The sequence below is a fragment of the Nitratireductor sp. GZWM139 genome, assembly GCF_030068685.1.
Classification (GTDB): Bacteria; Pseudomonadota; Alphaproteobacteria; order Rhizobiales; family Rhizobiaceae; genus Nitratireductor; species Nitratireductor aquimarinus.
The window spans coordinates 223,236-280,906 of the sequence record NZ_JAMQML010000005.1; the positions used below are offsets into that span (position 1 = coordinate 223,236).

The 57,671-nt window shown below is 63.1% G+C and carries 48 protein-coding genes (2 of these 48 cut by a window edge); 11 read left to right on the plus strand and 37 right to left on the minus strand.

What is annotated here, in order from left to right; translation table 11 throughout:
* The 8 genes from NDI72_RS08350 to NDI72_RS08385 form a co-directional block, all read right to left on the minus strand.
* Window positions 1–74, minus strand: the beginning of a protein-coding gene (locus NDI72_RS08350) for an isoaspartyl peptidase/L-asparaginase (RefSeq protein ID WP_283800198.1). The gene continues 844 nt to the left of window position 1, outside the view; the window shows 74 of its 918 coding nt (coding positions 1–74); its start codon is at window positions 72–74; its stop codon lies off the left edge, out of view.
* 3 nt (window positions 75–77) lie between these two features.
* Window positions 78–812 (minus strand): amino acid ABC transporter ATP-binding protein, encoded by a 735-nt coding sequence (locus NDI72_RS08355; protein ID WP_206544587.1) that lies wholly within the window; start codon window positions 810–812, stop codon window positions 78–80.
* Between the two features lies 1 nt (window position 813).
* A complete protein-coding gene (locus NDI72_RS08360) occupies window positions 814–1,485 on the minus strand; it encodes an ABC transporter permease subunit (RefSeq protein WP_065815703.1) in 672 nt (223 codons plus the stop codon).
* Window positions 1,482–2,192, minus strand: a complete 711-nt coding sequence (locus NDI72_RS08365; RefSeq protein ID WP_113154142.1) for an amino acid ABC transporter permease — start codon at window positions 2,190–2,192, stop codon at window positions 1,482–1,484. The genes NDI72_RS08360 and NDI72_RS08365 overlap by 4 nt, the downstream gene beginning before the upstream one ends.
* Window positions 2,193–2,578: 386 nt before the next feature.
* Window positions 2,579–3,385 carry an amino acid ABC transporter ATP-binding protein gene (locus NDI72_RS08370; RefSeq protein WP_113154141.1) on the minus strand — a complete coding sequence of 269 codons (807 nt, stop codon included), beginning with the start codon at window positions 3,383–3,385 and terminating at the stop codon, window positions 2,579–2,581.
* Window positions 3,382–4,329 (minus strand): amino acid ABC transporter permease, encoded by a 948-nt coding sequence (locus NDI72_RS08375; protein ID WP_113154140.1) that lies wholly within the window; start codon window positions 4,327–4,329, stop codon window positions 3,382–3,384. The genes NDI72_RS08370 and NDI72_RS08375 overlap by 4 nt, the downstream gene beginning before the upstream one ends.
* 38 nt (window positions 4,330–4,367) lie before the next feature.
* Window positions 4,368–5,225 (minus strand): ABC transporter substrate-binding protein, encoded by an 858-nt coding sequence (locus tag NDI72_RS08380; RefSeq protein WP_283800202.1) that lies wholly within the window; start codon window positions 5,223–5,225, stop codon window positions 4,368–4,370.
* Window positions 5,226–5,336: 111 nt separating this feature from the next.
* Window positions 5,337–6,353: an isopenicillin N synthase family dioxygenase gene (locus tag NDI72_RS08385; protein WP_206544584.1), complete on the minus strand. Its 1,017-nt coding sequence runs from the start codon at window positions 6,351–6,353 to the stop codon at window positions 5,337–5,339.
* A gap of 97 nt (window positions 6,354–6,450) precedes the next feature.
* Here NDI72_RS08385 and NDI72_RS08390 point away from each other — a divergent pair, with 97 nt between their 5' ends.
* The 6 genes from NDI72_RS08390 (at window position 6,451) to NDI72_RS08415 (ending at window position 11,852) form a co-directional block, all read left to right on the plus strand.
* Window positions 6,451–7,395 carry a nucleoside hydrolase gene (locus tag NDI72_RS08390; RefSeq protein ID WP_113156163.1) on the plus strand — a complete coding sequence of 315 codons (945 nt, stop codon included), beginning with the start codon at window positions 6,451–6,453 and terminating at the stop codon, window positions 7,393–7,395.
* Window positions 7,396–7,571: 176 nt separating this feature from the next.
* Window positions 7,572–8,222 (plus strand): TetR/AcrR family transcriptional regulator, encoded by a 651-nt coding sequence (locus NDI72_RS08395; protein ID WP_283800203.1) that lies wholly within the window; start codon window positions 7,572–7,574, stop codon window positions 8,220–8,222.
* Between the two features lie 164 nt (window positions 8,223–8,386).
* On the plus strand, window positions 8,387–8,584 hold the full coding sequence (locus NDI72_RS08400) for a hypothetical protein (RefSeq protein WP_113154138.1): 198 nt from the start codon (window positions 8,387–8,389) through the stop codon (window positions 8,582–8,584).
* Window positions 8,585–8,758: 174 nt separating this feature from the next.
* A complete protein-coding gene (locus tag NDI72_RS08405; protein WP_113154137.1) occupies window positions 8,759–9,721 on the plus strand; it encodes a helix-turn-helix domain-containing protein in 963 nt (320 codons plus the stop codon).
* Between the two features lie 148 nt (window positions 9,722–9,869).
* On the plus strand, window positions 9,870–11,387 hold the full coding sequence (gene adh, locus NDI72_RS08410) for an aldehyde dehydrogenase (RefSeq protein ID WP_113154136.1): 1,518 nt from the start codon (window positions 9,870–9,872) through the stop codon (window positions 11,385–11,387).
* Between the two features lie 105 nt (window positions 11,388–11,492).
* Entirely contained in the window at window positions 11,493–11,852 is a 360-nt protein-coding gene (locus tag NDI72_RS08415) for a DUF779 domain-containing protein (protein WP_283800205.1), read from the plus strand.
* Window positions 11,853–11,855: 3 nt separating this feature from the next.
* Here NDI72_RS08415 and metH read toward each other — a convergent pair whose 3' ends face one another.
* From metH to NDI72_RS08455, 8 genes are all read right to left on the minus strand, one after another.
* Window positions 11,856–15,638 (minus strand): methionine synthase, encoded by a 3,783-nt coding sequence (gene metH, locus NDI72_RS08420; protein WP_283800206.1) that lies wholly within the window; start codon window positions 15,636–15,638, stop codon window positions 11,856–11,858.
* A 147-nt stretch (window positions 15,639–15,785) separates the two neighbouring features.
* Complete coding sequence (locus NDI72_RS08425; protein WP_283800207.1) at window positions 15,786–18,827, minus strand: aminotransferase class III-fold pyridoxal phosphate-dependent enzyme; 3,042 nt, start codon at window positions 18,825–18,827, stop codon at window positions 15,786–15,788.
* A gap of 166 nt (window positions 18,828–18,993) precedes the next feature.
* Window positions 18,994–19,641 (minus strand): cysteine hydrolase family protein, encoded by a 648-nt coding sequence (locus NDI72_RS08430; RefSeq protein ID WP_206546927.1) that lies wholly within the window; start codon window positions 19,639–19,641, stop codon window positions 18,994–18,996.
* Window positions 19,632–20,426: an N-formylglutamate amidohydrolase gene (locus NDI72_RS08435; RefSeq protein ID WP_113154132.1), complete on the minus strand. Its 795-nt coding sequence runs from the start codon at window positions 20,424–20,426 to the stop codon at window positions 19,632–19,634. Before NDI72_RS08435 ends, NDI72_RS08430 begins: the two co-directional genes overlap by 10 nt.
* Window positions 20,423–21,316, minus strand: coding sequence for a branched-chain amino acid ABC transporter permease (locus tag NDI72_RS08440; RefSeq protein ID WP_113154131.1), 894 nt, complete (start codon window positions 21,314–21,316; stop codon window positions 20,423–20,425). The genes NDI72_RS08435 and NDI72_RS08440 overlap by 4 nt, the downstream gene beginning before the upstream one ends.
* Window positions 21,316–22,032, minus strand: a complete 717-nt coding sequence (locus NDI72_RS08445) for an ABC transporter ATP-binding protein (RefSeq protein ID WP_224924708.1) — start codon at window positions 22,030–22,032, stop codon at window positions 21,316–21,318. The genes NDI72_RS08440 and NDI72_RS08445 overlap by 1 nt, the downstream gene beginning before the upstream one ends.
* A gap of 10 nt (window positions 22,033–22,042) precedes the next feature.
* The gene (locus NDI72_RS08450) at window positions 22,043–23,197 is read right to left on the minus strand and encodes an ABC transporter substrate-binding protein (RefSeq protein ID WP_283800208.1); all 1,155 of its coding nucleotides are present in this window, start codon (window positions 23,195–23,197) and stop codon (window positions 22,043–22,045) included.
* 35 nt (window positions 23,198–23,232) lie between these two features.
* Entirely contained in the window at window positions 23,233–25,014 is a 1,782-nt protein-coding gene (locus tag NDI72_RS08455; RefSeq protein WP_113154128.1) for a branched-chain amino acid ABC transporter ATP-binding protein/permease, read from the minus strand.
* Between the two features lie 117 nt (window positions 25,015–25,131).
* Between NDI72_RS08455 and NDI72_RS08460 the strand changes: the two genes are divergently transcribed.
* From NDI72_RS08460 to NDI72_RS08470, 3 genes are read left to right on the plus strand one after another with little or no spacing between them, the layout of a single operon-like run.
* The gene (locus NDI72_RS08460; RefSeq protein ID WP_113154127.1) at window positions 25,132–25,986 is read left to right on the plus strand and encodes a MurR/RpiR family transcriptional regulator; all 855 of its coding nucleotides are present in this window, start codon (window positions 25,132–25,134) and stop codon (window positions 25,984–25,986) included.
* Window positions 25,976–27,289: a glutamine synthetase family protein gene (locus tag NDI72_RS08465; RefSeq protein ID WP_283800209.1), complete on the plus strand. Its 1,314-nt coding sequence runs from the start codon at window positions 25,976–25,978 to the stop codon at window positions 27,287–27,289. Before NDI72_RS08460 ends, NDI72_RS08465 begins: the two co-directional genes overlap by 11 nt.
* Before the next feature lie 52 nt (window positions 27,290–27,341).
* Window positions 27,342–28,658, plus strand: coding sequence for an aspartate aminotransferase family protein (locus NDI72_RS08470; protein WP_283800210.1), 1,317 nt, complete (start codon window positions 27,342–27,344; stop codon window positions 28,656–28,658).
* An 18-nt stretch (window positions 28,659–28,676) separates the two neighbouring features.
* Here NDI72_RS08470 and NDI72_RS08475 read toward each other — a convergent pair whose 3' ends face one another.
* The 11 genes from NDI72_RS08475 to NDI72_RS08525 form a co-directional block, all read right to left on the minus strand.
* The gene (locus NDI72_RS08475; protein ID WP_283800211.1) at window positions 28,677–30,098 is read right to left on the minus strand and encodes a hypothetical protein; all 1,422 of its coding nucleotides are present in this window, start codon (window positions 30,096–30,098) and stop codon (window positions 28,677–28,679) included.
* A gap of 7 nt (window positions 30,099–30,105) precedes the next feature.
* Window positions 30,106–31,713, minus strand: coding sequence for a GMC oxidoreductase (locus NDI72_RS08480; RefSeq protein ID WP_206544574.1), 1,608 nt, complete (start codon window positions 31,711–31,713; stop codon window positions 30,106–30,108).
* A complete protein-coding gene (locus tag NDI72_RS08485; RefSeq protein WP_283800212.1) occupies window positions 31,710–32,147 on the minus strand; it encodes a hypothetical protein in 438 nt (145 codons plus the stop codon). The genes NDI72_RS08480 and NDI72_RS08485 overlap by 4 nt, the downstream gene beginning before the upstream one ends.
* 50 nt (window positions 32,148–32,197) lie before the next feature.
* The gene (locus NDI72_RS08490) at window positions 32,198–32,893 is read right to left on the minus strand and encodes a phytochelatin synthase family protein (RefSeq protein WP_113154121.1); all 696 of its coding nucleotides are present in this window, start codon (window positions 32,891–32,893) and stop codon (window positions 32,198–32,200) included.
* On the minus strand, window positions 32,875–33,177 hold the full coding sequence (locus NDI72_RS08495) for a c-type cytochrome (RefSeq protein ID WP_113154120.1): 303 nt from the start codon (window positions 33,175–33,177) through the stop codon (window positions 32,875–32,877). Before NDI72_RS08495 ends, NDI72_RS08490 begins: the two co-directional genes overlap by 19 nt.
* Window positions 33,158–34,702, minus strand: a complete 1,545-nt coding sequence (locus tag NDI72_RS08500; protein ID WP_283800213.1) for a multicopper oxidase family protein — start codon at window positions 34,700–34,702, stop codon at window positions 33,158–33,160. The genes NDI72_RS08495 and NDI72_RS08500 overlap by 20 nt, the downstream gene beginning before the upstream one ends.
* 71 nt (window positions 34,703–34,773) lie before the next feature.
* Complete coding sequence (locus NDI72_RS08505; protein WP_283800214.1) at window positions 34,774–36,285, minus strand: hypothetical protein; 1,512 nt, start codon at window positions 36,283–36,285, stop codon at window positions 34,774–34,776.
* Window positions 36,286–36,557: 272 nt separating this feature from the next.
* Window positions 36,558–37,316 carry an iron ABC transporter ATP-binding protein gene (locus NDI72_RS08510; protein WP_283800215.1) on the minus strand — a complete coding sequence of 253 codons (759 nt, stop codon included), beginning with the start codon at window positions 37,314–37,316 and terminating at the stop codon, window positions 36,558–36,560.
* Window positions 37,313–38,281 (minus strand): iron chelate uptake ABC transporter family permease subunit, encoded by a 969-nt coding sequence (locus NDI72_RS08515; protein WP_113154117.1) that lies wholly within the window; start codon window positions 38,279–38,281, stop codon window positions 37,313–37,315. Before NDI72_RS08515 ends, NDI72_RS08510 begins: the two co-directional genes overlap by 4 nt.
* Window positions 38,274–39,257, minus strand: a complete 984-nt coding sequence (locus NDI72_RS08520) for an ABC transporter permease (RefSeq protein WP_224924704.1) — start codon at window positions 39,255–39,257, stop codon at window positions 38,274–38,276. The genes NDI72_RS08515 and NDI72_RS08520 overlap by 8 nt, the downstream gene beginning before the upstream one ends.
* 25 nt (window positions 39,258–39,282) lie before the next feature.
* A complete protein-coding gene (locus tag NDI72_RS08525; RefSeq protein WP_283800216.1) occupies window positions 39,283–40,215 on the minus strand; it encodes a siderophore ABC transporter substrate-binding protein in 933 nt (310 codons plus the stop codon).
* Window positions 40,216–40,390: 175 nt separating this feature from the next.
* Here NDI72_RS08525 and NDI72_RS08530 point away from each other — a divergent pair, with 175 nt between their 5' ends.
* Window positions 40,391–40,672: a DUF2218 domain-containing protein gene (locus NDI72_RS08530; protein WP_113154114.1), complete on the plus strand. Its 282-nt coding sequence runs from the start codon at window positions 40,391–40,393 to the stop codon at window positions 40,670–40,672.
* Window positions 40,673–40,773: 101 nt separating this feature from the next.
* On the opposite strand, the gene NDI72_RS08535 is transcribed toward NDI72_RS08530, so the two are convergent.
* From NDI72_RS08535 to NDI72_RS08555, 5 genes are all read right to left on the minus strand, one after another.
* Window positions 40,774–42,912 carry a TonB-dependent receptor domain-containing protein gene (locus NDI72_RS08535; protein ID WP_283800217.1) on the minus strand — a complete coding sequence of 713 codons (2,139 nt, stop codon included), beginning with the start codon at window positions 42,910–42,912 and terminating at the stop codon, window positions 40,774–40,776.
* Between the two features lie 263 nt (window positions 42,913–43,175).
* Window positions 43,176–46,319, minus strand: a complete 3,144-nt coding sequence (locus NDI72_RS08540; protein ID WP_224873369.1) for an efflux RND transporter permease subunit — start codon at window positions 46,317–46,319, stop codon at window positions 43,176–43,178.
* Window positions 46,320–46,331: 12 nt separating this feature from the next.
* Window positions 46,332–47,408: an efflux RND transporter periplasmic adaptor subunit gene (locus NDI72_RS08545; protein WP_283800218.1), complete on the minus strand. Its 1,077-nt coding sequence runs from the start codon at window positions 47,406–47,408 to the stop codon at window positions 46,332–46,334.
* A gap of 116 nt (window positions 47,409–47,524) precedes the next feature.
* Window positions 47,525–48,139: a TetR/AcrR family transcriptional regulator gene (locus NDI72_RS08550; RefSeq protein WP_349632266.1), complete on the minus strand. Its 615-nt coding sequence runs from the start codon at window positions 48,137–48,139 to the stop codon at window positions 47,525–47,527.
* 202 nt (window positions 48,140–48,341) lie between these two features.
* A complete protein-coding gene (locus NDI72_RS08555; RefSeq protein ID WP_283800220.1) occupies window positions 48,342–49,940 on the minus strand; it encodes a GMC family oxidoreductase in 1,599 nt (532 codons plus the stop codon).
* Window positions 49,941–50,230: 290 nt separating this feature from the next.
* Here NDI72_RS08555 and NDI72_RS08560 point away from each other — a divergent pair, with 290 nt between their 5' ends.
* Entirely contained in the window at window positions 50,231–50,656 is a 426-nt protein-coding gene (locus NDI72_RS08560; RefSeq protein WP_206544563.1) for a DUF983 domain-containing protein, read from the plus strand.
* A gap of 4 nt (window positions 50,657–50,660) precedes the next feature.
* On the opposite strand, the gene NDI72_RS08565 is transcribed toward NDI72_RS08560, so the two are convergent.
* From NDI72_RS08565 to NDI72_RS08585, 5 genes are all read right to left on the minus strand, one after another.
* A complete protein-coding gene (locus NDI72_RS08565) occupies window positions 50,661–52,412 on the minus strand; it encodes a M14 family metallopeptidase (RefSeq protein WP_283800221.1) in 1,752 nt (583 codons plus the stop codon).
* The gene (locus NDI72_RS08570) at window positions 52,409–53,257 is read right to left on the minus strand and encodes an ABC transporter permease (protein WP_113154109.1); all 849 of its coding nucleotides are present in this window, start codon (window positions 53,255–53,257) and stop codon (window positions 52,409–52,411) included. The genes NDI72_RS08565 and NDI72_RS08570 overlap by 4 nt, the downstream gene beginning before the upstream one ends.
* A 14-nt stretch (window positions 53,258–53,271) precedes the next feature.
* The gene (locus tag NDI72_RS08575; RefSeq protein ID WP_113154108.1) at window positions 53,272–54,195 is read right to left on the minus strand and encodes an ABC transporter permease; all 924 of its coding nucleotides are present in this window, start codon (window positions 54,193–54,195) and stop codon (window positions 53,272–53,274) included.
* A gap of 171 nt (window positions 54,196–54,366) precedes the next feature.
* Complete coding sequence (locus NDI72_RS08580) at window positions 54,367–55,896, minus strand: ABC transporter substrate-binding protein (RefSeq protein WP_113154107.1); 1,530 nt, start codon at window positions 55,894–55,896, stop codon at window positions 54,367–54,369.
* 40 nt (window positions 55,897–55,936) lie between these two features.
* Window positions 55,937–57,671, minus strand: partial view of an ABC transporter ATP-binding protein gene (locus tag NDI72_RS08585; protein ID WP_283800223.1) — the 3' portion only. Its footprint extends 104 nt past the window's final position; the window shows 1,735 of its 1,839 coding nt (coding positions 105–1,839); the start codon falls outside the window, past its right edge — the gene reads right to left on this strand; it ends in the stop codon at window positions 55,937–55,939.

The following is a 57,671-nucleotide window of genomic DNA, read 5'->3' on the forward strand; positions in this document are numbered from 1 at the left end:
GATTTCCCGTTCTTCAGGTCGGTAATGGATTCGGAAAATCCGGCTTCGGCCTCGCAATTGGCAAGAAGTATCACGCGTCAGTCTTTCTTCATCTTGGTCAGGAACTGGCGGATGCGCGGCACGGCAAAGCCGCCATCCTCCGCAAAGAAACGTTCGGTGGGCATGTCGACGATGAGCTCGCCCTGCTCCAGAAAAACGATGCGGCTGGAAATGCGCCGCGCAAACTCGACCTCGTGGGTCACGAACAGCATCGTCGTGCCGCCGCGCGCAAGCTCGGCCAGAATGTCCAGAACCTCGCCCGTCATCTCCGGATCGAGCGCGCTCGTCACCTCGTCCAGCAGCAGGTAACGCGGGTCCATCGCAAGCGCCCGGCAGATGCCCACGCGCTGACGCTGGCCGCCCGACAGGCGCTGCGGATAGGCCGTTGCGAGATCGGCGAGCCCCACCAGCTTCAGGAGTTCGCGCGCCCGCGCCTCGGCTTCCGCGCGCGGCTTCTTCAAAACGTTGATCGGCGCCAGCGTGATGTTCTCCAGCGCCGTCATGTGCGGGTAGAGATTGAACAGCTGGAACACCGTCGCCGAGCGCCGCCGCGCCGCCGCGAGCCCCGCCTTGGTGGACACATCATTGCCATCGACGGTGATCCGCCCGCCAGAGAGGGCCTCCAGCCCGTTGATGCAGCGGATCAGCGTCGACTTGCCCGAACCGCTCGAGCCCAGAATGGTCACCACCTCGCCCGGCTCGATGGTCAGGTTGATGCGCTTCAGGACCGTCGTTTCGCCAAAGCGCTTTTCGACGTTTTCAATGACAATCATGTCAGATTCCTTCCCAGACGACCGACCTGCGCAGCCGCTTTTCAATGCGCGCGCCCACACTCGCCAGAAGCTTTGCCAGCGCGTAGTAGAGGAGCCCCACCACGGTCCACACGATGAACGGCTCGAGCGTGCGCAGATTGAGAATGTTGCCGATCTTGGTCAGATCGAACACGCCGATGACCGAGATCAGCGATGTGACCTGAAGCTGGTTCACCAGAAGGCCGACCAGCGGTCCGATGGAGAACGCGGCAGCCTGCGGCAGAAGCACGAAGCGCAGGATCTGCCAGCGCGAATGCCCATAGACCTTTGCCGCCGCCACCTGCTCCGCCTCCACCGCATCGATGCCCGAGCGGAAGATCACGAATGCAAACGCCGCCGTGTTCAGGCTGATGGTGAGCGATGCCGCCACGAATGGCGTCATGTTGATGTGAAAGAAGGCCGGCAGACCGAAGAACACCAGAAAGAGCTGAACCAGAACCGGCGAGTTCTTGAGCGCTTCACTGATCGTGACGATCACCTGCCGCAGCACCGGCACGCGGTAATAGTCGACCAGGGTGAAAAGCGCCGCGATCAGAAGGCCGACAAGCGTGGTGAGCGTGAAGAGCCCCACCGTGACGCCCAGCCCCTGCGCAAGCAGCACCAGATCGTATGGCGTGAAGTCTGCATATCTCATGCCGCGCCTCCCGTATCCATCGCCCGGTTGAGCCGCCTGTGAACCGTGTTGATCAGAAGCGACAGCGCATAGGTGAGCGAGGCGTAGAGAACGAGCAGCACGAGATAGACCTCGAAGGGCTTGAAGGTGGTCGAAGCCACGATCTTGGCGGTGCCCGTCAGTTCATTGATCGTGATCGTCGACAGGATCGAGGAGGTCAGAACCATGTTGATCAGCACCGAGCCCATCGGGCGCACGGAGGTGCGCAGCGCAATCGGCAGAACGATTTTGGTAAAGATGGTCCAGCGGCTGAGGCCACTCACCTTCGCCGCCTCGATCACCCCCTGATCCACCGCCAGAATGCCCGAGCGGATGACATCGGAAACAAACGCGCCGCCGATGATCGACAGGGCGATCACCCCGGTCTCGAACGCGCCGATATAGATGCCGATTTCCGGCAGGCCGTAGAAGAAGAAAAAAAGCTGAACGATGAACGGCGTGTTGCGGAACACGTCGCTATAGGCGAACGCAACCCCGCGCACGATCCGGTTTCCGGACGTGCGAAGCGACGCCATCAATGCCCCGATGAGAACCGCCCCGATGATTGCCAGCGTACAGGCGAACACGGTGAGCAGAAACCCGTCGAGCATGAAGGGCAGGTGCGGCCGAAGCGTAACCCAGAGCTGATTCAACGTCCCCCCTCTCCTCAAAAGTGAAAGCGCTTTCATTTAATGAGACAGTCGCCGCCCGTGTCAAGGCCGCAGGCGCGGATTCATCCCGCGCGTCCATGGAAAGCATGTTGATTGTGGAAGAGGCATGACGCCCGTGAGATCTGCTCAACGGCGCGAGCAGAGCAATTCCAGGAAAAGTGGGAACCGGTTTTCCGTCCGGAATTGCGCAAGAGCAATGAATGAGGGCGTTTTTGCAATTCCAGGAAAAGTGGGAACCGGTTTTCCGTCCGGAATTGCGCAAGAGCAATGAATGAGGGCGTTTTTGCAATTCCAGGAAAAGGGGGAGCACTCTAACCCCGAGAAATCAAAAAGCTGACCCCGCCTCCCGGCAGAGCGGGAGGCGGGGTCGAAAGCGCTGGAAATTAATTTCCCGGCAAACCGGATCAGAGCACCTTGGAGAGGAACTCTTTCGTGCGCGGCGACTGCGGATTGGCAATCATTTCGCGTGGGTTGCCCTCTTCAACGATGACGCCGCCATCCATGAAGATCAGCTGGTCACCGATCTCGCGGGCAAAGCCGATTTCATGGGTCACCACCACCATGGTCATGCCGGTTTCGGCAAGATCGCGCATGACCTGCAGAACCTCGCCCACAAGCTCGGGATCGAGCGCGGAAGTGGGTTCGTCAAAAAGCAGAACCTTGGGCTTCATCGCCATGGCGCGGGCAATGGCCACGCGCTGCTGCTGACCGCCGGAGAGTTCGCGCGGATAGCTGTCGACTTTCTCGGACAGGCCGACACGGGCGAGCAGCTCCAGCGCCTCGCTCTTGGCCTGCTCCACCGGCACGCGGCGCACATGCACCGGCGCTTCGATCAGGTTCTCCATCACCGTCATGTGCGAGAACAGGTTGAATGACTGAAACAGCATGCCGATCTCGGCGCGCCGCTGGCAAAGCTCGTTGTCCTTCACCTCATAGAGCCTGTCCTTGCGCAGATCGTAGCCAACGAATGCGCCGTCGACGAGCAGAATGCCGCCGGTCAGCTTTTCCAGATGGTTGATGCAGCGAAGGAACGTGCTCTTGCCGGAGCCGGAAGGCCCGATGATGCAGGCGACCGAGCCCTTCGGAACGTCGATGTCCACGCCCTTCAGAACGTCCAGCGTTCCAAAGGATTTGCGCACGCCGCGCGCGAACACCATGGAATCTTCCGGCACGCCGAAGCGGGCGCGGTTTTCAGATGGAGTGTTGCTCATGTCGCCGCTCCCTTTGCGCGGGTTCCGAAGGCATTGCGCAGGAGGCGCGTGGTCAGGGACTGGCTGCGGGTTTCACTGCGGCCGAAATGGCGCTCCAGGAAATGCTGCCCCACCGACATGATCGAGACCACGGCGAGATACCAGACGGCCACCACGATGAGCAGCGGAATGGTCTCGAAGGTGCGCGCATAGATCGACTGCGCCGAATAGAACAGGTCGTCCACGGCGATGAAGGTCACCAGCGAGGTCAGCTTCAGAAGATTGATTGCCTCATTGCCTGTCGGCGGCACGACGAAGCGCATGGCCTGCGGCAGCACGATGCGCTTCAGGATGTTGCGGTAGGGCATGCCCAGTGCGCTTGCCGCTTCCGACTGGCCGGTCGGCACCGACTTGATGCCGGCGCGGATGATCTCTGCCATGTAGCCCGCCTCGCAAAGCGAGAGCGCCACAACGGCGGAGAAGAAAGGCGTCATGAAATCATTGGTGCGGATCGAGAAGATTTCGCCGACGAAAGGAAGCGTCAGCGAGAATTCGCGCACCAGCAGCGCCAGGTTGAACCAGAAGATCAGCTGGATCAGCGCCGGCACGCCGCGGAAGAACCACACATAGGCGCCCGCAAAGCTGCGCAGCACCGGGCTCGGCGACACACGCATCACCGCGACGATGGTGCCAATGACGATCGCCAGGAACATGATGACGACCGTCAGCACCAGCGTGGTCATGAGACCGCTCATGATCGACGGATGGAAGAGGTAGCCGGCGGCTGTCTCCCATCCGAAGGCCGGGTTGACGGCAAAGGCGCGCAGGATGAAGTACGATAGCACCAGGGTGAACGCCGTCCCGATCCAGATGCCGTAATTGCGGCGCGGCACGACGACGAGACGGTCGACCTCCTCCACCACGGATGGCTGGGGCCGAGCCTTGCTCGTATCAACCTTGCTCATCGTTTCTCCAAACTCGCTACAGTGGGACTACAGGCCGATTACTCGGCCCGCAGCGCGTCCATGGTGTCGACGAAATAGGGTTCCTTGATCGCGTATGCGCCCATTCCATACTTGTCGAGGATCGACTGATAGGTGCCGTTCTCGAACAGTTCGGCGAGTGCCGCGACCATCATGTCGGCGGTTGCCTGATCGCCCTTCGCAATGGCGAGGCCAAGCGGCGCGACGTCATAAAGCGTCGGCAGAACGATGAGCTTGCCATTGCTCGTGACCTCGAAATAGCTCGATGCGGTCGCGTCATCAACGCGGGCGTCGATGCGGTCGGCGAGCACGGCCTGTATGATGTCCGTCGACGTGTTGAACACCGACTTGTCGATCGCTTCCTTGCCATTCTCGGTGCATTCGGCGCTCAGCTTGTCGACCAGGAAGTCGGAACCGCTGCCCGCCGACACGCCCACGCGCTTGCCGCAAAGCGGCATGTCGCCGGCGAAGTCGTCCTTCTTCTCCGGCGATGTCGAAGCCGCGATACCGGCCTTGATGAACATCACGAAGTCGACCTGCTCCAGGCGCTCGGGCTTGGCCGAAAAGGTTTCCCAGGCGATCTTGAAGCGACCGGCCGCCAGGCCGGGGATCATCGAGGGGAACGGGGTGCGCTGCACATCAAGCTCGGCATCCACCAGCTTGGCGACTTCGCCGGCCAGTTCGATGATGATGCCGGTCGGCTTGCCGTCTGCATCAAGATACTCGAAAGGCGCGAAATCGATCGTGTTGGCGACCGACAGCTTGCCGCTTTCCGTGACTTCCGGCGCAACCGGAATGTCGGAAGCCGATGCCGAAGCGCTCAGCCCCATCAGTGCGGCAAGGCCGAGGCCCGCCATCTGCGAAACATGTTTGTTCATACCCGTTCTCCTCTGGACTTATCCATATATGCCTCAGCCCCCGAGGCATAATCCCTTTGAAAACGGCCCTGGCGTCCTTCGGGACGATCAAGGCCGTTTCAAGCGCGAAGATCAGTTCGCCGCAGCTTCTTCAGCGGCTTTCTTCTTGCGGTAATGATAGTTCTTGTCGATGCGCTCCATCAGGTAATCCCCATAGAGCACCGGCTCGTATTTCGGTGCAGCGCCCTCGGGCACGCAGGCCGGCAGCGCCTCGATCTGCGCTTCCATCGACGGATCGAAGAAGAAGGGCTGCGAGTAGCGCTCACGGCCCGACCGGTTGATCACCCGGTGCGGCGTGGAGACGAACACGTCGTTCGACCAGCGGGCGAGGATGTCGCCCACATTCATGACGAAGGAGTTCGGGATCGGCGGAGCCGGCACCCAGTCGCCACCCTTGTTCTTGACTTCGAGACCGCCGACATCGTCCTGCGCGAGCAGGGTGATGAAACCGTAATCGGTGTGCGGTGCGGAGCCGAACAGCCCCTCTTCCGCCGGCTGCGTGGGATAGTGCAGAAGGCGCAGGAAGGTGGTCGGATCGTCGAAGTGGCTGTTCAGCTCGTCCGGCGACAGGCCGAGCGAGATGGAGATCGCACCAACCATCTTGCGGGCCAGCGTGTTCATCTGGTCCACATAGCGCTCGATGGTCTCGCGAAACTCCGGCAGCATCACGGCGTCCGGCCACTGGTTCGGCCCCTGAAGCGGCTTGTCGGCAGCCACGCGCGGATCGTCAGCGTCGACCTCATGCATGAAGAAGAGCGACTCGCTCTGGTTCGGCTTGCTCACGGTCGCGACCGACGAGGTGACGATGGTGGAGCCGGCGAACGGCAGGTAACCGCGGAAGTTCTTGTCGATCCGCAGTTTCAGCTTTTCTTCTTCGGGCAGAGCGAAGAACTGCCGGCTCGCTTCTCGTACGGCCTCGATGTCCTCCTGCGCGATCTGGTGACCGACGATGTAGAGGAAGCCGATGTTTTCCAGATAGCCGCGCAGCGTCGACGCGACTGCGCGCACGGCGTCCTCGTCGCCGCCATAAAGACCCGAGACGTCGAGAACCGGAATCTCCGAAAAATCGCCGCGTTCACTCGTTGACATGACCACCATCCCAGCTTGAAGATACTATACAGTACTGTATTTATGCATATCGGATTGTGCTCGGCAATAGCCGAATCAGACGGAAATGGGAACCGACATGGCGCCACGTAAGATCATCATCGATACCGACCCGGGGCAGGACGACGCCTTCGCGATCCTGTTCGCCCTGGGTTCCCCGGAAGAACTCGAAGTGGTTGGCATCACGACCGTTGGCGGCAATGTGCCCCTTTCGCTCACCACCAAGAACGCGCTCAAAGTTGTGGAACTTGCAGGCCGCCCCGACGTGCCGGTCTTCGCAGGCTGCCCCGGACCGATGGTGAAGCCTCTGATGACGGCGGAATATGTCCACGGCGAAACCGGGCTGGACGGCGCCGAACTCCCCGAGCCGACGACGCCCGTGCAGGACGAGCACGCCGTCAACTGGATGGTTCGCACGATCATGGACGCGCCCGAAGGCGAGATCACCGTCTGCACGCTCGGGCCGATGACGAACCTCGCCATGGCCATGACCATGGAGCCGCGCATCATCCCCCGCATCCGCGAAGTGGTGCTGATGGGCGGCGGCTTCTTCGAGGGCGGCAACGCCACGCCGGCAGCCGAGTTCAACATCTTCGTCGACCCGCATGCGGCCCACAAGGTGTTCCACTCGGGCGCGCCGGTCACCATGGCCCCCATCGACTGCACCTACACCGCACAGATGACGCCGGAATGGCTCGAAACGCTGGGCGCCACCGGCAGCCGCGCCGCACTCGAGGCCGCCAACATGGCCGGTTTCTTCTGCCAGTATGGCGATCACAAATTCCCGACCAAGGCGCGGCCGATCCACGATGCCTGCGTCACCGGCTATCTGCTCGTTCCGCAGGCCTATGAGCAGCGCGAGTGCTATGTCACGGTCGACATCTCCTCGTCCGAGACCATTGGCATGACGGTGGTCGACTGGTGGCACGTCACCGGCAAGCCGAAAAACGTCAATGTGCTGCGTCGGATCGATCCGGCTCCGTTCTTCGACCTCATGCTGGAGCGCATCAGCGCCCTGCCCTGACGCAATTGCGGCAATGCACGATGGCGCTGCGCACCCAACGGGGTGCGCAGACCACTTTAGAGTTTACGGATGACCGGCCCCGCAACTTCTGTTAGCGAAAGCCGTTCGACAGGAAAGAGACCAGCAGGTTCCCAGAACAACAGCGCGTGAATGCGCACCAGAAGTGGAGGCAGCCCGTGGCGCAGAAGAAGGCATCGAAATCCGCAAAGGACAAGAAGACGTCATCGCGCCAGACGCTGTCCCGTGAAGCCTGGGCAAAGGCGGCGCGCAAGGTTCTGGAAAAGCGGGGCATCGCCGAGGTCAAGATCGACCGCCTCGCCCGCCACTTCAAGGTCACGCGCGGCAGCTTCTATTTCCACTTTTCCAGCCTAAAGGATCTCCACGAAGAGCTTTTGAACGAATGGCGTCGCGCCAATTGCGCGCCCTTCGAGGCTAAGCGCGACGTCACCGATGTCGACGGGCTGCAGTTCTTCACGGAGATCGTTCACATCTGGGTGGATGAAGACCCTTTCAGCCCGCTTCTGGATCTCGCCGTGCGAGACTGGTCGCGCACCTCGAAAGCGCTCGGTCAGGAAGTCGCCCGCATGGACGACCTGCGCATCACGCTCCTGCAACGCGCCTTTCGCGCCATGGGATACGGGCCGGAGGAGAGCCTTGTGCGCGCCCGGCTGACCTATTTCCACCAGATCGGGCAATACGCGCTCTCCTTCAAGGAAGATCCCGACCAGCGCAAACGCCATGCGCCCATCTACGGAAAAGCGCTGCTCGCGCCGCTGGTCCAGGAGCCCAACCTGCCAAAAGACTGGCAGGACGGGGAAGGTCGTTAAACGGCAACCAGTTATCGCGCTTAAAGGCTTCACGACCGGTAAGAAGCGCGAAATCGGCGCATTTCCGCAACTATTTCGAGCCGGCTAAGAATAAACCGTTGACGAAAGAAAATTTCTAAATAGGTTGCCGCTACGTAATTTCGGGTGGGGGCCCTATGGGACGAGTGATCGAGATCATCGCAATCGCGGTGATCTGTTGGGGTGTGTTGTTTTCATTTTTCTGGGTGGTGAACACCGCGTTTTTTTGCCCGCGCTATTCCAATGCGCAGGCTGCAATTCATATTGCGGAAGCTGTCGGCCTCTGCGTCATCATCATCTTTCTTTTGGACTTATTCATCGCCCGGGTCAGCCAGAGGAAGTAGCGGTTCGAGTATTCAGCATCGCCCGCCCCGCATCTCATCCAATGGTCTATTGACAGATCCGCTCCAGCAAAGAGACTGACTGAAAGACACTGTCAGACGGCCCGGGAGGCCGGGAGCCAGGACAGCGTGGAGGCGCTGGCTGGCAGTGGCAGGCAAACCATGGGGAGGAAAGCCATGGATGGACGCAGTCTGTCGTATCATGCGGACAGGGTTCTGGCAGCGGTCGATTCCAACCGCTCGGCCAAGTCCGCGCTCGTGGCGTCGTGGCAGCGCTCCTGCCGGCTCCATCGGCTCGACCCGGCCGAACGCCGCAACCCGGAACGCATTTCCGATGCGGAACTGGCGGCCGCCCGCGCACGGCTCGAACCGCTTCTCCGCTCCGCGCAAACCCCGCTCGACCAGCTTTTCCTCGCCGTCGGCAGCTCCGGCTGCTGTGTGGTTCTGGCCGACCGGCAGGGCATTCTGATGGAACGGCGCGGCACGCCGGGCGATGACGAGACCTTCCGCCAGTGGGGGCTTTGGACCGGCACGGTCTGGAGCGAGCAAAGCGAAGGCACCAATGGCATCGGCACCTGCCTCGTGGAGCGCCGCACGCTGACAATCCACCGCGACCAGCACTTCCACTCCCGCAACACGCTTCTCTCCTGCACCACCGCGCCGGTCTACGATCATGAGGGCCATCTGGCGGGCGCGCTCGACGTTTCTTCCTGCCGCGCCGACTTGACCGACGGCTTTGTCAGTCTCATCGCCACCGCGGCCAGCGATGCCGCCCGCCGCATCGAGGCGGAGGCGTTTCGCCTCGCCTATCCTCAGGCGCGCATCATGCTCCTGCCAGCGGCGGACCCGTCGGCCCTCATCGCGGTCGACAGCGACGATCTGGTGATCGGCGCAACCCGCACGGCCCGCGCGCTTCTCGACCTCCCGCCCGGCCCGCTTGCCAATCCGCTGCCCGCATGCGACGTGCTGGGCGGCCCGCAGACCGCGTCGCCCGGCCTTGCCGGGGCCGAACGCAGCGCCCTTCAGCGCGCGCTTGTCAGCGCCGGCGGCAATGTTTCCGAGGCCGCGCGCCAGCTCGGCATTTCCCGCGCCACCATGCATCGCAAGATGGCCAGGCTCGGCGTCGGCCGCACCCATTAGCGCCTTCCGGGATGTTTTGATGCGTCACCTGTCGCAGATCTGAGACAGGTGACGCACGCCCCCGCTCTTCCCCCTCTGCCGCACCGGAAAACCCGCGCCTACCCTTCCCTTCATGCCGCATGACGCGGTTTGAATTCGGGAGGATTTCATGAACAAGGTTGAATTCGCACGCAGCGCGAAAGCGCCCTTCGCAAAGCGTTATGACAATTTCATCGGCGGCGCATGGGTCGCGCCGAAATCCGGGCGCTATTTCGAAAACACCTCGCCGGTCACCGGCCAGCCGCTGGGCGAAATCGCCCGCTCCGACGCAGCCGACGTGGAGCTGGCGCTCGACGCCGCCCACAAGGCCAAGGACGCCTGGGGCCGCACCAGCCCGGCAGAACGCGCCCTCATGCTCAACCGCATCGCCGACCGGATGGAAGAAAACCTCGAGCTTCTGGCGCGCGCGGAAACCTGGGACAATGGCAAGCCGATCCGCGAAACGACCGCAGCCGACGTACCGCTCGCCATCGATCATTTCCGCTACTTTGCCGGCGTCCTTCGCAGCCAGGAAGGCTCCATCTCGCAGATCGACGACGATACCGTCGCCTATCATTTCCATGAGCCGCTGGGCGTGGTCGGCCAGATCATCCCGTGGAACTTCCCGCTTCTCATGGCCTGCTGGAAGCTCGCGCCTGCGCTCGCTGCCGGCAATTGCGTGGTGCTGAAGCCCGCCGAGCAGACCCCGGCCTCGATCATGCTGTGGGCCGATCTCATCGGCGACATTCTGCCGGAAGGCGTTCTGAACATCGTCAACGGTTTCGGCCTTGAAGCCGGCAAACCGCTCGCATCCTCCAACCGCATCGCCAAGATCGCCTTCACCGGCGAAACCACGACCGGCCGGCTCATCATGCAGTATGCCAGCCAGAACCTGATCCCGGTCACGCTGGAGCTTGGCGGCAAGTCGCCCAACATCTTCTTCAAGGATGTCACCGCCGAGGATGACGACTTCTTCGACAAGGCCATCGAGGGCTTCGTCATGTTCGCGCTCAACCAGGGCGAGGTCTGCACCTGCCCGAGCCGCGCCCTCATCCATGAGGAGATCTATGACGCGTTCATGGAGCGCGCCCTGAAGCGCGTGGAGCAGATCGTGCAGGGCGACCCGCTCGACCCGGCCACCATGATCGGCGCGCAGGCATCCTCCGAGCAGCTTGAGAAGATCCTGAGCTACATCGACATCGGCAGGCAGGAAGGTGCGGAAGTGCTGACCGGCGGCGAGCAGGCGCACCTGCCCGGCGATCTGGCCGGCGGCTACTACGTCAAGCCGACAGTCTTCAAGGGCCACAACAAGATGCGCGTCTTCCAGGAAGAGATTTTTGGCCCCGTCGTTTCGGTCACGACCTTCAAGGACGATGCCGAGGCCATGGAAATCGCCAATGACACGCTCTACGGGCTGGGCGCAGGCATCTGGAGCCGCGACGCAAACCGTCTCTACCGCTTTGGCCGGGGCATCCAGGCGGGCCGCGTGTGGACCAATTGCTACCACGCCTATCCGGCCCATGCGGCCTTCGGCGGCTACAAACAGTCCGGCATCGGTCGTGAAACGCACAAGATGATGCTCGACCACTACCAGCAGACCAAGAACATGCTGGTCAGCTACAGCCCCAAAAAGCTGGGCTTCTTCTGAGAAAAGGAAAGCCGGCTTTCGCTGGCGTCAGACTGGCCTTTCCCCGTTCGCGGGGAAAGGCATCCGCTTCGATGGAGCTTCCCCATGTGCAACAGCGCCAGACCCATGTCCAACAAAGCCAGACATGACAAGGTTTCTGCAACGCCCGAAGCGCGTGCGCTTCTGGACGAGATCATCGCCGATCACGGCCCCGTCCTCTGTCACCAGTCGGGCGGCTGCTGCGATGGATCTTCACCCATGTGCTACCCGCGCGGCGATTTCATCGTCGGCGATCAGGACGTGCTTCTGGGCCATATCGGCGACACGCCGGTGTTCATCAGCGCATCGCAGTTCGAGGCGTGGAAACACACCGACCTGATCATCGACGTGGTGCCGGGGCGCGGCGGCATGTTTTCGCTCGATAACGGGCGCGAAAAACGCTTTCTCACCCGCTCGCGCGTCTGCGCCGCACCCGTCCGCGAATAGGCCCTATTCGGCGGCTTCCGTGTAGGAGGCCGGCAGATAGTTGAGAACCGGCCCGAGCCAGCGCTCCACATCCGCCACGGCCATGCCCTTGCGCGCGGCATAGTCTTCCACCTGGTCGCGCTCGACCTTGGCAACGCCGAAATAATAGCTTTCGGGATGCGACAGGTAGAGGCCCGAGACCGACGAGCCCGGCCACATGGCCATGCTTTCGGTCAGTTGCACACCCGAGTTCTTCTCCGCATCCAGAAGCCTGAACAGCGTCACCTTCTCGGTGTGGTCGGGTTGCGCCGGGTAGCCCGGAGCCGGGCGGATGCCGAGATACGGCTCGGCAATCAGCTCTTCGGGCGTGTAGCTTTCATCGCCCGCATAACCCCAGAACTCCTTGCGCACCTTCTCATGCATGCGCTCGGCAAAGGCTTCCGCAAACCGGTCGGCCAGCGCCTTAACAAGGATCGAGTTGTAGTCGTCATTTGCCCGCTCGAAGCGCTCGGCAATTGCCACTTCCTCGATGCCCGCCGTCACGACGAACCCGCCGATCCAGTCCGGCTTGCCGCTGTCTGCCGGCGCAACAAAGTCCGAAAGCGCGACATTCGGCTTGTCGCCGCGCTTGGTAAGCTGCTGACGCAGGGTGAAGAAGGTCTCAAGCTCTTCTTCGCGGGTTTCATCCGTGAAGAGCCGCACATCATCGCCAACCGCATTGGCCGGCCAGAAGCCCACCACTGCGCGCGGTGCGAACCACTTCTCGTCGATGATCTTCTTCAGCATGGCCTGCGCATCGGCAAAGAGCTGCCGCGCCGCCTCGCCCTGCTTCTCGTCCTCGAGAATTTTGGGGTAGCGCCCCTTCAGTTCCCAGGTCTGGAAGAACGGCGTCCAGTCGATGTAGCGCGCCAGCTCCTCGAGATCCCAGCTTTCGAACACTTTCGTGCCGGTGAAGGCGGGCTGCGGCGGCGTGTAGTCCGCCCAGTCGATCCGGTGCGGATTGGCGCGCGCCCTTGCGATCGGCAGACGCTGCTTCTCGCGCTCGGAGCGCTCATGCGCCTCGGTCACCTTGCGATATTCCTCGCGCACGCCATCGATATAGCCGCCACGCGCTTCCGGCGAAAGCAGGTTCGAGACCACGCCCACCGCACGGCTCGCATCGTTCACGTGAACCGCCTGCCCGCGATCGTAGCTCGGATGGATCTTCACCGCCGTGTGCACACGGCTGGTCGTCGCGCCACCGATCAGAAGCGGGATGTCGAACCCTTCGCGCTCCATTTCGGCTGCCACATGCACCATCTCGTCAAGCGACGGGGTGATGAGGCCGGAAAGCCCGATAATGTCGACCTTCTCTTCGCGCGCGGTCTCGAGGATCTTTGCCGCCGGCACCATCACGCCGAGATCGATGATCTCGTAATTGTTGCAGGCGAGAACCACGCCGACGATGTTCTTGCCGATGTCGTGCACATCGCCCTTCACCGTGGCCATCAGTATCTTGCCGGCGCTCTGGCGTTCGCCGCCGCCATTGGCCTTCTTCTCCTCCTCCATATAGGGGAGCAGAACGGCCACGGCCTGCTTCATCACACGGGCAGATTTCACCACCTGCGGCAGGAACATCTTGCCTGCGCCGAACAGATCGCCGACCACGTTCATGCCGGCCATCAGCGGCCCTTCGATCACGTGCAGCGGGCGCTCGGCGTTCAGCCGCGCTTCCTCGGTGTCCGCGTCGATATATTCCGTTATGCCGTTGACCAGCGCATGCTCCAGCCGCTTCTCGACCGGCAGCTCACGCCAGGAAAGGTCCTTTTCCTTGGCCTCGCGCCCGCCAGTGCCGCGAAAACGCTCGGCAATCTCCAGCATGCGCTCCGTCGCCGTGCCGCCGGCCTTCGGCGTGCGGTTCAGAACCACGTCTTCGCAGGCCTCGCGCAGTTCGGCATCGATGGCGTCATAAACGGCCAGCTGACCGGCATTGACGATGCCCATGTCCATGCCCGCCTGAATGGCGTGATAGAGGAACACCGCGTGCATTGCCTCCCGCACGGGCTCATTGCCACGGAACGAGAAGGAAAGGTTCGACACGCCGCCCGAGATATGGACATGCGGCAGGGTGCGAATGATCTCGCGCGTCGCCTCGATGAAGTCGACACCGTAATTGTCGTGTTCCTCGATACCGGTCGCGATCGCGAACACATTCGGATCGAAGATGATGTCTTCGGGAGCGACACCGGCCTTCTCGGTCAGAAGCCTGTAGGCGCGGGTGCAGATTTCCACCTTGCGCGCTTCCGTGTCGGCCTGACCGGTTTCGTCAAAGGCCATCACGACCATGGCCGCGCCATACATGCGGCACAGATTGGCCTGATGCAGGAACGCCTCCTCGCCTTCCTTGAGCGAGATGGAATTCACCACGGCCTTGCCCTGCACGCATTTCAGGCCAGCCTCGATCACCTCCCATTTGGAGGAGTCGATCATCACCGGCACACGCGCAATGTCGGGCTCCGCCGCCACCAGATTGAGGAACTCGATCATCGCCTTTTTGGAGTCGATCAGGCCCTCATCCATGTTGATGTCGATGATCTGTGCGCCGCCTTCCACCTGGTTGCGCGCGACATCCAGAGCGGTCGCGTAATCACCGGCGGTGATGAGCTTGCGGAACTTCGCCGAACCCGTGACATTGGTGCGCTCGCCCACATTGACGAAGGGAATGTCGTCGGTCAGCGTGAAGGGCTCAAGGCCCGAAAGGCGCATCTGCGGCGCACGTTCGGGTATGCTGCGCGGCGCGTGCCTGGCCACCGCGTCGCGGATTGCGGCAATGTGCTCCGGCGTCGAGCCACAGCAGCCGCCGACCACGTTGATCAGCCCCTCGCGCGCAAACTCCTCGACCTGCGCAGCCATGGTCTCCGGGCTTTCGTCATACTGGCCGAAGGCGTTCGGAAGACCGGCGTTCGGATAGGCGCAGATCAGCGTGTCGGCCACGCCCGAAAGCTCCGCCAGATGCGGGCGCATGGCCGCAGCGCCCAGCGCGCAGTTCAGACCGATGGTGAGCGGCTTGGCGTGCCGCACCGAATGCCAGAAGGCCGTCGGCGTCTGGCCGGAAAGCGTGCGTCCGGAAAGGTCGGTGATCGTGCCGGAGATCATCACCGGCAAGCGCACGCCGCGCTCTGCGAAGATTTCCTCGCATGCGAAGATCGCCGCCTTGGCGTTCAGCGTGTCAAAGATGGTTTCGATCAGCACGATGTCCGTGCCGCCATCGAGCAGCCCGCGCAGCTGTTCGCCATAGGCGACGCGCAGATCGTCGAAAGTCACGGCGCGGTAGCCGGGATTGTTGACGTCCGGCGAGATGGAGGCGGTGCGGTTGGTCGGCCCGAGCGCACCGGCCACGAAGCGGCGCACGCCGTCCTTCTGCTCGGCGCGGATCGCCGCGCGGCGGGCAAGCCGCGCACCGTCGCGGTTCAGCTCATAGACCATGTCTTCCATGCCGTAATCGGCCTGGGCGATGGTCGTGGAAGAGAAGGTGTTCGTCTCGAGAATGTCCGCGCCCGCCATCGCATAGCGGAAGTGCTCTTCCTCGATGGCCTTGGGCTGCGTCAGGTTGAGCAGATCATTGTTGCCCTGCTGGTGGCAGGCGCAGCCGGTGAAGCGGTCGCCGCGGAAATGATCCTCGTTGAAACCCAGGCCCTGGATCTGCGTGCCCATCGCGCCGTCGAGGATGAGAATGCGCTCGCGCGCGGCCTTGTTCAGCGCGGCGAAGATTTCCGATCCGTCCGGCTTTTCGCCGACCGGCCCAAACAGTTCATCGATAGACGGCATGTGCGACGCTTTTCATCCTTGATACGACAATGGACCTGCATCACATAAAGATATCTTTATGTCAACATGCAGGCCCGTTGATCATATCGCGGTCCAGCGTCGCATCCATGCCTTTTCGCAGGCCCTGTCAGGCCCGGTCAGACCCGGTCAGACCTTGGCCACCGCCTCGAAACTTTCTTCCAGAACGCCGAGCAGATGGTCCGCATTGGCCCTGGAGAAGATCATCGAGGGGCGCATCTTCAGCACATTGTCATGCGGCCCTTCGGTGCCCATCAGAACGCCCCGCGCCCGCGCCTCGTTGCAGATGGCGCGCGCCGTCGCCGTGGCCGGAACCTTGGTCTCGCGGTCTTCCACCAGCTCGATACCGAGGAACAGGCCCATGCCGCGCACATCGCCGATCACGGGGTAACGCGTCTGGAGTTCAACAAAGCCGGCTTTCAGATACTCGCCGATTGCCGCCGCGTTCTCCCGCAGGCCATCGCGCTCGATCGTGTCGATCACCGCAAGCCCCACCGCGCAGGAAACCGGGTTGCCGCCGAACGTGTTGAAATACTCCATGCCGTTCTGGAAGGATTCCGCGATCTCCCGGCGCACCACCAGCGCGCCCATGGGGTGACCATTGCCAATGGGCTTGCCCACCGTTGCGATGTCCGGCACCACGCCCTGCGTCTCGAATGCCCACCAGTGGCTGCCGATGCGGCCAAAGCCCACCTGCACCTCGTCGGCGATGCAGATGCCGCCTGCCGCGCGCACCATGCGGTACACCTCGTCCAGATAGCCTTCCGGCATGAACACCTGCCCGGCAACGCTCGGGATGGATTCGGCGATGAAGAAGCCCGGAGCCTCGCCCTTGGCCGCCATGGCGTCGATCTGCTCGCCCACGCTGGCGGCGAAGCGCTTCGCCAGCTCTTCCTGCGGCCAGTCGGCCGGCGCGCGATAGGCGTCCGGCAGGTCGGCCACGTGCACATGCGGCCTGGGGCCATGCCCGCCCTTGCGGCGGAACTTGTAGGGGCTGAGATCGATCAGCTCCTGCGTCGTGCCGTGATAGGACCAGTCAAGAACGATGGCGTTCTCCCGGCCCGTATGCGCCCGCATCATGCGCAGCGCCAGACTGTTTGCCTCCGAGCCCGAATTCACGAAGGCCGCAATGCCCAGCTCCTTCGGCATGGTTGCCGTCAGCCGCTCCGCATAGGCGACGATGTTGTCGTGCAGATAGCGCGTATTGGTGTTGAGCGTTGCCGCCTGTGTGGCGAGCGCCTCCACCACCGCCGGGTGGCAATGGCCCAGATGGCAGACATTGTTGAAGCAATCGAGATAGGCGCGGCCACGGTCATCGATCAGCCACACGCCCTCGCCCTTCACGAACTTGATCGGCTCCTCATAGGAAATCGACAGGTTCGGCAGGAGCAGCGACTGGCGCTTCTCCACGATCTCGGCCTTGGAAAGCCGCCCCGCATCAACCGCCACAAGCCCGGCAAAGTCGCTGGCGTCGGGGAACAGTTCCCCCCACGTTTCCAGATAGCGCGTCTCGCCGACGCCCAGAATGTCGTCGGCGCTCATCGTCGTGTCGCAGGAAATCTGCAGGTGCAGATGGGGCATCCAGCCGCCATTTTCCTTCGGCCCGCCCATATGGGCCAGAAACGCGCCGGCCTCGACCCGGTCGCCCACCTTCAGACGGTCCGCAACCTCATGGGCAAGATGCCCCCACAGCGACAGGAAGGCCGGACCGTCTTCCGGCTTATGCTCCAGCACCATCACCGCGCCATAGCCAAGCCGCGCGGCCTCCACGCCCACTTCCTTCACCGTGCCGGCAAGCGGCGCATAAAGCGCGGCTCCCGCCGGCAGGAAAAGATCGAGCCCCAGATGACGCCTGCGGCGCTCGCCGGCGATCAGGCGGGATTCGAAAATCTCGCTGGTGTAGACGCCGCGCTCCTCGCCCCATGGGCCGATGCCCAGAATGCGCGTCGCATCCCCCACCGCATCTTCCCAGAGCGCCTGCGCCTCGTCCGGCCGCTCTTCAGCCGAGGCGATGGCGATTGGGTCGCTCTGGTCGCCAAGCGGCACATGGGCGGTCGGATAGCTCGCCGCCGCGCGCACCAGCACCGGTGCGAAATTGCGGCGGTTGTCCGCCAGCCAGCCCTTCACCGCACGCGCGCCGGGCATCGCCTCAAAGCCGCAGGCATTGCGCAGAATGGCCGTGGCGAAACGCGGGTCCATTGCGCCAAGCCGGCGCAGCAGGTCCCATGCGGGCTTTTCGCTCACCGCGAGATAGGGATTGTCGGCCACTTCCGACTGGCGGCTGGCCGAGATCGTCACCGAGGTGACGAGCCGCATGGCGACAAGATCGAACAAAAGGTCGACCTCTTCTTCACGCAGCGGATACTGCGCGTGGAAACCGGCCGCCAGCGCGCCGATGGCCCCCAGCGGGTCGTCGCAGTCGAGCGCGCCGTATGCGCCGGCAATGGCCACTTCGCAGATCAGCGCGCTGTAGAGCGCATCGCCGAAATCGATCAGGCCGCAGATCTTCGTGTGATCCGCCGGATCGACCAGCACGTTCCAGTCATTGGCGTCGTTGTGGATCACCCCGCCGCGCAGGCAGGAGAGCCGTGGCAGAACATCGGCTTCGAAACGGTCGATGAAGCGCTCTGCCAGCGCGCGGTCGTCCGCATCCCGGATCTTGTCCAGCCGCGCGCGGCTGTTGCCGGCAAGGCGCAGATCCCAGTCCAGCGGGCGCTCCGCGCCGGGATGCATGAAACCGTTGAGCGCATTGTTGAACCGGCCAAGCAGTTCGCCGAGGCTCTCCATGGCCGCCTCGCTGCGTGGCGCCTCGGCAAGCGGCATGCCCTCGATCCAGCTGACAAGCCGCAGCCGGTGCGTTCCGCCACTGGCGGAAACCGCCTCGCCAAGCGCCTCACCCTTCAAGGTCGGCAGGAGCGCCGGCACGGGCAGGTCGGGCGCGTGCCGGACCATGTGCTGCAGGAGCGCCGTCTGGAAGTCGCTCTCCAGGGCGGGTTCAGCCGCATTGATGATCTTGAAGATGAACGCGCCTTCCGGCGTCTTCACCCGGACATTCTGGTCCCGCTCGCTTTCCAGCGCCGAGAGCGCGCCTTCGATGCCATACACATCCAGCAGAAGCCGGCGCACCTCTTCCTCGGAAAAGCGCGGAACCGTGTCGAGAATTGCAGTCATTCGCCCTAATCTCCCAAGCGCAGCTCTGGATCGTCCTGCATCCACCCGGACGCACAGGAACGATCTGGACCGGGCGGCAGACCTGTCATCCACCCATGCCTGCCCGGCCCGATGCCGCTATCCGTTTCACGATGCGGCCCCGTTCGCAAGCCGCCCGGGCGAAACGTCACACAGCTTTCGACTGCAGTTCCGCGATCAGCTCCGCCGTCGTCACCTGCCGGCAATAGCCCTTGATGGTGCGCAGCGAATTGTCGTGCCGCTCCTGGCTGTAGGTCAGGCAGGCATCCGTCACCTGCGTCACCAGATAGCCCAGATCGCAGGCGTCGCGAATGGCGCTCTCCACGCACTGATCGGTGATCAGCCCGCAGATGATGAGCTGCTTCACGCCGAGATTGCGCAAAATGTAGTCGATATGGGTCGAGACGAAGACCGACGAGGAGGATTTGGGCAAAACGATCTCGTCTTCGCCCGGCGCGATCTGGTCGATCACCTTGCCGTCCCAGGAGCCCTTGGCCACGTTGAAACCGGTGATCTTGTAGTCGAGGCTGCGGTCGCGCCCGTCCAGCGTCAGGCTTTCGATGGTGGTGTACATCACCTCCACGCCGGCGCTGCGGCAGGCCGCCTGCAGCTCCTGCATGCGCGGGATCACGTCTGCGTCGAGCCGGTCGAAATACCAGCGGTATTTTTCCTCAAACGTCTTCTCGTCGAGATCGGCGAATTCCGCCCCTTTCCTGTGGGCGCTGAAATTCTGCACATCCACATAGAGGATCGCTGCCTGGCCCGGCTCGATGGGAACGTTGCGCGTCAGTTCCATTCCTGTAACTCCGTTACGAAGCGATGCACGACGGCGGTCATGAGCTTTGCCCACTGCGCCTGTCCGACGGCATCTGAGATGAGATCGTTGCGAATTTCAATCAGGCTGTGCGGCAGACCGCTCAGCTCGCCATGGCGCGGCACGAACCAGTCCGACTCGTCGTCAATCGTGTAGGGCTCGTTCATGCCCACCGTCATGTCCGGCGCGTTTTCCAGAACAAGCTGGCGCAGGCGCTCGGAAGTGCGCACGTCCTTGCGATAGAGAAAGCTGATTTCCCAGGGGCGCGGCACGCCATCCTGAAGCTGCGGGTTGAAACTGTGGATCGACAGGATCGCCCGGCAGTGCGGCGCTTCGCGCATCATCGTCACCGCCGCATTGAACGGCTCGAAAATTTCGCGCGTGCGGTGGGCGCGCGCCTCATCGCTCAAGGAGCGGTTGCCCGGCACGATCACGCCATCGCTTACCTCCGGCATCGCGTCGGGCGCTTCCGGCGGGCGGTTGCAGTCGATCACCAGCCGGCTGTAGCTCTGAAACACTGCCGGCGCGCCGAGCTGTTCGGCCATCAGCCGCGTAACGGCGGCCGCACCGATGTCCCAGCCGATATGCGCCTCGCGCGCATCGTCCGAGAGGCCGAGCCCGTTCAGGGCTGCCGGCACCGTCTTGCCCGCATGCTCGCAGACCAGCAGCACCGGGAAGCTGCTTTCCTGATTGATAATGGTGACCGGGTTCGGGTCGAGCGACGACAGAAGCCGACCGCTCTCTCCGACAGATGTGTGAAGGCTCATACTTTCTCCGCCTTGAGGGCTGGCGAGGGGATAAGGCCGTTCGGGCGGAAGATCAGCACGAGAACGACCAGGCAAAGGGCGATCGGATCACGGAACTCCTGCATGCCGGCAGGCAGGTAGGCAGCCAGGTAGATCTCGATGAAGCCCAGAAGGAAACCGCCGGCCACCGCACCGCGCAGCGAGCCGAGGCCGCCCAGAATGGCCGCGATGAAGGCCTTGAGAACGGGCGTGAAGCCCATCAGCGGGTCGACCGAAGCGCGCTGGCTCACCCACAGCACGGCGGCAACGCCGGCCAGGAAGCCCGACAGCGCGAACGCGCCGGCAATCACCGTGTTGGCGCGGATGCCCATGAGGCGCGCCACCGAGAAATCCTCGGCTGCCGCCCGCATGGCGATGCCGATGCGGTGATGCTTCATGAAGCGGTCGAGGAAGATCAGCATGACGATGGTGGTGGCGATGGCCGCAATCTTGTTGACGCCGATCACCAGCCCGCCGAAGCGCACGCTTTCAGACAGGATTTCCGGCACCAGAACGGCCTGCGAGCGGGCGGAGATGAAGTTCTGGAACAGAACCTGCAGGATCATCGAGACCGCGAAACTGGTCACCAGCATGGTCGCGCCGGAGGCGTTTCGCACGGGCCGGAAGGCAATGCGCTCCATCACCACGGCGGCCAGCACCGCCGCCGCAATCGCCAGCAGAATGGAGAAGGCGAACGGAACGCCGGCCAGCCCACAAGCCATCAGGATATAGCCGGCGATGGTCATCAGCTCGCCATGGGCGAAGTTGATCAGCCCCATGGTCGAGAAGACCATGGCAAGGCCCAGCGCCAGCAGCGCATAGGTGCCGCCCAATGCGAAGGCATTGACGGTTTGCTGTAGAAACAGATCCATTACTCGGCCCCCAGATAGGCAGCTTGCAGCGTTTCGGAATCGCGCAGTTCCGCAGCGGTGCCGGAAGCAGCGATGCGGCCGCTGGCCATCACGTATCCACGATCCGCGATTTCGAGCGCCATCGACACATTCTGTTCGACGACCATCAGCGTCACGCCCTGCTTGCGCAGAACGGTGATCAACTCGAAAATCTGCTCGACAATCTTCGGCGCGAGCCCCAGCGACGGTTCGTCAAGCAATAGAAGACGCGGATTGCTCATCAACGCGCGGCCAACGGCCAGCATCTGCTGCTGGCCGCCTGACAGCGTTCCAGCAAACTGCTCACGGCGCTCCTGCAGGATCGGGAACAGGTCGAAGACCCGCTCCCAGGCGGCTTTCACCGCCGCCTTGTCCCGCATCGAATAAGCGCCCATGAGCAGGTTCTCCTGCACGCTCAGCGTGCCGAAGACGCGCCGCCCCTCGGGCGACAGCGTCATGCCCAGCGAGGTGAAACGCTCCGGCGCGCTGCCGGTCACGTCCTGCCCCGAAAAGACAATCTTGCCCCCGCTCGCCGGCGCAAGGCCGACCAGCGCGTTGAGCGTGGAGGACTTGCCCGCGCCATTGGCGCCCAGAAGCGCGATGATTTCACCTTCATGCACATCCAGGTCGATACCGCGCACCGCCTGAACGGCGCCGTATTGCACCTGGAGTGACTGGACGGACAATAGCGCAGACACGAGCCCTACCTCACTGAACGCGGGGTTCGGGGATGAGCGAAGCACCCGGCGTCGGCTGGCCGATAAGCTCACGCTCACCGTCCTTGACGCGGATCAGGCTCACCGAGCGCAGCGGCATGCCGTTGGTGCCCTTGTAGGTGATCGTGCTGGTCGCGCCCTGCACGTTCTCCAGATTGGCAATGGCGTCACGCAGCGTGTTCGCATCGGTGGAACCGTCTGCCGCGATCACGGCCGCTTCCAGCACCTTCACCAGATCGTAGCCAACCGCGTTGAACACGGTCTGCGGGGCCTCGCCGTTCACCTCTTCGAACTTCTTGTTGAAGGCTTCCAGCTCGCTGCCCTCGGTCGGGTGACCAGCCGTGGTGAAGACGAGGCCTTCGGCCACCGCGCCAAGCGAGAAAGTGGTCGGGCTGTCGATGCCGTCGGAACCGATCATCTGGCTTTCCACGCCGGCTGCGCGCAGCGCCTTCAGCATGGAGGGGAAGTCCGGCTCATAGGTCGAGGTCATGATGACATCGGGTTGCGGGTCGAGCGCCGCGATACGCGTTGCAATCGCTGAAAAATCCTGCTGGCCGATCGTGTGCGTGTCCTCGCCCAGCATCTTGCCGCCGAGCTTCTCGAACACTTCCGCGAAATAGAGCGGCATGGTCGTGTACTGCGTGTCGGGCGAATAGATGATGTAGGCGCTGCGGTAGCCCTCGTCATAGGCCCATTTGGCCGAAACGGTCGCCTGCACATTGTCGCCGGGGAAGTTGGCGAACATGTAGTCGCCGCCGATCTGCGGCAGCGTCGGCGAGGATGCGCAGGTGGAGATCGCCGGGATCTGCGCATCGGTCACGACGCCGATGGCGGCCAGCGACGGGTCGGCGTCACACGGCAGCACGATCACGGAGACGCCCTCATCCACCAGTTCCTGGGTGGCGATGGAGGTCTGCGCGGCGTCGGAGCGCACGTCCTTTTCCAGAAGCTCGATCTTGATCTTGCCGTCGATGCCGCCGGCAGCGTTGATCTCGTCGACCGCGATGTGAATGCCGTCGATCACCGGCGTGTCGAACGGCGCGAGCGCACCGGTCTGCGCCGTGGCGACGCCAACGCGCAGCGTTTCGGCAGCCGCCGGAAGCGCCATGGCGCTGGCGAGAAGCGTGGATATGAGCAGCTTGTTCATGTCAGTTCCCTTTTTTCTTTTTTCGTTCGTTTCGATCAGGCGGTCTTGCCCGGCCCCAGATAGGCTTCGATGACCGCCGGATTTTCGCGGATTTCCGCAGGCGCGCCATCCGCGATGAGCCGGCCTTCGTTGAGCACGACGATGCGGTCGCACAATTCGTTGATCAGCTTGAGGTCGTGATCCACCAGCACCACGCCGAGCCCCAGATCCGCCGACAGCACTTTCAGCCGGTCGATCAGATCGTCCGTCTCTTCGCGGTTCATGCCGGCAGCCGGTTCATCGAGCAGAAGCAGCGTCGGCTCACAGGCCAGCGCCCGGGCAATTTCCACCCGGCGCTGCTCGCCATAGGACAGCGTTCCCGCATCCTCGCCGGCGCGTTCATCGATGCCCAGCCGCGCAAGTGCGGCGCCCGTGCGCTCTTCCGCATTCTTTCCGCCATGGGTGGAAAGCGCTGCCGCAAGCACGTTCTGGTAAACGGTCAGCGTCGGGAACAGGCGAATGTTCTGGAACGTGCGCGCAATGCCGTAATCGGCGATCTTCTCCGGGGCCACGCCTGTGATCGAGCGGTCACCCAGAACGACATCACCCTCGGTCGGTTTCAACACGCCGGAGATGATGTTCAGGAGCGTCGTCTTGCCAGAGCCGTTCGGTCCGATCAGGCCGAGAATCTCGCCCGGATTGACGGCAATGCTTACATCGTCGACCGCGCGCAGACCACCGAACTGCATCGCCACATGGTCGACTTTCAGCCGGTCGTCGCTGTGGCGTTTTGCAAGCGCCTCGGCCCTGCCGCGCTTCGGCTTGTAGGGGAAGACGCGCTCCTCCCACTCCTTCAGCCCCATCACGCCTTCCGACATGCGGAACATGGCGAACAGGATGAGCAGGCCGATGCCGATCTGCGTCGTGCCGAACACCGCCGGCAGTTCGAAACCGCCAATGCTCATGCCGCTTTCAAAGCGCCGCAGGATCTCGGTGATGACCGTGATCAGAATGGTGCCGGAGATCGCACCGGTCACCGTCGTCATGCCGCCGACGATCAGCATCGCCAGAAGCAGGAACGTGTCGTGGAAGTAGAATTTCTTGGGGCTGAACGCACCGAGGAAATGGGCGATCAGCGCGCCCGAAAGCGCCATGATTGCAGCACTCAGAACCCATGCGATGAGCCGCTCGCGCTGCACGTTGATGCCGACGGCCTTGGCCGCAATCGCGTTCTCGCGGCCGGCTCTCAGGCGCAGACCAGACAGGGAGTCGCGATACCAGCGCGCCGCGATCAGCGCGATCACGCAGGCCACCGCCGCGACCAGCAGCGTGGTGTCACGCGGCACGCCGAAGAAGGACTGCGCGCCCCGCGTCACGTCGCGCCAGCCGATGATCACGCCATGCACGATCACCAGAAGGCCAAGTGTTGCGATGGACGCCGCCGAGCCTTCCAGCCGGCCGATGGCGATGCCAATCAGAAGCGCGATGATCGCCGTTACCAGAACGGCGACGATGATGGCCGGAACAAGCGAGAGTTCGGTTGCCGCGAGCCAGTCCGGCAGCCCGCGCAGCGTCGCCATTTTCAGCCCCGCCGGCAGCGTCAAAAGGCCCGACACATAAGCACCGATGCCCATGAAGGCCAAATGGCCGAAACTCAGGATACCGCTGTTTCCGCTGTAGACGCCAATGCCCGTAACGGCGATGAGCGAGATGAAGAAAACCGTGAGCACGCGCTCAGCGGCAGCGCCGAAAAGACCGGCGATCACAACGCCCGCCACCGCCAGAACAACGATGGCGAGAGCGGCGGCAATGAAGTGCTGGCGCGATGACGTGAACATGAACTCCCCTCTTGCTCCCCTGCCCTTTAGCTTTGATATTATTTTTTCACAGTCAACCAAAAATTTTCATATTGACTTATGATTTTCAAAATCGTCTGTTCGCCTTGGAGGAGATCAATGCAAGTCAGACAACGGTTGGAGAACCTGTCGAGCGAGCTCACGGCGACCGAACGGAAGCTGTGCACCGCGCTGTTGCTCGACTACCCCTATGCGGGCCTCGACACGATCCAGGACCTGGCGAAGAAGACCAAGACGTCTCCGCCATCCATCTCGCGTTTCGTCACGAAACTGGGCTTTCACGGCTATCAGGATTTCCAGCGTCATCTGATCGACGAGATCCGGCAGTCGAACCGCTCGCCGCTGGATCTGCATGTGGGCGACCGCGCCATACAGGGCGACTTTCTGGAAGATTTCGTGGCCCGCGCGGTCAATCTCATTTCCGCCTCGGCATCGGCCACGACAAGCGCCCAGTTCGAGCGCGTCTGTGCGCTTCTGGGCGATGAAAAGCGCAACATCTACCTCATCGGTGGACGCATCAGCGATGCAATCGCGCTCTATGTGTCACGCCATCTCCGCCAGGTCAGAAGCGGCGTCTTCCACCTGCCGGCAGACCCGGAAGTCTGGCCGGAATATCTGCTGCGCATGCGCTCGAAAGACGTGCTGTTCGTGGTCGATTTCCGCCGCTACCAGCGCAAGCTTTCAGAGCTGGCGCGCCTTGCCCGCGAAGAGAGCGGCGTCCAGATCGTCGTCCTCACCGACAAGTGGATGTCACCCGCCGCCAACCACGCCAACGAAGTTTTCGCCACGCCCATCGAAAGCGGCACTGTCTGGGACAGCTACGCCGGCGCGATGGTGCTGATGGAGGCCATGCTCACCCGCATCGCCGAAACCAACTGGGACAAAACCCGCAAACGCATCGAAGCCTGGGACTCGCTCCGCTTCGATCATGGAGCACGCGACGATGATCAGTAATCCTCTCATGTTCGCCGCCACTTCGGACTTCTCCGGCGTGACGCGCGGCAAGGCGTTCCCCCTGAAGGAAATGGAAAAGCGCTTCCGGCAGGGTGTCGGCTGGACGCCCACCAATGTGCAGATCACCTGTTTCGACGCCATCGCCGACAGCCCCTTCGGCTCCTTCGGCGACCTGATCCTCGTGCCCGATGCAGACACCGCCGTGACGCTTGATCTGGAAGATGGCGGCCCGGTCGAACGCTTCGTTCTGGGCGACATTCTCGACCTTGAAGGCACGCCCTGGAGCTGCTGCACGCGCTCGATCCTGAAACAGGCCCTCAAGCGGCTCGAAGATGTCTCGGGGCTCCGCCTCATCGCTGCTTTCGAGCATGAATTCCAGACCCGCGAAACACCGCCCGGCCCCGGCGAAGCCTTCGGCCTTGCCAGCTTCGCCAATCACCGCGCCTTCGGCGAAACCGTCATGGCCGCGCTGGAGCTGGCGGGCGTCAAGCCCGACACGTTCCTGAAAGAGTATGGCGCAGACCAGTTCGAGGTCACCAACGGTCCCGATCTCGGCGTCACCGCCGCCGACACGGCCATCAAGGTGCGCGCCGTCACCCGCCTCGTCGCCGAGCGCATGGGCCACCCGGTCACCTTCGCGCCGATCTGCGATCCCGCCGGCGTCGGCAATGGCGTCCATGTGCATATGAGCTTCATCGACGGGAACGGCGCGCCCGCCACCTACGACCCCGACGCGCAATGGGGCATGTCGGAAAAGACCGGCTCCTTCATCGCCGGCATCCTGAAATACATGGACAGCATCATCGCGCTCACCGCGCCGTCTGCCATCTCCTATCTGCGCCTCACGCCGCATCGCTGGAGCGCGGCCTTCAACAATCTGGGCTATCACGACCGCGAGGCCGCCGTGCGCATCTGCCCGGTCACAAGCGCCAGCCCCGACAGCGCCGCAAAACAGTACAATTTCGAGTATCGCGCAGCCGATGCCGCAGCCTCCCCCTATCTGGTGCTCGCCGCCCTCGCCCATGCGGGTGCACAGGGCATCGAGGAAGGCCTCGCCGCCCCGCAGGTCACCGAAGAAGACCTGTCCCTCCTTTCCCCCGACGCGCTTTCAAAGCGCGGCTTCGTGCGCCTGCCGCAGTCGCTCGACGAGGCGCTTGACCGGCTTTCCGCCAATGAGCTGGTCGCGCAGTGGCTCGGCAGCGAGGCGGTGGAAACCTATGTGAAGCACAAGCGCGGCGAGATCGACCAGACGGCTGATCTCGATCAGGCAGAGCGCTGCGCCCGTTACAAGGCCGTCTACTGACGGCCTTTGGGGGCAACACCCGACACACGGAAACACAACAGGGAAAGCAGGCATGAACGGACTGTACGACCGCGAAAGCCGCAGCGTTTCAACGCTCGCCCATCTGCGTTTCTTTCCGCAGGCCGTGACCGGCGGAAAGGGCAGTCTCCTGCGTGGCGATGACGGGCGCGACCTTCTCGATTTCGCCGCTTCCTGGGGCGCGGCCAGCCTCGGCCACGGCCACCCGGCCCTTGCCGAAGCCGTCAACCGCGCGCTGACCGATCAGGCGGGCGCGAGCTACCTTTCCACCGCCAACGAGCCCTGCGTTCTTCTGGCCGAGAAACTGCTCTCCATCGTGCCGGAGCGCGCCGCAGGCCGTGTCTGGTTCGGCCATTCCGGTTCGGACGCCAACGAGACCGTCGCCCGCGCCGTGGTCGCCGCGACGGGCCGCAAACGCATCCTGTCCTTCAAGGGCGCTTATCATGGCGGCACGGTGGGGTCGGTGGCCATTTCCGGCCACCCCGCGCAGGGCGGCATCGACAAGGCGTCGGGCCTGAGCCTCGTTCCCTATCCCGATGCCTACGCCGCAGGCAGCCCCGAGGCGGCCGCCAGCGCGGCACTTGCGCATCTCGAAGAGCTTTTCGCCACCACCGTCCCGCCGGAGGAAGTGGCGGCCTTCTTCATCGAACCGATCCAGTCCGATGGCGGCATGCTGGTGCCCCCGCCGGGCTACTTTAGGCAAATCCAGTCGCTCTGCCGCAAACATGGCATTCTGCTGGTCTGCGATGAGGTGAAGGTGGGGCTCGGACGCACCGGGCGGCTCCACGCCTTCGAGCACAGTGACATCGAGCCCGACATCATTGTCTTCGGCAAGGGGCTCGGCGGCGGCCTGCCCATCTCGGCGGCGGTCGGCCCCGAGGCGATCATGAATCACGCCTCCGCCTTCTCCTTCCAGACGCTTCACGGCAATCCCGTCTGCGCGGCGGCGGGCCTCGCCGTTCTCGACACGATCGAGCGTGAAAACCTCGTCGCCAATGCAGCCAGCGTGGGCGACACGATGCTCACTGCGCTGCGCGATCTTCAGGAAAGGCACGAGCTCATCGGCAATGTGCGCGGCCACGGTCTTGCGCTGGGTGTCGAGCTGGTCAGCGACAGTAACGCCCGCACACCGGCCATCGAGCAGACCGCGCTTGTCGTCTACCGCGCCTTCCAGCTCGGCCTCGTCATCTACTATGTGGGCATCAACTCCAATGTTCTGGAGTTCACCCCGCCCCTCACCATGAGCGAGGACGAGGCGCTGCGCGGCATCGCCATTCTCGACCAGGCGCTGGGCGATGTGGAGGCCGGGCGTGTGGACCCGCAGCTTCTGGAGCACTTCGCCGGCTGGTAGCTTGTCCCCGCGCCGCGCTCATTGCTGCGCGGTCGGGCTTTTCGCACCTTCCGCCGCAATGGCGTCGGGCGATGCCTCTTTCGCAAAAAGGAACGGCATCGCCACCAGCACCAGAACGGCCTGCAAAACGAAAACGCTGGAATAGACCGCGTCCGGCGCAAAGCTCAGCATCTCCATCACCTGGATCAGGATCTCGAAGAGTTCCAGCCCCACTTCCGTTCCCACGATGATCACGAAGGCGATGAAGAGCGACAGATGTGCGTTACTGCCGGCCGCGCCGGTGACCGCAAAAACGGCAGCCGTCGTCAGCAGCCCCGTGCCAAAACCGGTGAGCGCCTTCGACCCCAGATAGACCTCGTAATAGGGAAAGCCGAAATACAGCATGTAGGAGCCAAGCCCCGCCGCCGTGATCACCGCGCCGGCGAGCATCAGCGCCCGCTGGATCGGCATGCGCGCCAGGATCGCCGTCGCTCCCATGGCCGCCACCACCTGCGCCAGCGCGCCAATCGTTGCCCGGTCGGCGATCAGCGTGTTGGAGCACATATGCTTCACCAGATAGGCGGTGTCGTAAAAGCCCGTGGTCGCCACATTGACGAAAAAGAGGAAGGCGAACACGCCAAGCGTCGCCCCTTCGACGGGCGCTCGCGGAGCCTGTTCCGCAGCCCTTGCCCGGCGCGCCCTCACGATGAGATAGGCAAGGCTCGCCGCGAACAACCCGGCCGCAATCTGCGTTTCCGGCGCACTGATGCCCGAGAGCGACACCAGCGTTGTCACCGCCTCGAAGGTGATCAACACGACCAGAACCGGAAGAAGCGCGAAGCTGGCGGCCTTCTCTTCCCCTGCCTCGCCCGCCGTTTCCTTCACGGGTTCGCGCACCATCCAGAGGCCCAGCATCAGCAGGAAAGGCACCATGGCGAAGCCGGCAAAGAAGATGTCCAGCCCATAGCGCGGCGCAATCACCCGGACGAGTTGCGGCGTGACCAGAAACGCCGCCGGCATGGCCACCGCCCACACACCCGTCAAAAGCTTGGAATGCCGCTCGCCGCCCCACACGGTCATCATTTGTGCAATGGGCGCGAGCGCCGCCAGCGAAAAGCCGATCAGCGGAAACAGCACCACCACCAGCGCCTCTCGCGTTGCCACCGGCGGCGCAACCCAGAAAAGCACCGCCAGCCCAAGGCTGGAGACCCCCGCGATGAGACACATCGCAGCCGCCAGCGGCCGTGCCGGAAAGCGCTGGATCAGCCGTGGCGTGATCAGAAGCGACAGAAGCACCGCGCCCAGAAGCAGCTCGATGATCACCGAGGTCTTGTTGACGGAAATTTTCAGAAAGCTCGCAAACGTCCCTTCCGAGACGAACACGGTGGAGCTGACCACCGAACGCAGCCCGTTGCCGAGCAACACCAGGAGAAGCAGCAACGGCAGCGCGGCCTTGTTCATGCAGGTTTCAGCCCTTGTTAAGGTGCTCGGCCAGCCGGATGCCCATGGCGGCGATGGTCAGCGACGGCGCGTTGACCGGCGCGCTCACATGGGTCGAGGTGCCGAGAATATAGAGGTTCGGGTGCTGGTGCGCCTTCAGATCCGGCCCCACGACCGAACGCTTCGGGTCGGTTCCCATGCGTGTGGTGCCGGCGATGATGGCGTTGGAGAGATAGGGCGTATCTTCCTTGATGTCCTTCGCCCCCATCAGGCCGAGCACCTTCTGGTTCACCTCCCGCGCCACGGTGATGCCAGCCTGCGTGTAATCATCGACCGTGAAGTTGATGCGCGGGCGCGGCACGCCGGACGTGTCCATCTTGTCGGAAAGCGTAACGCGGTTCTCCGGCACGCCCAGCGTTTCCGCCGAGGAGTTGAGCCGCACATGGCGCGAAATCTGCGCGTTGAGCGTGTTGACCAGCTCCGCCCCGCGCATGCCCTTGCCGATCAGATCACGCGAGAGCTTCTCTGCATCCGAATTGCCGCTCCAGCCATTGTTCATGAACGACGTGCCGAAGGCCGCATATTCCTTGCGGAAATCGCCGTCGCGATACTCGATGATGCCGGAGGTCTGCTGCGGCCCGCGATAGGGATAGACCGGATCCGTCACCGTGCCGGACACGTCGATATTGTACTGCGACAGGAGGTAACGCCCGACCTGGTCATGCGCGTTGCCAACCCCGTCAGGCGCAGTTTCCTGCTTGGAATTCAGCATGAGGCGCGGGTTCTCGATGGCGTGCCCGCCCAGAACGAAGATATTGCCGGTCACCTTCTGCGTCGCGCCGTCCGGGCGGCGGATCGTCAGCGACACGACCTTCTGGTCGGCCCCGATTTCAATGAAGGTCACAAGCGCGCGCAGTTCAATGCGTGCGCCAGCCGCCACCGCCTTGTCCATGTCGAACGAGGCGTCGTATTTCGCCCCGATGGGGCAGATCGGCACGCAGGTATTGTTGCCGCAGCAGGCTGGCCGGTTGTCGAAGATCACCGAGTTGCGCGCATGCGAGAAGCGCTTGGAGGTGAGCCCCATCTGATCCAGCGCCTTCTGAATCTGTAAATCCATATAGGAGGCGGGAATGGGCGGCATCGTGTAGCCTTCGCCCGGCTTGCGCGGCGCGCCCCATGTGAAGTCCGGGTCGCCCGAAACACCCCAGCGCGCTTCCGCCTGCTCGTAATAGGGGATCAGCTCGTCATAGGTGATCGGCCAGTCCGCGCCCCGGCCATAAAGCGTGGCGCTCTTGAAGTCATTGGGCCGCAACCGGTCGGCAAAGCCCGTCCAGTGCCACGTCGTGCCGCCATAGATGCGCAGATACGCACCGACGAAGCGCACCGGCCCCGCCTGATCGTAAAACGCGTCGTAATCCGTATCGGTCGGGTGCGGCGCCCAGTCCTGGCTTGGATAGGGGGCCTGCGGACCCTTCACCGGATTGGCGTAGAAATCGGCGAGATATTCCGAACGCGGCTTGCTGTCGCCGGCTTCCAGAACAAGAACGTCGCGTCCCGCTTCAGCGAGGCTGCGCGAAAGATGCGCCCCCGCCATGCCGGACCCGACGATCACGATATCGGCGTGCAGGTCGCTCATGCTGCCTCCCAGGGATTGAGCCAGTAGCCGAACTCCGGCCCCGAGCACAGGCCCGGCGCTTTGGCAAAGCTCAGCGACTTCCATCCCAGCGCGTATGGATAATTGATCATCGGCGCGTCCTTGTCGGCGGGGTCGGCCGAGCCGGTGAACAGATAGGCGGCGATCCAGCGCACCTGCTCTTCCCGGTCCCCCTCCTGCGCATCAAGCACCGTGGCGATGCCCGCGCGGCCGAAATGGGTCATCAGATCCTGCCGCGCCGGCACGCCGAACGTCTTGGTGAAATCGCGCTTCAGCGCATCGCGCAGGATCTGCGGCGTCTTCACCGGGCCAGCAATGGCCGAGACCAGCCCCTCCCAGACCGTATCGTCATAGGCGGAGCCCAGACGCGCCGCCTGCGCCACGGGCGCCACGGGCGCCACGGGCGTAAGCGCCATGGCGCAGCAGCTTCCGACGAGGAAGGCGCGGCGGGAAAGGCGCGGCCCCGTCACTGGACCGACACCTTGACGAAACCGCGCGAGCGGTTGGACCCCTCGTCCACCATCATCATCGCCGCATGCAGCTTCTCGACGCTGATCCAGACCGGCGGATATTTGTATTTCGCCACATCAAGGATCAGAACGCTGTCGGTCTCCTCGTCATAGGCGCCGATGGGCGAAATGTGCCCGTCCCCTTCCTGGGGCAGCGCCTTGCGCGAATAGTTTGCGATGAAGCGCGCATCGCGGTCCTCAAGCGTTTCCCGGATCGCCGTGCGCAGTTCATCAACGGATGTCTCGTCGGCAAAATGATGTTCCGCCGCAAGCCCCGTGTTCTCGATGAACGTGTCGAGTTCGGCCAGCGTCAGCCCCTCATGCTCCACCATCGCATAGGGTTTCAGTTTCTGGTTGGCCTCGTTGAACAGCGTGTCCTGCGTGAACAGCGTCCACGGATAGAGCCGGTCGGGCGAAGGCCGCGGAATGCCCAGCGCATTGGCCACCGCCGCCACGGTCGCCGGCCCGCAGAAGGTCAGGATCTGCTCGCTCTCCACATAGGTGGCGAGGCTGAAATAGTCGCGGTTGAGGTCGGCGTCGAGCAGGCGCTCCTCGCCCTGCTCGCTCGTCAGGTAGAGGAGGTCTTCAGCGGCAAGTGTCGGCGTTGCGCAGAGCGCGGCAACGGCCAGCGCGATCAGTTTTGTGCGAACCATTCCGAAATCTCCTTGATGTCCTCGTCGCTCAGTTCCTTGGTGTAGAAGCGCATCACATCGGCCGGCCCGCCGGTGCGGCGGCCCTCGCGATAGGCCTTGAGGGCGGCCTCCAGATAGTCGGACCGCTGGCCCGAAAGGATCGGCACCCCTTCCACCAGCGGATTTCCATCCGCCGAATGACACGAGACGCAGCCCGACGCCTGTTTCGGAACGGCGTTGTCCTGCGCCTGGGCAGCAAACGGCATCAGGAGCAGTGCTGCGAGGCTAAGCCTTGATATTGACATTGAGCATCATCCCCAGGTCTTCGTGTGGAAGGATATGGCAGTGCATGACGAAGCGGCCGTCGAACTCGGTGAAGCGCATGCGCACCGTGGCCGACCCCGCAGCCGGCACGGCAATCGTGTCCTGCCAGTGCTTGTAATCCAGCTCCTCGCCATTGATGTGCGTCACCTGCATCGGGTTCACATGCACATGGATCGGGTGCGGGAACGGGGTCGTGTTGACGAACTCCCACTCTTCCGCCGTCCCCAGACTGGCCACGATGTCGTCGCGCGAGGGATCGAACGGCTTTCCGTTGAGCGTGAACACCGTGTCCTTGTACATGCCGGGCGTGTCGGTCACGCCGAGCACGATCTGCTGGCGTTTTGAGATTTCCTCATCGGTGATGTCGGTCAGGATCTTGTTGTCGGGCAGCTCTTCCTCGGGAATGCGCGTGCCCATCTTCACGTCCGGTCCGATCCGGTCCGTATCCGCCGGCAGCACCACGACCTGCGCCATGCGCACTTCCGGAAGCGCCGTCTTGCCCTGCGAGAAGGCACGGCGGATCAGCTCGTAGACGCCCACTTTCCGCGCGCGCACCATCACGTTCGACCTGTTGCCCGGCGCGATGAAGATGCGGTCGGTTTTCCGCGCGAAATCATAAGGGTTGCCGTCGAAACCGATCTCGAACAGGTCCAGACCGTCCAGCGTCATCGGCAGGAACTGCTCGTCGCCCGCATTCAGCCAGCGCCAGTGCTGCACCTCGCCTTCGCGCATGTAGATGCGCGGCTGATATTCGCCATTCACCAGCCAGTAGCGTTCCGAATCCAGGTTCCAGATCGTGTCAAAGCTGTCGAGCTCGCCGCTTGTCGGATCCACCACCGGGCACTGGAACACCATCACGCGCTCGATGGCTTCAGCCACCTCCGGCACATCATCCAGCGTGCCGCGCACGATCATCATGCCGCCGCAGCCTGAAGCCACCTGCACCGCCACAGAGCCATGCCTGTGCGGGTGATACCAGTAATTGCCCGCCGGATGATCCTCCGGAAGCTGAACCAGATAATTGAAGCTCTCGCCCGGATTGATCTGCAGATAGACGTTGTCGCTGTTGCCCTTGGGGCTCACATGGAAACCGTGGAAATGCAGATTGGTCGAGTTGAACTGGTTCGGCGTGTTGGTCACCGGGTCGTGGTCGCGGTTGGGCGGCATCCGGTTGTGAAGGGCGATCTCCATCTCGTCGCCCGGCGACACGCGAAAGGTCGGTCCCGGGATCTCCCCTTCATAAAGCCTGAGCTCCGCGCTCGCATAAGGCAGATCCTGCCGGGTGATCTTCATCGTCAGGTCCGTCTGGAAACGCCCGTCGATGGAGTGGATCTCGCGCGGGTTCTTCAGATCGCCTTCCATGCCGAGCGGCGAGCGCGCCGGCACGAGCCGCGGGTCGTCCTTGCCCTCGGCCACTGCCGCATGGTCCGGCCGCAACACGGCCAGCGCCGCCACGGTCGCCAGAGCCGTGGAACCGAAAAGGAGGGCACGCCGGTTCATCTGCATGTGCAACATCCTGCCTTGCTTCAATCAGTTCGTATGTTTCTTGCCGCCAGCGCGCAGACCGCGCGCCGCATTCAGTCTTTCTTTGCGCAGCGGTGCGGGCCCTGTGCGCCCACCTCGATCGGGCAGGCATTGCGGAATCCCCAGACGAAATCCGTCTGAACCGCCACCAGCCCCGGCGCCAGAACCTGGTCGCCGACACCGTAATAGGCGCTGGTGGTGAACCAGCTCGGCGCCGGCACGCCATTGGTGCTTTTGGGCAGGCCGGCGTCACTCAGATCGCTCACGAAGATCGATAAGTTCGGTAACCCCTTCTCGGTCACCGATGCGCGCGCATGGCAGCTGATGCAGGAGCTGGAATTGGTGAAGCCGGCTTCCGTCACCGAATTGCCGAGCTGCGTCGGCCGGCCCGTGGGCGTCACGAAATTCGTCTGGCTGCCCTTGAGGCGATAGTTGCGCCAGGCCGGATCGGCGGGCCTCGGCGTGCCGCTCTCATTGGCCGCTCCGGTTCCGATGCCGAGCGTCCTGAACACCGCCGCCAGCCCGTCGCGCATCTCGCTGTCGGCGTCATAGGTCCGGGCAAGATCGAATGCCACCACGGCCCCGTCCGCCATTTCCAGCTGGTTCGGCGACACGTAATTGTCTGCCGGTTCGGGCAGATCATCCCGCGCGGCCGGCCCCTCGCTCACCCGCGCCACATAACCGAAACTGTCATTGCAGCCGATCCAGTCGCAGCGGCCCTGATTGTCCACATGCTCGAATGTGGTCCAGAACCAGTTGGGCAGATCCTTCGAGGAGATGTGAAAGGACAGAAGGATATAAGTGCCGGTCTCCGGCGTGTTGCCGCCCTTCGGCAAATCGAGCGTGATGTAGTCGGCGTTCTTTTCAAGATCGATGCCCAGCTCTTTCGCCTTGCGGATGTCGAGCAGGTTCGCCTTGAGCATGAGCGAGCGGATCGGCAGGTCGATCTGGCTGAGAGGTCCCGTGCCGGCCACGCCATTGTATGGCGCATAGTGCTCCATGACGCCCGCACGTGTCTGAAACACCCGGCCAAGCCCGACCGTGTGATAGAGCCCGTTTGCGAAGATGTAATCGGTCATAGGCCGGTTGTGATAAACCAGCTCCACCTGCTCCGCGCCGATCACTGCGGTCTTGAGTTCCGGCGGCACGTCATCCCAGTCGATGCTGCCGTCACCATCCCGGTCGGTCTTGGCCGCATCCTCCATTGACACCTGATGCGCCTTGCTCGGCTCATGCGGTGTGTGTGCGGGCATGCCCAGCGCCGGGTCGGGGCGCACGGGGCAGTGTTCGGGATCGGGATTGTTGGAAACTTCGACCGTGCTGCAGCAGTTTTCCGTCTGGCCGGGCTCGCACACCGGCCATGGCGCGGTCGGCCACATCTGCACATCGGTCGTCCAGCGCGACCAGAATTCGCCGCGCACCGCCTCGGTGAAAATCTTCCAGGCGAAAGCATCCGGACAGCTCATGGACGGATTGCTTATCTCCGGCCCGAAGTCGAAGCGCCCTTCCCCGTCCACCGTAACTGCGCATTCCGGCGAATCACGCAGGTCCGCCAGATACTGCATCGCAAAATCAATGGAATTCGGATTGGCCGATACGGCCGAAACTGAAAGAGAAGTACTTATAAACGCTAAGAAAAAAGCCCTTTTTGCGACCCTCGCCTGATCGCAAAAAACGCGAGCCACGCGTTTTGATTGCCTCTGGTGCGCCAAAAGCCTTGTGCCCCCTCACAAGTTAGTTTTGCACCAGTGTTTATCACAAACCTTGACGGTTAGTTGAGAATAAATTCCGCAATTGAACGGTTTCTCCACTCCGCAGGCTCTGCAGATGCCGGGCTCTACAGATAATGCAGCCCCAGAAGATGCCCCTCCACCTCGCGCACCTGCACGACGGTGTCATAGATGTCCTCAAGCACCGCTTCCTGCATCAGGTCACCGGCCTCGCCCTGCAGCACCACGCGTCCGTCGCGCATCGCCACCACGTGATCGGCATAGATCGAGGCGAAGTTGATGTCGTGGATCACCACGGTAATCGACCTCTTAAGGTCGTCCGCCGTGCGCCGTAACAGCTTCATCATCGCCGCCGCGTGTTTCATGTCGAGGCTGTTGAGCGGCTCGTCCAGCAGCACATATTTGGTGTCCTGCGCCAGAACCATTGCCACGAAGGCGCGCTGGCGCTGACCGCCAGAAAGTTCGTCCAGAAACCGCCCGCGCAGAGCGTCGAGCCCCAGATAGGAAATCGCCTCGCCGATATGGCGCTCGTCTTCCACGGTAGGCCGCCCGCCCGAATGCGGAAACCGGCCAAACGCCACCAGTTCGCTCACCGTCAGGCGCATGCCCACCTGGTTGTTCTGCTTCAGGATCGCCAGCCGCTTGGCGAGCACCGCGCCCGGCGTTTCCTGCACATCCAGACCATCCACCAGAACCCGCCCCGAAGTCGGCGCGATCAGGCGCGCAACCATGGAAAGAAGCGTCGACTTGCCCGCCCCGTTGGGGCCGACAATCGCGGTGATGCCGCTCTCGGGAAGCGACAGGCTGACATCGTCAACCACCGTCGCATCGTCATAGGTCTTGGTGAGATTGTGGATGTCGATCATCGCCTGAGGTTCCGATAAAGCAGCAGCATGAAGGCAATGCCGCCGGTGAATTCGATGATGATGCTGAGCGCCGTGTCGAAACCGAACACGCGCTCCAGCACGGTCTGCCCGCCCACAAGCGCAATGATGGCAAGCAGGGTCGCCGCCGGCAGCGTGTATTTGTGCCGGTCCGTGCCCACGGCCTGATAGGCGAGATTGGCGACCAGCAGACCGAAGAAGGTGATCGGGCCGACAAGCGCCGTCGAGACCGAAACCAGAACCGCGATCATGGCGAACAGCAGCAGCACCACACGCTGATAATCAATGCCCAGATTGATCGCCACATCGCGGCCAAGCGCAAGCACGTCGAGCTTCGTCAGAAGCCGCCGGCTCACAAAGGCGGTCGCCAGAACGATCACCGCCGACACCGCCAGCAATTGCTGGTCGATGCTGTTGAAGCTGGCGAACAGCATGTCCTGAAGCGCGATGAACTCGTTGGGGTCGAGAATGCGCTGCATCATGTGCGCCAGACTGCGGAAGAAGACACCGCACACCACACCGGCAAGCACCACCAGATGCAGGCTGCGCTGGCGGCTGAGAAACAGCCAGTAGAAGAGCGCCATGGACATGCCCACCATGAGCAGCGTCTCCAGAACGAAACGCAGCCGCATGTCCACGCTGGCGAGATCGCGCGTGCCCAGAAAGAACACCAGCGCCGTCTGCAGGGCCACATAGAGGGAATCGAAGCCCATCACCGCAGGCGTCAGAATGCGGTTCTGCGTCACCGTCTGAAACAGCACCGTCGCCGTCGCCACCGCATAGGCCACCAGCACGAGGCCGAGCAGCTTGGCGCTGCGAAACGGCAGCACGAAATCCCAGTTGCCCTTCACGCCAATGGTCATGAAGGCCAGTGCCGCCGCAATGGCGCCAAACGCCAGAACGACAAGCGCCACGCGGGGCCGTCGCCATGTCGGATTTTTAGCCAAAACGCGCCCGCCGCCGCAAAAGGAGATAAAGGAAAATGCCCGAACCGAGCACACCCGCCACCGTTCCCACCGGGATCTCATAGGGAAACCGCAGCGTGCGGCCGACAATGTCGCAGGCAAGCAGGAAGCCCGCGCCCGACACCGCCACCCAGGGCAGCGCACGGCGCAGATTGTCGCCCACCGTCATGCTCACCACATTGGCGACGATCAGCCCCAGAAACGGCACCGTACCGGCCGTCACCACTGCCGTCGCCGAAACCATGGAAACGATGACGAGGCCGAAGGCGAGGATGCGCCCGTAGTTCAGACCGAGATTGCGCGTAAAACTTTCGCCAAGCCCGGCGACCGTGAACCGGTCCGCCGCCACATAGGCAAGCAGCGCCAGCCCGCCCGCGATCCACAACAGTTCGTAGCGCCCCCGCAAGACGCTTGAAAAGTCACCATTCGTCCAGGCGGAAAGCGATTGCAGAAGATCGTAGCGATAGGCGACGAAGGTCGTCATGGCGTTGATCACGCCGCCGAACATCAGGCCCAGAAGCGGCACGACCAGGCTGGAGCTTGCCGGGATCTTCGACACAAGCCGCAGGAACAGGAAGGTTGCGATCAGCGCGAAAACCGAGGCCACCGCCATCTTGGAAAGCATCGGCAGGCCGGGCGCGAACAGCGCCACCGCCAGAAGACCAAGGCTCGCCGCCTCGACCGTGCCCGTCGTCGTCGGTTCAACGAAACGGTTGCGAAACAGCATCTGCATGATCAGCGCCGCAACGCCCATCGCCATGCCCGAAAGCACCAGCGCCAGGGTGCGCGGAATGCGGCTGACGAGCAGAAGCTGGATGGCCTGTGCGTTGCCGTCACCGCTCAAAAGATCGCCGAGCGGCATGTCGGCCACGCCGATGAAAAGGCTGATTGCAGCGAGAACGATCACCACGCCCACCGCCAGCACGAGGCCGGCAGCGGGGTAGATACGTTGGGGCATGCTGGCGGCAGCTTGCATAGCCTTGTCAGTCGACTGGTGTGAGCGCCTTGGAGAGCGCGTCGACTTCTGCCTGGAGGGCAGTCATGCCGCCGCCGACCAGATACCAGCGCACGGAATCGGCATAGTAGATATTGCCTTCCTTCGCGGCCGTGGTCGCTGCGACGAGTTCATTGTCCAGCGTCTGCTTTGCCGACTGGCCTTCACTGCCGATGGCCGAATCCCGGTCCACCACGAACAGCCAGTCCGGATTTGTCTTCAGGAGGAATTCGAACGAAACCGCCTCGCCATGGGTCGCCTCCTGAACATTCTCGACAGCAGGGATCACGCCGAGATCGTCATGCAGCCAGCCGAAGCGCGAGCCCGGACCATAGGCCGAAACCTTGCCGCCATTGGTGAGGATGATCAGGCCCTTGCCGGCATCCTTCGCCGTCTCGCGCAGCGCTGCAACGGAGGTGTTGAGCTTCTCGATCAGTTCCTCGGCCTTCTCTTCACGGTCGAAGATCACGCCCAGCTTGCGCGCATTGTCTTCCGCGCTGTTGAGGAAGTCATCCTGTGCGACCGTCAGGTCGATGGTCGGCGCAATCTTGGAAAGCGCCTCATACTGCTTGGCCGAGCGGCCTGCGACGATGATCAGGTCGGGCCTGACGGCATTCACCACCTCGAAGTCCGGCTCGAACAGCGAGCCGACCTTGGCGTAATCGTCGCTCTTGTATTTCGACAGATAGTCGGGAAGCAGCGCGTTGGGCACGCCGGCCACGTCGACGCCCAGCGTGTCGAGCGTGTCGAGCGTGGCGAAATCGAAGGTCAGAACCGTCTTGGGCGTGTCCGGCAGAACCGTTTCGCCCTGCGCATGTTTGACGGTGATTTCGTCGGCATTGGCGTAGCCCGGCAGGAACGCCGCAAGCGCGATGGCCGAAGCCAGAAAGCGCGCGGTCAGGGAGTTCGTTCTTGTGATCATCGACATGCTCCAAATGTCAGGGATGACGGGTGGACGCCACCTGCCGGTTTCCGTTTTGCGCGGTCGGCAACGCCCTTGTCTGGATTTCGGTTAGCAAATATGATTTCTACAATCAACTTTTCTGTGCGGACATTCCAACACTCAGTTTCAACCGCCGCTTTTCTGGAGATTTCCCATGCTGCAATCCAAAGCCGTCATCGCCACCGAGCATGCCTCGAAATATCTGCAGCAGCTCTGCAAGCATTTCGCGCACAAGGTTTCGGTCGATTACGACGCCTCGCAGGGCAAGGTTGATTTCCCCTTCGGCGACTGCCTCATGCGCGCCGACGAAACCTCGCTGACGATCGAGTGCGCCGCCAAAACGGACGAGGAACTCGCCCGCGCCCAGCACGTGATCGACGATCATCTGGCCCGCTTCGCATGGCGTGAGAAGCCGCAGATCGCCTGGAACGTGTGACGGCTTTCGGGCCCTGAAAGTCCGCAGATGACGGTTTGCCCCTCCCGCCACCGAAGCGGTGATGGCGGGAGCGTTGGATGTCAGCGAGAAGGTCATGAGGCTCAGAAAGTGGAGGTCATGCCGACCCACACACGGCGTCCTTCGACAACCGTGTTGATGTCGCCCACGTCAATGCGCTTGTCGAACACATTGTAGACCGCCGCCTTCAGGGTCACATTGTCGTTCAGCGCATAGTTCGCTCCGAAATCGACCGTGGTGTAGGCATCGTATTTGCGCGCCAGAACTTTCGAACCGTCGCTTGAAAGGATCGGCTTGCCTTTGGAGCCGATACGCAGGCCCGCATTCACCTCCGACCCGTGATAGCTGACCTCGCCCCACGCGCTCAGCCCCTCGACCGGCGTGGTCCAGTCCGCCCGCAGGCTGGCCATATGCTGCGGCGTGCGCATCAGCGGGAAGCCTGCATAATCGCCGGTCTTCTGCTTCGAATGGGTGTAGGTGTAGCTGCCCCGCAGGATCAGATCGTCACGCACATCCCATTCGCCCGTCAGCTCCACGCCCTGCGTGATGGCCCGGCCGATGTTGAAGAAGCGCCAGAGGCGGTAATTCGGATCCTCGTCCCAGCGGGCATTCGACCCGTCTGGCTTGTAGATCATCGCATTGCTGATCTTGTCCTTGAAGTCGTTGCGGAAATAGGTCGCGCCCAGTCGCACGCCGCCGAGACTGTCCCAGAGACCGCCGATCTCGATGCTGGTGCTTTTCTCGGCTTCAAGATCCGGATTGCCGATGATCACGCCACAGGTGCCGTCCGGTCCATAGCTGCAACCGCGCCCGCCCGTCACATAGGCGTAGCCCGGCGCAATCGCGCGAATGACCGGAGCCTTGAACCCCGTCGAGACACCGCCCTTCAGCGTCAGCTGCGGCGTCGCATGCCACACCGCATAGGCGCGCGGGCTGAACTGCGCGCCATAGATCCCGTGATTGTCCATGCGAATGCCGCCGGTCAGCGCGAAATCCGGCGTGATCCACCACTCGTCCTCGGCAAACAGCGCCCATTGCGAAACGCCGAATTTCTCGTCGCGCCCCGTGCGGCGGCCAGGGTTCTGGTCGGTCAGCAGCGCATCCAGATACTGCCCGCCCAGCACCAGCGTATGCGCCCCGTGAAAATCGAGCGGCGTGGTCGTCTTCACGTCGAAAACCGTGTTGCGAACCAGCGGCGAGCGCGGATCTTCCGCATATAGTCCGGTCTCCTCATCGCGCATGAAGCGGGTGCGCTCGGCCCATTCCTGCGAGAGGGAAACCTCCGATGTCGTCCAGTCCCAGCGCCCCGTATGGCTCAGCGACCAGTGCCTGCGGTCCAGCCGGTCGTAATTGTCCCGGCGCGTGCTGGTTCTGTCCTCGGTGTGCGCGCGCAACAGCCGCGTCCTGCCCGCATCAAGAACCAGCTCATGATCCTCGTTCGGGGTGAAGGTCAGCCGGCCGCTGAGATCGAGATCCTTCTTTTCCGGCAAGCCGCCCTTGATCCGGTCTTCGCCGCGCAGGAGACCCCGCCCCCAGACCTGCAGGCCCAGCATGTCGCGCACCACCGGCCCGCTGGCGTAGAACGACGCATTCCCTGCATCGCCATGGTCGGTATGCTGCTGCAGCGTTCCGTCGACCGAGACCGTCCCGGTCCACTTATCGGCCACCCTGCGCGTGATGACATTGATGACACCGCCCATCGCATCGGAACCGTAGAGCGCCGACATCGGGCCACGCACCACCTCGATCCGCTCGATGGCGGACACCGGCGGCAGGAAGCTCTGCTCGAAACCGGAATTGCCATTGGAGCGCGACTCGCGCGTGTTCTGCCGCTTTCCATCCACCAGGATCAGCGTGTATGCGCCCGGCAGACCGCGGATGGAAATGTCTTCCCGCCCCGGCGACCCCGTCACCGCCACGCCCTGCACATGGCGAAGCGCGTCGGTCAGGTCGCGGTAAACGCCCTTTTCCAGCGCCTCGCGCGGCACCACGGTTATGCTCGCCGGCGCATCCACCACACTCTGCTCGAAGCCGGTCGCCGTCACGACCAGTGTGTCAAGAAGCGTGACCTTCTGGTTTTCCGCCTGTGCCAGCGCGCCCTCCACCGGCAGGGCGACGCAGCCCAGAAAAGCCAGTGCAAGCCGACCGGAAGAAGAAACGGCGCCGCGCAAACCGGCACGCGCCGGGCTGCGCGGAACCGCATCGAAAAAGCTATAAGTCATTATGAATTCTCAATAAAATTACATACTTGAAATACGGGCGACTTACCTCCCGTTAAAAGATGATGTCAACACTCATCTTTTAGAGCGCTTCCAGATTGCCCCGCGCAGACATGCCCCAGCGGCACAAAGCCTTTTCAGGCCATGCGCGAGGCGGGGTCGGCAACCGGTCGATGAAGCTGTGGAAAAACGGGCGGCGGAACCCCGCCCGAAAAGGGGTAAGGAGAAGCGGCGGGACGCGAGCAATTGAATCCCGCCGCCTCTGCTCACTCGGCCGCCTGTGGCAGCGCGAGCTGTTCGTTGTCCTGCATGGCCGCATCCGTTTTTGCAGGTGCGCCCGCCTCCGGCCGCTTCACGCGGTAGAAGGCGGCATAGAGCGCCGGCACGAACAGAATGGTCAGCACGGTCGCCACCGTCAGGCCGCCCATGATGGCGAAGGCCATCGGCCCCCAGAACACATTGGTCGAGAGCGGCACCATGGCGAAGATGGCGGCCGCCGCCGTCAGAACCACGGGCCGCGTGCGCCGCACGGTGGCCTCGATAATGGCGTCCCATTCCGCATGGCCGGCTTCAAGGTCCGCTCCGATCTGGTCGACCAGGATCACCGTGTTGCGCATGATCATGCCGGCCAGCGCGATCAGGCCGAGCAGCGCAACGAAGCCGAAGGGCTGGTTGAAGATCAAAAGCCCCAGCGTCGCCCCGATCAGGCCGAGCGGCGCTGTCGCGAAGACCAGAGCAAGGCGCGAGAAGCTCTGAAGCTGGATCATCAGGATCGTCAGCATCGCCAGCAACATGATCGGGAACACGTCGAACAGCGCCGCATTCGCCTTGGCGCTTTCCTCGATGGCCCCGCCAAGCTCGATGCGATAGCCGACCGGCAGATCCTCGATCAGCGGCTGCAGCGTCGGCCAGATCTGCGACGACACATCCGGCGCCTGCACGCCCGCCGGCACATCGGCCCGCACGGTGATCATCATGTCGCGGTTCTGCCGCCACAGGATCGGCTCCTCATGGCCATAGACCACCTTCGCCACCTGCGAGAGCGGCACCGGCTGGCCGCCGCGCGTGGCAATCGTCAGATCGCCCAGATGCGCCACGTCGAGCCGTTCGCTTTCCACCGCGCGCGCCACGACATTGACGGTCTCGATGCCGTCGCGCACCGCCGTCACCGTGTAGCCGGAAAGCAGCGTCTGCAGCGTGCGGCCAATGTCCTGCGGGGTCAGGCCAAGTGCCCGCGCCCGGTCCTGATCCACTTCCAGCCGGATCGACTTCGCCTGCTCGTTCCAGTCCAGATTGGGGTCGAGCGCATTCGGGTTCTGCGCCATCACATCGCGCACATCATAGGCGATGCGACGCACTTCCAGCGGATCGGGGCCAACCACGCGGAACTGCACGGGGAAGCCCACCGGCGGGCCGAACACGAGTTCGGTCACGCGCACCCGCGCCTCCGGCAGACCGCCGTCTGCGATATAGTCCTGCAACCGCGCTTTCACCCGGTCGCGGGCTTCCGCGTCCTTCGTGTACATCTCGATGGTCGCGAAGTTCGGCTTCGGCAGCTCCGGATTGGAAGCGAGGAACCAGCGCGGCGCGCCAGCGCCCACATAGGTGGCGTAGGTCAGAACCTCTTCATCCGCCGCGACCACCGCTTCCATGGTGCGGGCGGAGGCCTCCGTCGCCTTGATCGGCGCGCCTTCCGGCAGACGGATTTCCACCATCAGCTCCGGTCGCGGCGAGGTCGGGAAGAACTGCTGCTGCACGAAACCGAATGTCCAGATGGAAGCCGCAAAAAGGCCGATCACCGAGGCGATCACCACCCAGCGCCAGGAGACGCACCAGTTCACCACCCGGCGCAAAGCATTGTAGAGGCGCGTGTCGTAGATGTCGTGATGCTGCCCGCCCTCGGCCACCGCACCACCATGCTTGTGGAAGTCCGGCAACAGCTTGACGCCGATATAGGGCGTGAAGATCACCGCCACGAACCACGACGCCACCAGCGCGATGGTCACCACCCAGAAGATGCCGCCGGCATATTCGCCCGCCGTCGACTTGGCGAACCCGACAGGCAGAAAGCCCGCCGCCGTCACCAGCGTTCCGGTGAGCATGGGAAAGGCCGTTGATGTCCAGGCGAAGGTCGCCGCCTTCAGCCGGTCATAGCCCTGCTCCATCTTCACCACCATCATCTCGACGGCGATGATCGCATCGTCCACCATCAGGCCAAGCGCGATGATGAGCGCGCCAAGCGTGATGCGTTCAAGGCTCATGCCCAGCATGTCGAGCGCGATCATCACGATGGCCAGAACCAGCGGCACGGCCAGCGCCACAACGATGCCCGTGCGCCAGCCGAGCGACAGGAAGCTCACCGCCAGCACCACGGCCAGCGCTTCCAGAAACACCTTGATGAACTCGCCGACCGAATCCTGCACCACTTCGGGCTGGTTGGCGATCATCTCCAGTTCCAGCCCCACCGGCATGTCGGCCCTGATTTCGCTCATGGCCGCATCAAGGTTTTCGCCAAGCTTCAGAATGTTCGCGCCCTCGGCCATGACGACGCCAATGGCCAGCGCCTGATGCCCGTCATGGCGGGCAAGGAAGGCCGGCGGGTCTTCATAGCCGCGCCGCACATCCGCAATGTCACCCAGCCGGAACACGGTTCCGTTCGCCGCAATTGGCACCGACGCCACAGCGTCCACGCCCTTCAGCGCGCCTTCAACACGCAGGAACACCCGGTCGGAGGCCGTTTCGATCTCGCCTGCCGGCGTCACCGCGTTCTGCGCAGCGATGGAATTGAAGATCACCTGCGGGTCGATGCCCAGCGTCGCAAGCTTTGAATGCGAGAACTCGACGAAGATGCGCTCATCCTGCGCGCCGTAGAAGCGCACCTTCTCCACATCGGGAACACGCAGAAGCCGCTGGCGTATGTCTTCCGCCGCGTCCTTCAGGTCGCGCATGGTCGCGCCCTCGCCGCTCAGCATGTAGAGCGCGCTGTCCACATCGCCGAACTCGTCGTTGAAGAACGGCCCGATAACGCCTTGCGGCAGCTGCGCGCGAATGTCGCCCACCCGCTTGCGCACCTGATACCAGAGCTCCTCCACCTCGCCCGGTGGCGTGGTGTCCTGAAGCTGCACCTGCATGAAGGTGGAGCCGGGCTTGGAATAGGTGCGCACCTTGTCGAAATAAGGCACTTCCTGAAGCGTCTTTTCGATGGGATCGGCGACCTGCCGCTGCACTTCCTCGGCGGTGGCGCCCGGCCAGACCGCGTTCACCACCATCACCTTGATGGTGAAGCTCGGGTCTTCCGCCCGGCCAAGCCGCGCGTAGGAATAGGCCCCGCCAAGCGACAGGACGATGATCAGAAACAGAACGAGCGTCTGGTGGGTGACGGCCCACTGCGAAAGGTTGAAGCGTTGCATCTGAGCCCCCGGTCAGTCGGCGCTGGCGGACTGGATTTCGGCGAGCCGGACACGCTCCCCGTCGCGGAGCTTCTGCACTCCGAGCGTCACGATCTTGTCGCCGTCTTCAAGCCCCTCGGCGATGATCGCGTTCTCTGTCTGGTAGGCCTCGACGACGACCGGCCGGCGTTTGAGTTCGTGCGAGGGGGGATCGACAACGAACACGACCGGGCCCCGGCCGTCGTCAAGAACCGCCGTCATCGGTATGCGAGCAACCGGTGACGGATCTCCTTTGGTGAGTGAAACGGTGGCGGTCATGCCAAGCCGGACATTCTCGTCCGCCTCCGGCACGGAAAACCGCACGGGATAGGTTCGGCTCGTGCCATTGGCCTCCGGCGCGATCTCGCGCACCGTCGCCGCATAGCGCCCGTCGCCGGCCCACAGGGTCACTTCGGCGGTGGAGCCTTCCAGATCGGCGAGCCGGCTTTCCGGGATCGAAACCACGACCTCCTTCTGGTCCAGCCGTGCAACGCTCACCACCATCTGACCGGGCGAGACCACCTGCCCGGCCTCGACGCCCGTGGCGCTCACCACGCCATCGGCAGAAGCCGTCAGTTCCGCATAGCCCATCTGGTTGGTGGCGAGTGCAACCGCGCGTTCGGCCTGATCGAAGCGCGAGCGCGCCTCATCCACGGCCAGCGACTGCGCATCGAGCACGGCCTCGGTCACATGCCCGCGCTTGAACAGCGTGCGGGCGCGCTCCAGATCGGACTGCGCCTTGGTGAGGCTCGCCTGCGCCGCTGTCAGCGCGGCGCGCTGCTGTTCAAGCTGCAGGTTCAGATCCACCGGGTCGAGCTGCGCCAGCGTCTGCCCTGCTTTCACCCGGTCGCCCACATCCACAAGCCGGGCCGCCACCTTGCCGCCGACGCGAAACGCCTCGGCCACTTCCGTGCGCGGCATCACGGTTCCGGTGTAGGTGCGGGTCTCGGCAAGCGGCGCAAGGCGCACCGTCGCCACGCGCACCACCGGGTCTGGCCGTTCGGCCACTTCCTCATCCTGGCAGGCGACAAGCGCCAGCGCCATTGCGCTCAAAAGAACGGTCCGTTTCATCGTCGCCCGGGGCATGAAAGCCTTACCTTATAAACGTTGTTAACTGATGATTCTCAATAATCATCACTCTTTAGGCGCACGAAACAGACTTTGGCTCCCGGTTTCCCGGTAACGCCCTAGTTTCGCTTGCCCAGCCCTCTCAGAATAAAGCGAAGCTGCTCGCGCAGCCCCTCTTCGGTGTCTTCACCATGCAGGATGCAGTGTTCGATCATCTGCGGATGTACGAATGTCATGAAAGCCGTCTTCACGCAGCGCGCTGCTTCCGCAGGATCGTCCACGTCGAAATCGCCGGAAGCGACCCCCTCACGAATGACCCCTTCTATGATCAGGGTCATGCGCTCGATATGGTCCTTGATCGTCGCCCAGTTCTCGTGCATCGCAGCCGAAAGCATATCGTGCGTGCGTTTTTCCCTTATAAGGGTCGCTTTGTTGTGCTCGTGAATGGCGGTCAGAAGCTTCGTCAGTTTCTCCGGCGCAGGCGCGTCAGTCCGCGCGATGGTAAAGGCGATATCGGCCACCTCTTCCACGATGCGCCCGCAGATGGACTCGTTGATTGCGCCCTTGGAAGGGAAGAACCGGTAGATATTGGCCGGGCTCATGCGCAGTTCCGCCGCGATATCAGCGACCGAGGTCTTCTGATAACCGATGGTTCGGAAGAAGTTCTCCGCAACCTCCAGAATGCGGGAGCGGGTCTCTTCAGGATCTGTGCGCGTGCGTGAAACTGGCTTCATCATCTAATTCCTGATGATTTTCAATAATCATCACTATTCATTGAGTCAAGCGTTGAAACGCGTTCTACCACGTCCCGCCGGCGGGCTACAGGCCCGGCCAGCCGCAAACGTGAGGCTTTGCCCGGCGCTGGCGACCGGACAACACCATGAAACCCTTATAAAAGCGGCAATCGCAAGACGCAAAAGCCTGTAACACCTTACATCAGCGCGCATCCTCAAGGATCATCGCAGCCGCCTTCTCCGCGATCATCAGCGTCGGTGAATTGGTGTTGCCCGATGTGATCACCGGCATGACCGAGGCGTCGGCGATGCGAAGCCCCCGAAGCCCGCGCATGCGAAGCCGCGGGTCCACCACCGCCCCTTCATCCGCGCCCATGCGGCAGGTGCCCACGGGATGGAAGATTGTCGTGCCCACCTGCCCCGCCGCCTCCACCAGTTCTTCTTCGCTCTGGTACTGCGGCCCCGGCTTGAACTCTTCGGGGCTGTATCGCTGCAAGGCCGGCTGCGCGACGATGCGGCGCGTCAGCCGGATCGCATCGACAGCCACCTGCCGGTCGCTCTCGGTCGAAAGGTAATTGGGCCGGATTGCCGGCTGCCGGCGGAAATCGTCAGACGTCAGATGCACCGAGCCGCGACTGTCCGGCCTCAGATTGCACACGCTCGCCGTGAAGGCAGGAAACGGATGAACCGGCTCGCCGAACCTGTCGAGCGAAAGCGGCTGCACGTGATATTGCAGGTTCGGCGTCTCACGCGCCTCATCCGAACGGGTGAAGAGGCCGAGCTGGCTTGGGGCCATCGACATCGGTCCCGAACGTTTCAGGAAATATTCCAGCGCAATCGCCGCCTTGCCTGTCAGGCTGCTCGCCTGCTCGTTCAGCGTGCGGATGCCCGACACTTTGTAAGCGCAGCGCAATTGCAGGTGGTCCTGAAGATTTTCGCCCACGCCATTCTGCTCGAACTCCACGGGAATGCCTGCCGCCTGAAGCACATCGCCGCGCCCGATGCCTGACAGTTCCAGAATGTGCGGTGAGCCTATCGCGCCTGCCGCAAGCACCGTCTCGCGGCGGCATCTGGCCTCCCGCACCTCGCCATTCTGGTCATAGGCAACGCCCGTCACACGCCCCTCTTCCAGAAGCAGGCGGCGCACATGCGCGCCCGTTTCCACGCGCAGATTCTTCCGGTGGCGCACCGGTTTCAGAAAGGCTTTCGACGCATTCCAGCGCACGCCGCCGCGCTGGTTCACCCGGAAATAGGACGACCCCTCATTGTCGCCCCGGTTGAAGTCATCGACCCTTGGAATGCCCAGCCATTCGGCAGCTTCCTGAAACGCGTCGAGAATGTCCCAGCGCACCCGCGCCTCTTCCACGCGCCATTCGCCGCCCGCGCCATGCATCTCGTCGGCGCCCCGGTAATAATCCTCGGGCTTCTTGAAGAATGGGAGCACGTCATCCCATGCCCATCCCGTGCAGCCCATCTGCCGCCAGCGGTCATAGTCGCGCGCCTGACCGCGCATGTAGATCATGCCATTGATGGACGAGCAGCCGCCCAGCACCTTGCCACGCGGATAGGCGAGCGAGCGCCCGCCGAGCCCCGGCTCGCTTTCGGTCGCAAAACACCAGTCGGTGCGCGGATTGGAGATGCAGTAGAGATAGCCGACCGGAATGTGGATCCAGGCGTAATTGTCCCGCCCGCCCGCTTCGAGAAGCAGAACGGAGACATTCGGATCGGCGGAAAGCCGGTTGGCCAGCAGGCATCCTGCCGTTCCCGCACCGACGACGATGTAGTCGAACGTCTCCGCCATGGCCGTCAGCCCCACTCACCGGCAGGCGGAAGAAGATCCGCCCTGCGCGCCTCCATGGTCAAGGCTACGATGCGGCAGGTCGTTTTCGCAAGATCAGAACTGCGCGATTACAGCACTGCTTTGGGAGCATTTCTTTTTCGGAAAAAGCGCCTGGTTTTCCCGAAAAAGCCCGTCGTTTTTCTGGAAAATCGCCGTTTTGGAGAATTTCAGGCAATATTGTCGCAAGCGCAATTGTCACATGGTCAAGCGATTTGCTTTGCCCGACACTGCGCGCCCCAATGGAGGCCGAGATGAAGAACGCCGAATACACACCGACTGACAATCCCATGCTGACCGGCGCGCTCGGCCGCTGCCCGCAGTGCCAGAAGGGGCATATCTTCAAGGGCTATCTGCAGATCGCTGAAAACTGCGACGTCTGCGGCCTCGACTTTTCCTTCGCCGACCCGGCGGACGGCCCGGCCTTCTTCGCGATGACGATTGCCGCCGTTCCGGCCCTTGCCTTTGGCGTCTGGTTCCAGATGGCGTTCGAACTGCCGCTCTGGGTTCACGTCTTCACCACCGTGCCGCTGACGATCCTGAGCTGCATGGCGCTTTTGCGCCCGCTCAAGGGCTGGCTGGTCTGCTCGCAATACTTCCACAAGGCGGCTGAAGGCTCCATCGACTACGCCTGGCACGAACAGGCGGCCGAAGCGCAGAAGCAGGCCGACAAGGCCTGATTTCTCAGACCTCCAGCGCCGTCTCCATCATGATTTCCTGAAGCGCGTCGTAGGCGGCGACAACCGTCTGCGCCTGCGCTTCATGCGCGAGCCGGAAGGCATCGCCATAGATCGTCTCGTCGGGATATTCCGTGATGAGCATCATCGGCGCCTCGTGACGATCATCTTCGGAAATCGTGATCGGGAAGCCGTTCAGAACCTCGAATTGCAGCGTGCCCGCATGGATCTCGTAAAGCCGGATCTGGCGCGCGTTGAATTCGACCAGTCCCGGCACTTTCGCCAGTTCCGTCGTGACCTTTTCCAGAAGCCGGCGCGTGCGTTCTCCCCAGCCTGCCTTGTGGCGGACGATCAGGAAGAAGCCCTTGGGCACTGTCCACATCTCGAAACCGCGCGGGATATAGCCGGTCAGCGGCCGCGTCCACTCATGGGCGGGATAGCCGTGCAGATTGATGTGAAGGGCCGCCTTTGTGCGCTCGAAGCACAGACGCCGGATGCCCTTTTCATAAAGCGGCTCGGCCTCGCGATATTCAAGATCGTCGCCCAGCGCGGTGTAGCGGGCGGCGTGATGCATGTGATGCGGCTGGCTCTGGCAGAGATGCCAGTGCAGCGCATAGCCATCCGGGTTCTCCAGCGGCGAGACGGTGAAATGCGCGCCTGTGCGCTCTGAGAGCATCGTCGCGCCGCGCAGTGCGCCGGCGACGCCGGAAATCTCGTTCGGGTGCTGCCCGCCGCTCAGCATGATCGGATGATCGCTTCCGCTGACATAGCGCCCTGCCACCGCGCGGCCCGCGCGCGATTTGACCGCAAACGCCTCGCCACCGATCCGCTCCAGCGTCTCGTTGACGGCGGCGACCGAAAACGGTCCCGTTGCCTCGTGCAGCGGCTGTGCGGGCCATGCGGCAGGCTCGGTGGTGAGCGGACGCGTTTCGACCCTGACGGTGAGCGGCCCCTCGCCTGCCGCGATCACCGGAATGATCTGACCGGGCTGAAGCCCGCGCGAACCGAGCGGACGGCCGGATTTCTTCTGGAAGAGTTCAAGCAGCGAGAAATAGAAATCCTCGTGCAGCGCCTCATGCAGGCTGATCGCTTCCTCGCCAACCGGGAGGCGTGCGTCCGCGCCGGGCATGGACACGGCAATGTGCAGCGCCTCGAAGAAGGGTTCGCTGTCGCCCCAGGGATGCGCATCGATGGCCTGTACCGTTTCGTGGAACAGACGCTCGAAATCGGTCTCCAGCACCTCATCGACGCTGCGGCCATCGGGATGGCGCACACGCAGCCAGCCGCAGGGCGAGAGAAGCTCTTTGCCAATGTGATCTTCGGCAAGCCGGTTGGGCGCGAACACCGCATGGCGCGAGACAGCGCCATCCGCCGCCGTGATCTCGACGCCATATTCGAGCGCGCCGCCGGCCTCAGCCGGGGTGAAGGCGATTTCCGCCGCGCCCACCATGCCGGCAAGCGGATAGGCCTCCAGAAGGAAACGCTGCCCGGGCGCAGCCGGGCTCACCGGGTAGGTTATGGCGATGCGGCTTGCGCCGGCTGCCGCATCCTCGGTGAAGAAATGAACCAGCGGCTTGTAGGCGCTGTGCAGCCGGGCGGTGACGCCCGCTGCCGCAAAGCGCTTCCCGGCAGCGCGGCGTGCCGCCTCATCTTCGAAAAGCCAGGCCTCCAGCTCTGCGCCGCGCCATGCCTCACTGGCATAGTCGGCAACCAGACGGTCGAGCGTTCGGTCAAAGGTCTTTTCGAAGATCGCGGTCATGTTTCTGTCCGTCCTGTTGGATCGAGGAGATCGCGCAGCCAGTCGCCAAGCAGGTTCAGGCCGAGCACGGTGAAGAGAATGGCAAGTCCCGGGAAGACGCTGACCCACCATGCGTTCTGCATATAGGTGCGCCCGTCGGCCAGCATGCCGCCCCAGCTCGGGATGGTCGGATCGACGCCGAGGCCGAGGAAGGTGAGCGAGCTTTCCAGAAGGATGTTGGTGGCGACGTTGAGCGTCATCAGAACGATGACCGGGCCGGCGAGGTTCGGCAGAAGGTGCTGGAACAGGATCTTGAAATCCGGCACGCCGATGGCCTTGGCCGCATGGATGAACTCGCGGTCGTTGAGCGACAGGACGGAGCCGCGCACAAGGCGCGCATACTGCACCCACTGCGACACGATGAGCAGGATGATCGTGTTGGTGATGCCGCCGCCCACAATGGCGATGAAGGTGATGGCGAGCAGGATGAAGGGCAGTGCGAGCTGCACATCGGCAAAGCGCATCACCAGCACATCCCAGAAGCCGCGATAATAGCCCGAAATCAGGCCCATCACGACGCCCACGACCACCGCGCCGGCAACCGAGGTGAAGCCGACGAGCAGCGAGATCTTGCCGCCGGAGATGACACGCGCAAGCACATCGCGCCCCAGCGGATCAGTGCCGAGAATGTGCGCCCAGTCGGTGAAGGGTTTGGTCAGGCGGGCGGCAAGATTGATCTGCTCGCCACCATCGGGGAACAGAAGCGGCGAGAGAAGCACCGCCAGCGTCATCGTGCCGGCGAGCAGGATGCCGAGGATGAACTCGATGTTCTTGAAGTGACGCAAACGCGAAACAGCCTGTGCCATGATTGCGTCCTTTCCTAGCGGTTGCGGATGCGCGGATCGACCAGCCCGTAGGCGATGTCGACCAGCAGGTTGATGCCGATGATGAGCAGCGACAGAACGGTGATGACCGCCTGAAGGACCGGATAGTCACGACCGGCCACCGCATCGAAGGCCAGCGTACCGAGGCCCGGCCAGTTGAACACGCGCTCGATGACGACGATGCCGCCCAGAAGGCCGCCGAACTGGAGGCCGAAATAGGTGATGAGCGGAATGGCGCAGTTTCTGAGCGCGTGCTTGTAGAGCACCTTGGTCTCGCTCAGCCCCTTGGCCCGCGCCACCTGAATGTATTGCGAGCGCAGCGTCTCAAGCATGGCCGTGCGCACCAGCCGCACATTGGTGGCCGTGAGAATGACGCCCATGGTGACCGCCGGCATGATGTAGCTTGCAAAGCCGCCCATGCCCGAAGGCGGCAGCCATTGCAGCATCACCGAGAACACCAGCACCAGCATGATGGCGAGCCAGAAATTCGGGAAGGAAAGACCGACCAGCGACAGGATGCGGATCACCTGATCGGCGGTCTTGCCCTTGTTGACCGCGGCGTGAATGCCAAGCGGAATGGAGATCGCGATGGACACGAACATGGACGAGAAGGCCAGCGCCAGCGTGGCCGGCAGGGCCTTGGAAATGAGCATGGAAACCGAGGTTCCACCAAGGAAGCTGCGGCCGAAATCGCCAACGAACAGCCCTTTGATGAAATCCCAGTACTGGGTGATGAAGGGCTCGTTGAGGCCGAGCGCCTGGCGGATGTTCGCCAGATCCTCTTCCGTGACGCTGCCCGCGCCCTGGGACAGCATGAGCGCCGGGTCGCCGGTCAGCCGGATGGCGAACGACACCGTGAGGGTGACGACGAAAACGACGAACACCGCCTGCAGGATGCGTTTGAGAAGAAAACTGGCCACCAGAGCCTCCGGGATAAATTCGTTGCGCGCCGCGTGATCCTTTTGCGGTGCGCGATGTTCAAGGGGCCGGGGGCGACACGGGCCGCCCCCGACATGCAAGTCGCAGTCCTTTGACCTTCGCATTTGTGCGCGGTCGGCTGAGATCACCCGACCGCACAATGCTGAGGAGGACTATTCGACCTCAACCTCATTGAGACGCATGCGGCTGTCCGGCGGCGCGATGAAGTTCTTCACCCGCTTGTTGACGCCGTAGAGCGCATTGAGGTTGTAGAGCGGCATTTCGAGAGCGCGGTCGGCTGCGTAGGCTGCGATTTCCTGCAGCACCTTCTCACGCGCATCGACATCGATCATCGGGCGCTGCGATTCCAGAAGCGCATCCAGCTCCGCGTCGCTGTCATACGGGTTCCAGCGCTCGCCCGTGTGGTACATCAGGTAAGCGGTGTTGTCGTAGTCGAGCGTCCAGCCGCCCCAGCTCTGCTGGAACATCTCGCCGGTCTTGCCCTGCGGGATGATGTCGTTGAGCAGAACGTTGGTCTCATACGGCTTGATGGTGGCGTTAAGGCCGGCCATCTGCAGGTAGCTGGCAACTGCCTGGGTGACTTCACCGAAGGTGGCGTCATTGCCGCGAATGTCGATCTGAACAGCCGTGCCGGGCGCAACGCCGGCTTCCTTCAGCAGTTCCTTGGCCTTGGCCTGATCGAACGGCAGCGGCTCCATCTCCGGGTCGTAACCGAAGGACAGTTCCGACTGGAACGATGCGATCTGCTTGGCCTGACCGCCGAGAACGGCGTCGATGATGGCCTCGCGATCCACGGCCATGATCATGGCCTTGCGCACGCGCTCATCGGCGGTGATGCCATTGCCGGTGTTGAAGCGCAGGGCATAGACCGTCGGGCTGGTGACGGAAACGATTTCGAGCTTGTCGTCGGCCTCGATGGTGGGAACCATGGAGATCGGGATGGTCGGCGGAATGACGATGTCGACACGGCCGGCCTGAAGCTCGGCAACGGCGGTGGCCGGCTCCGAGATGAAGCGGTACTCGACGGCGTCGAGCTTCGGTGCGCCGCCCCAGTGGTCGGCGAAGGCTTCAAGCTTCACGCCGACCTTCGGCTCGTAGGAGGCCATCTTGAACGGACCGGTGCCAACGGGATTTGCGTTGACGAAGTCTTCTTCGTTCTCGGTGACGTATTTCGGCGGCACGATCATCGCGCCATAGCCGGCGAGCTTGGTGATCAGCACCGGATCGGGCTGGGTGAGGATCAGATCGACGGTGAAATCGTCGATGACATCGACCTTCTCGATCACGGCGTAATTGGAACGCTGCGGGCCCTTCTTGCCTTCTTCGCCGAGCAGGCGGTCGAAGGTGAACTTCACGGCGTCGGCGTTGAAATCCTCGCCATTGTGGAACTTGACGCCTTCACGCAGCTTGAAGCGGAGACGCTTGCCCTCGTCGAGCACTTCCCACTCGGTGGCGAGGCCGGGGACGATCTTCGTGTCGGGACCGCGATAGACCAGGCCATCATAGATGTTGGTGGCGACGGACGACCAGTTCACCAGGAAGGTGTCGATCGGGTCCCAGCTGCCCGGGTCCTGCGGGGAAGAGATGGTGAGCGTGCCTGCGGCCTGCGCCGGCATGACGCCGAACGGCAGAGCCGCCAGCACGGCGGCGAGTAACGCGCCGCGTGTATTGCCCAGTTTCATGTCAAAGTCCTCCGTTTCATCTGCGTTTGTGTTCCAGCAATCAGCCTGCGGCGTTCTGCGCGACCAGATGGTCGGGCGCGATCTCCACCAGAGGCTGAATTTCGGGCTCGTCGCCGACCCTGCGCACAGGGCTCGGGATTTCGCCTTCGAGCATGGGCCGGTCGGGCCGCTTTGTCGGGTCGGCGATGGGAACCGCCGAGAGCAGTTTCTTCGTGTAGGGATGCGTGGCGCGCTCGAACACGGCCTCGCGCGACCCCGCCTCCACGATCTGCCCCAGATAGAGCACGGCGACGCGGTGGCTGACCTTCTCGACCACGGCCATGTCGTGGCTGATGAACAGGTAGGACAGGCCCTCGTCAGCCTGCAGCTCCATCAAGAGATTGATGATCTGCGCCTGCACCGACACGTCGAGCGCCGACAGCGCCTCATCGGCGATGATGAGTTTGGGCCGCGAGGCAAGTGCGCGGGCGATGCAGATGCGCTGGCGCTGGCCGCCGGAGAATTCATGCGGGTAGCGCCGCGCATGCTCGGCCTTGAGGCCGACGCGCTCAAGCAGTTCATCCACACGCTTCTGCCGGGCGGCGGCGCCTTCGATCAGGCCATGCGTGACAATGGGCTCTGCGATGGAGAAGCCGACCGTGCGGCGCGGATCAAGCGAGGCGAACGGGTCCTGAAAGACATACTGCACCTTCTGGCGCAGGCTGTGACGCTCGGCCGACGACATGGCGGAAATGGCCTTGCCCTCGAAGAAGATCTCGCCGCCGGTCGCTTCCTGAAGCTGCTGGATGGTGCGGCCGATGGTGGACTTGCCGGAACCGGACTCGCCGACCAGCGAAAGGGTCTCACCCGGCCAGATGTCGAGGCTGACCTTTTCAACCGCGTGAACGCGATGGGTGACGCCGCCGAAGAAACCCTTCTTGATGTCGAAACGGGTTTCCAGGTTCTTCAGCGTGAGGATCGGGGACTGATCGTAGCGCGCGGTGTCCTGAAGATGCTCCTCGCCCACGAGACGGGGCGTTTCGCCATCCATGACGGCAACCGGCAGGCGCTTGGGATATTTCTCGCCGGCCATGGAGCCAAGGGTGGGGACGGCGGACAGAAGGGTCTGCGTATAGGCATGCTGCGGATTGGCGAAGATCTGGTCGACCGGGCCTTCCTCGACCTTCTGGCCGCGCCACATGACGACCACCTCGTCGGCCACCTCGGCCACCACGCCCATGTCGTGCGTGATGAAGATGACCGCCATGCCGAGCTTTTCCTGCAGGTCGCGGATGATGGAGAGGATCTGCGCCTGAATGGTCACGTCGAGCGCGGTGGTGGGCTCGTCGGCGATCAGGAGTTTTGGCTTGCAGGCAAGCGCCATGGCGATCATGACGCGCTGGCGCATGCCGCCGGAAAGCTGGTGCGGATAGCGCGACAGCAGCGCGCGGGCATCCGGCAGGCGCACCATCTCCAGAAGGTCGCCGGCCTGACGCAGCGCCTCTTTTCTGGAAACGCTTTCATGCAGCATCAGCACTTCGGTGATCTGGTCGCCGATGGTGAAGACCGGGTTGAGCGAGGTCATCGGCTCCTGGAAGATCATGGCGATGTCCTTGCCACGAACCTTGCGCATGGTTTCGACCGGGGCCTTGGCAAGATCGACCGGACCGTTACCGCCATTAAACAGGATCTCGCCCTTGGCGATGGTTCCGTTCATGTGATCGATCAGCCGCATGATGGAGAGCGAGGTGACCGATTTGCCGGAACCGGACTCACCCACAATGGCCAGCGTGCGC

Coding starts and splice junctions, on each gene's coding strand:
- NDI72_RS08355 (WP_206544587.1), bottom strand. CDS start 812: ATGATTGTCATTGAAAACGTCGAAAAGCGCTTTGGCGAAACGACGGTC.
- NDI72_RS08360 (WP_065815703.1), bottom strand. CDS start 1,485: ATGAGATATGCAGACTTCACGCCATACGATCTGGTGCTGCTTGCGCAG.
- NDI72_RS08365 (WP_113154142.1), bottom strand. CDS start 2,192: ATGAAAGCGCTTTCACTTTTGAGGAGAGGGGGGACGTTGAATCAGCTC.
- NDI72_RS08370 (WP_113154141.1), bottom strand. CDS start 3,385: ATGAGCAACACTCCATCTGAAAACCGCGCCCGCTTCGGCGTGCCGGAA.
- NDI72_RS08375 (WP_113154140.1), bottom strand. CDS start 4,329: ATGAGCAAGGTTGATACGAGCAAGGCTCGGCCCCAGCCATCCGTGGTG.
- NDI72_RS08380 (WP_283800202.1), bottom strand. CDS start 5,225: ATGAACAAACATGTTTCGCAGATGGCGGGCCTCGGCCTTGCCGCACTG.
- NDI72_RS08385 (WP_206544584.1), bottom strand. CDS start 6,353: ATGTCAACGAGTGAACGCGGCGATTTTTCGGAGATTCCGGTTCTCGAC.
- NDI72_RS08390 (WP_113156163.1), top strand. CDS start 6,451: ATGGCGCCACGTAAGATCATCATCGATACCGACCCGGGGCAGGACGAC.
- NDI72_RS08405 (WP_113154137.1), top strand. CDS start 8,759: ATGGATGGACGCAGTCTGTCGTATCATGCGGACAGGGTTCTGGCAGCG.
- adh (WP_113154136.1), top strand. CDS start 9,870: ATGAACAAGGTTGAATTCGCACGCAGCGCGAAAGCGCCCTTCGCAAAG.
- NDI72_RS08415 (WP_283800205.1), top strand. CDS start 11,493: ATGTCCAACAAAGCCAGACATGACAAGGTTTCTGCAACGCCCGAAGCG.
- metH (WP_283800206.1), bottom strand. CDS start 15,638: ATGCCGTCTATCGATGAACTGTTTGGGCCGGTCGGCGAAAAGCCGGAC.
- NDI72_RS08425 (WP_283800207.1), bottom strand. CDS start 18,827: ATGACTGCAATTCTCGACACGGTTCCGCGCTTTTCCGAGGAAGAGGTG.
- NDI72_RS08430 (WP_206546927.1), bottom strand. CDS start 19,641: ATGGAACTGACGCGCAACGTTCCCATCGAGCCGGGCCAGGCAGCGATC.
- NDI72_RS08435 (WP_113154132.1), bottom strand. CDS start 20,426: ATGAGCCTTCACACATCTGTCGGAGAGAGCGGTCGGCTTCTGTCGTCG.
- NDI72_RS08440 (WP_113154131.1), bottom strand. CDS start 21,316: ATGGATCTGTTTCTACAGCAAACCGTCAATGCCTTCGCATTGGGCGGC.
- NDI72_RS08450 (WP_283800208.1), bottom strand. CDS start 23,197: ATGAACAAGCTGCTCATATCCACGCTTCTCGCCAGCGCCATGGCGCTT.
- NDI72_RS08455 (WP_113154128.1), bottom strand. CDS start 25,014: ATGTTCACGTCATCGCGCCAGCACTTCATTGCCGCCGCTCTCGCCATC.
- NDI72_RS08460 (WP_113154127.1), top strand. CDS start 25,132: ATGCAAGTCAGACAACGGTTGGAGAACCTGTCGAGCGAGCTCACGGCG.
- NDI72_RS08465 (WP_283800209.1), top strand. CDS start 25,976: ATGATCAGTAATCCTCTCATGTTCGCCGCCACTTCGGACTTCTCCGGC.
- NDI72_RS08470 (WP_283800210.1), top strand. CDS start 27,342: ATGAACGGACTGTACGACCGCGAAAGCCGCAGCGTTTCAACGCTCGCC.
- NDI72_RS08475 (WP_283800211.1), bottom strand. CDS start 30,098: ATGAACAAGGCCGCGCTGCCGTTGCTGCTTCTCCTGGTGTTGCTCGGC.
- NDI72_RS08480 (WP_206544574.1), bottom strand. CDS start 31,713: ATGAGCGACCTGCACGCCGATATCGTGATCGTCGGGTCCGGCATGGCG.
- NDI72_RS08485 (WP_283800212.1), bottom strand. CDS start 32,147: ATGGCGCTTACGCCCGTGGCGCCCGTGGCGCCCGTGGCGCAGGCGGCG.
- NDI72_RS08490 (WP_113154121.1), bottom strand. CDS start 32,893: ATGGTTCGCACAAAACTGATCGCGCTGGCCGTTGCCGCGCTCTGCGCA.
- NDI72_RS08495 (WP_113154120.1), bottom strand. CDS start 33,177: ATGTCAATATCAAGGCTTAGCCTCGCAGCACTGCTCCTGATGCCGTTT.
- NDI72_RS08500 (WP_283800213.1), bottom strand. CDS start 34,702: ATGCAGATGAACCGGCGTGCCCTCCTTTTCGGTTCCACGGCTCTGGCG.
- NDI72_RS08505 (WP_283800214.1), bottom strand. CDS start 36,285: ATGCAGTATCTGGCGGACCTGCGTGATTCGCCGGAATGCGCAGTTACG.
- NDI72_RS08510 (WP_283800215.1), bottom strand. CDS start 37,316: ATGATCGACATCCACAATCTCACCAAGACCTATGACGATGCGACGGTG.
- NDI72_RS08520 (WP_224924704.1), bottom strand. CDS start 39,257: ATGCCCCAACGTATCTACCCCGCTGCCGGCCTCGTGCTGGCGGTGGGC.
- NDI72_RS08525 (WP_283800216.1), bottom strand. CDS start 40,215: ATGATCACAAGAACGAACTCCCTGACCGCGCGCTTTCTGGCTTCGGCC.
- NDI72_RS08530 (WP_113154114.1), top strand. CDS start 40,391: ATGCTGCAATCCAAAGCCGTCATCGCCACCGAGCATGCCTCGAAATAT.
- NDI72_RS08535 (WP_283800217.1), bottom strand. CDS start 42,912: ATGACTTATAGCTTTTTCGATGCGGTTCCGCGCAGCCCGGCGCGTGCC.
- NDI72_RS08540 (WP_224873369.1), bottom strand. CDS start 46,319: ATGCAACGCTTCAACCTTTCGCAGTGGGCCGTCACCCACCAGACGCTC.
- NDI72_RS08545 (WP_283800218.1), bottom strand. CDS start 47,408: ATGAAACGGACCGTTCTTTTGAGCGCAATGGCGCTGGCGCTTGTCGCC.
- NDI72_RS08550 (WP_349632266.1), bottom strand. CDS start 48,139: ATGAAGCCAGTTTCACGCACGCGCACAGATCCTGAAGAGACCCGCTCC.
- NDI72_RS08555 (WP_283800220.1), bottom strand. CDS start 49,940: ATGGCGGAGACGTTCGACTACATCGTCGTCGGTGCGGGAACGGCAGGA.
- NDI72_RS08560 (WP_206544563.1), top strand. CDS start 50,231: ATGAAGAACGCCGAATACACACCGACTGACAATCCCATGCTGACCGGC.
- NDI72_RS08565 (WP_283800221.1), bottom strand. CDS start 52,412: ATGACCGCGATCTTCGAAAAGACCTTTGACCGAACGCTCGACCGTCTG.
- NDI72_RS08570 (WP_113154109.1), bottom strand. CDS start 53,257: ATGGCACAGGCTGTTTCGCGTTTGCGTCACTTCAAGAACATCGAGTTC.
- NDI72_RS08580 (WP_113154107.1), bottom strand. CDS start 55,896: ATGAAACTGGGCAATACACGCGGCGCGTTACTCGCCGCCGTGCTGGCG.